The organism is Siccirubricoccus sp. G192 (assembly GCF_019084075.1).
Classification (GTDB): domain Bacteria; phylum Pseudomonadota; class Alphaproteobacteria; order Acetobacterales; family Acetobacteraceae; genus G192.
The window spans coordinates 3,870,386-3,927,500 of sequence record NZ_JAHREN010000001.1 but is presented as its reverse complement, the minus strand read 5'-3'; the positions used below and the strand labels follow the sequence as shown (position 1 = coordinate 3,927,500).

Sequence of the window (57,115 nt, the reverse complement as noted above, 5' to 3'; positions counted from 1 at the left end):
AGGTATCGGAAGTGCGAATGCGGACATGAGTAGCGACAAGGAGGGTGAGAAACCCTCCCGCCGAAAGTCCAAGGGTTCCTGCGCAAGGCTAATCCGCGCAGGGTGAGCCGGCCCCTAAGGCGAGGGCGAGAGCCGTAGCCGATGGAAACCAGGTGAACATTCCTGGGCCCGCCAGAAGTGACGACCGTGAAGTTCTGTCTCTCCTTATTGGATTGGGGGGGCGGTTGGATCGGTCCGGGAAATAGCTCTGGCATTATGGACCGTACCCGAAACCGACACAGGTGGACTGGTAGAGCATACCAAGGCGCTTGAGAGAACGATGCTGAAGGAACTAGGCAAATTGCTCGCGTAACTTCGGGATAAGCGAGACCCCATTTTGGGCAACCAGGGTGGGGTGACACAAACCAGGGGGTGGCGACTGTTTAGTAAAAACACAGGGCTCTGCGAAATCGCGAGATGACGTATAGGGTCTGACGCCTGCCCGGTGCCGGAAGGTCAAGGGGAGAGGTGCAAGCCTCGAACCGAAGCCCCGGTAAACGGCGGCCGTAACTATAACGGTCCTAAGGTAGCGAAATTCCTTGTCGGGTAAGTTCCGACCTGCACGAATGGCGTAACGACCTCCCCGCTGTCTCCAGCATCGACTCAGCGAAATTGAATTCCCCGTGAAGATGCGGGGTACCCGCGGTCAGACGGAAAGACCCTATGAACCTTTACTGCAACTTCGCAGTGGCGCCAGGAAGGGACTGTGTAGGATAGGTGGGAGGCTTTGAAGCCGGGGCGCCAGCTCTGGTGGAGCCACCCTTGAAATACCACCCTGTGCCTTTCTGGCGTCTAACTGAGCCCGGTAAGCCCGGGTCAGGACCCTGCGTGGTGGGCAGTTTGACTGGGGCGGTCGCCTCCCAAATGGTAACGGAGGCGCGCGATGGTGGGCTCAAGCCGGTCGGACATCGGCTGTCGAGTGCAAAGGCACAAGCCCGCCTGACTGTGAGCGCGACAGCGCGAACAGAGACGAAAGTCGGCCTTAGTGATCCGGTGGTCCCGCGTGGAAGGGCCATCGCTCAACGGATAAAAGGTACTCTAGGGATAACAGGCTGATCTCCCCCAAGAGTCCACATCGACGGGGAGGTTTGGCACCTCGATGTCGGCTCATCGCATCCCGGGGCTGGAGCAGGTCCCAAGGGTTCGGCTGTTCGCCGATTAAAGCGGTACGTGAGCTGGGTTTAGAACGTCGTGAGACAGTTCGGTCCCTATCTGCCGTGGGTGCAGGAGACTTGAGAGGATCCGTCCCTAGTACGAGAGGACCGGGATGGACGCACCTCTGGTGTACCAGTTGTCACGCCCGTGGCATCGCTGGGTAGCTAAGTGCGGACGGGATAACCGCTGAAGGCATCTAAGCGGGAAACCCCCCCTCGAAACGAGGTCTCCCTCGAGGGCCGTGACAGACCATCACGTTGATAGGCCGCAGGTGGAAGTGGGGCAACCCATGCAGCCGAGCGGTCCTAATCGCCCGATAGAGCTCACATCCCACCAGCGCAGCGCCCGTCGCAAGACGGGCACCGCACGCAGCACCAAGCCGCGCCGCACACCACACCCCAACCAATCCCAGCACCACATCGCATCCAGGATCCGGCCTGGTGGCCCGGTGGCCATCGCGGGGATGATACACCCGATCCCATCCCGAACTCGGCCGTGAAACACCCCAGCGCCCATGGTACTGCACCTCAAGGTGCGGGAGAGTCGGTCGCCGCCGGGCCGCCAGGCCGGATCCTCGATGCCACCCCACCACCACCCACGCGGGGTGGAGCAGCCCGGTAGCTCGTCAGGCTCATAACCTGAAGGTCACAGGTTCAAATCCTGTCCCCGCATCCAACTTCAGCAAACCCAAATGCCAAACCCGTCAGCCCCAGCGGCCGACGGGCTCTCTGCGTCCGCAGACGCACGCGGAAAGCCGCGGCGACCATGCGCAGCCTGACCAATACAACCAGCGCAGCGAACGGGAGCCCAGTGCGGGCCGCCCATGTGCCATCGCTCGGATCCACAGCACAACAAAGCCGCCAACGCCACGAGCGCGGCGATGGCAGGACCGCTGCTCCGTTGGAGTCCGGGTAGCATGGCGCAGAGGCCGCATTCCCGTCCAGCGTGAGGCGCGAGATCAGGCCGAACTCCGGTTCCGGTTGATGCCGTGGCTCCCAGGCTAGGTCCAGGAATGCAGGAGCTGGTCCGCCGTCACGGCCTCGACCTGCTGACCATACCGTTCCCGGTAGAGCGTCAGCATGGCGTCATGCGTGTGGTCGGAGGAACTGCAAATCGCGTCGGTTGGAATGACGACACGGTAGCCCCGGTCCACCGCACCCAGCACCGTCGCAAGGACGCAGACATCGGTTTCCGCGCCCGTGACGATCAGGGAGTCGATGCCCCGCGCCCGCAATAGCTGATCGAGCGCCGGTTCCATCCAGGGCGAATAGACCCGCTTGTCGATCACCTGGGCCGGCGGCACGAGCCGGGCCAGGGGCGGCAGTAGGTCGATGCTGCCGGGGGGTAGCGCCTCCAGCGTCATCTCGCTCCAGCGCTCATAGTAACGACGCCAAGTGCCCTCACCATCGCCGGGACGCTCCGCTGGGATGAAGCGGGTGAAGATCGTCCGCTCCGGCCAGGCGCTGGCGATGCGCTCGACAACTGGCAGCACGCGTTCCATCCATGGGGTGTGCCACTCGGTCTCGCCGGCGAAGAGGTTCTGCATGTCCACGCAGAGATGCGCACAGCTTTCCGTCAATGGACCATATTGGAACCCCTGCTGACCCATCCTCCGCGCCTCCGCCGGTCCTATCCGAGGCTCCCTGGCACGTTCCGCGCCAGTTCTTCGAGCCAGGCATTCGCATTCCCGTCCGAAGGGGCCCGCCAATCGCCGCGCGGAGAAAGCGATCCACCGGCCACCACCTTGGGACCATTCGGCATGGCCGAGCGCTTGAACTGGCTGAAGCCGAAGAAACGGCGCAGGAAGACCTCCAGCCAGCGCCGGATCTCGGGCAGCGCATAGGCGCGGCGCTGCCCGGCGGGGAAGCCGGGTGGCCAGCGGCCGCGCTCGGCCTCGCCCCAGGCCCGGAGCGCCAGGAAGGCGATCTTCGAGGGGCGGAAGCCATGCCGCAGCGTGTAGAAGAGGTGGAAATCCTGGAGTTCATAAGGGCCCACCTTGGCCTCGGTACTCTGGATCTCCTGGCCTTCCTGCGCCGGAATCAACTCGGGCGAAATCTCCGTGCCAAGGATCGCTTCCAGCGTTGCCGATGCGGCGCTGTCGAATTGGCCGGAGCCGATCGCCCAGCGGATGAGGTGCTGGATCAGCGTCTTCGGCACGCCGGCATTGACGTTGTAGTGGGACATCTGGTCGCCGACGCCATAGGTGCACCAGCCCAGGGCCAGTTCCGACAGGTCGCCGGTGCCGAGCACGATGCCGTCCTGGTAATTGGCGGCGCGGAACAGGTAGTCGGTGCGGAGGCCCGCCTGCACATTCTCGAAGGTGACGTCATGGACCGGCTCGCCACGAGCGAAGGGGTGGCCGAGATCGGCCAGCATCTGCCTCGCCGCCGGCCGTATATCCAACTCGTGCGCGGTGACGCCGAAGGATCGCATGAGGCGGTGCGCGTTGCCCTTGGTGCCCTCGCTGGTGCCGAAACCCGGCAGGGTATAGGCGATGATCCCGGTCCGCGGCCGCTCCAGCAGGTCCATGGCCTTCGCCGCCACGATCAGCGCCTGGGTGGAATCGAGGCCGCCCGAGACGCCGATGATGATGCGTTTGACCTTGGCGGCGCGCAGGCGCTGCATCAGGCCCGAGACCTGGATGTTGTAGGCCTCGTAGCAATCCTGCGAGAGCCGCTCCGGATCCGTGGGCACGAAGGGGAAGCGCTCGACGCTTCGCTCGAAGCCGAGATCCGCCATGGGCGGGTCGAGCCGGAAGGGCAGGCGCCGGAAGCCCGCCGCTGCCGCATGCCGCCGCCGGTTGTCGTCAAATGTGCCCTGCCTTGCGCGCTCCTGGCGCAGGAGATCCAGGTCGATATCCGCCACCACCACCTGGTTGCCGGCGGGAAAGCGCTCGCTCTCCTTCAGGACCACGCCATTCTCGAAGATCGAGACCTGCCCGTCCCAGGCCAGGTCCGTCGTGGATTCACCCGGCCCCGCGGCCGCATAGACATAGGCCGCGAGGCAGCGTGCCGATTGCGACTGGCAGAGCAGCCGCCGCGTATCGGCCTTGCCGATGGTGATGTTGCTGGCCGAGAGATTCGCCAGGACGGTGGCGCCGGCAAGCGCCGCCTCGGCGCTGGGCGGGATGGGAACCCAGAGATCCTCGCAGATCTCGGCGTGGATGATGAGCCCGGGGACGTCTTCCGCGGCGAAGAGCAGATCGGGACCGAAGGGCGCCTCCAGGGCTCCCAGGCCGATCCTTTCGCCCACCATGCCCTCGCCGGAGGCGAAATGGCGGTGTTCATAGAATTCCCCGGTAGTTCGGCAGGTGGATCTTGGGCACCACCCCCAGCAGCCGGCCGCGATGCACGGCGATGGCGGTGTTGTAGACCCGCCCGGCATGGCGCAGCGGCGCCCCGATCAGCAGCAGCGGCCGCAGCGCGGCGGAGGCATCGACGATCCGCGCGACGGCTGCCTCCACACCCTCCAGCAGCGCGTCCTGCAGCAGGAGGTCGTCGATCGCATAGCCGGACAATGTGAGTTCGGGAAAGACGGCCAGGGCGACGCCCTGCTGGTCGCATTGCCTGGCCATGTCGAGGATGGCGGCGGCATTGGCGGCAGGGTCCGCCAGGGTGCAATTCATGGTGCAGGCGGCGATCCGGGCGAAGCCATGCCGGTAGAGCGACAGGAAACTCATGCTGCGTCCTGTGGATCGGAAGGGAGATGGCTTCCGGTGGCCGGATCGGCGGCCGGGCTGCCAGGCTGCCGTATGGGGGTCATTGCTCTACCGTGGCATGGTTGCCGTACATCCTGCCGCTTCAACGCGGATTGGCCAAATCGTTTCATACGGCTTGCCGCTGGGACGGGGCCGTGCCGCCAGCCGGCGCGGATCGCAAGGGCGTGCAAGGATGCGGCAGGAAAGGTAGTCTGGGCACCACAAGGCGCAGCCGGCAGCAGGCGGGCCGAGGGAGAGACAAGGAATGAGAACACCACAGGGGCATGCCGACTCCGTGCCTGCATCCGCGCGCCTGTCGCGCCGCACCGCCCTCGGCGCGATCGCCGGCGCCCTCGCCGCGCCGGTCATCGGCATGCCGGCATCCGGCCGTGCGCAGCAGGGTGCGGATTGGCCCAGCCAGCCGGTGCGCTACATCAATATCTTCCCCCCGGGCGGTGCCACCGACACGCTCTCGCGCTACTGGTGCGCGAAGATGAGCGAGCTCGCTGGCCAGCAATTCGTGGTGGAGAACCGCAGCGGCTCCGGCGGCAATGTCGGGGTGGACGCCATCGCGAAGTCCCGGCCGGACGGCTATACGATCGGCCTCGGCAGCATCGCCCCGCATGCCATCGCGCCGACGCTCTATGCCAGCCTGCCCTTCAATGCGGCGCGGGACTTCACCTTCGTCTCCGGCCTCTGGCAATTGCCGAACCTGCTGGTGGTCAACAATGACCTGCCGGTGCGCACGGTGCCGGAACTGATCGCGCTGCTGAAGGCCAATCCCGGCAAATACGCCTATGGTTCCTCCGGCATCGGCACCACCCCGCATCTCTCGGGCGAGATGCTGAAGCAGATGGTCGGGACGGACATCCTGCACGTGCCCTATCGCGGCGGCGCCCCGGCGCTGCTCGACCTGCTGGCGGGACGGGTGCACATGATCATGGACAATATCCCGGGGCTCCTGCCGACGGCGCGCGAGGGCCGGATACGGGCGCTGGCCGTCACCGGCCCGCAGCGTAGCCCGGCGGCGCCGGAACTGCCGACCATGGCGGAATTCCTGCCGGGCTTCGAGATGACCTCCTGGGGCGCCGTCTGCGGCCCCGCCGGCTTGCCGCGACCGGTGGTGGAGCGGATGTCGAGCCTTGCGAAGCGGGCACTGGAGAGCCCGGACCTGGTCCGCAGCTACCAGGAACTCGGCGCCACGCCCTGGTGGACGACGCCGGAGGAGATCACCGCCTTCCGCGCCCATGAGGAGGCCCGGCTTGCGCCGCTGATCCGGGCAAGCGGCGCGCGGGTGGAATAGGCAGTCGGAGCGCGACGGCACGACGCCCTTTCGCGTGACGCGGCGGTAATCGGGCGTCGGCAGCCGCGGCCCGTGCGGCGCCCTGAAACCGCGAAGGCAGCGCAGGGTTCTCGTGTGGCTGCGGGAAGGCCTGCCCCATGCTGCTGGACAACGCTGATTCCACCACGAGCCCGACGGAGGCGCTCGAAGCCGCGCGGGAAGCCGGTCTTCGCTATGTTTCTGACGAGGTGCCCGGCATCTCCCGGCAGCGGAAGGGGAGGGGCTTCAGTTACCGCCTGCCGCAGGGTGGACCGCTTCGCGACAGCGGGGCGCTCGCCCGCATCCGGTCGCTCGCCATTCCCCCCGGCCTGGACGCAGGTCTGGATCTGCCCGGACCCCGAAGGCCACATCCAGGCCACCGGGCGCGATCAGAAGGGCCGCAAGCAGTACCGCTACCATCCGCGCTGGCGCGAGGTGCGGGACGCGGCGAAATACGACCACATGCTGGATTTCGCGCAAGGATTGCCCGCGATCCGTTCAAGGGTGGCGGCCGACATGGCGCTGCCGGGGCTGCCCCGCGAGCGGGTATTGGCGACGGTCGTGCATCTGCTGGAAGCGACCCTGATCCGCGTCGGCAACGACGACTACGCCGAACAGAACCAGAGCTACGGCCTGACCACGCTGCTTGCGCGGCATGTCGGGGTAGAGGGGGCGGAGTTGCGCTTCGCATTCAAGGGCAAGAGCGGCAAGACCTGGCGGCTGCGGGTGACCGACCGGCGCGTCGCCCGGATCGTCAAGGCATGCCAGGATCTGCCGGGGCAGGAGCTGTTCCAGTATGTGGACGCGGCGGGGGAGGTGCATGGCATCAGTTCCGCCGATGTGAATGCGTATCTCCGTGCGATCTCCGGGCAGGATGTCACCGCCAAGGATTTCCGCACCTGGGCGGGCACGGTGCTCGCTGCGCTGGCCTTGCGCGGGTTCGAGCCCTTCGACAGCCATGCTGCGGCCAAGCGCAACATCAGGTCCGCCATCGAATGCGTGGCGGCGCGCCTCGGCAACACGCCAACGATATGCCGCAAGTGCTATGTGCATCCGCATGTGGTGGACTGCTATCTCGAAGGCATGCTCACACTCGATATCGTGGCCGCGGCGGAGCAGCGCAGCGACCTTGCCGGATTGCCGCCGGAGGAAGCCGCTGTGCTCACGCTTCTGCTGGAACGGCTGAAGCGGATGGGGCGGGACCGGGAGGAGCCGCATGCAGGCCGCGGCACCACCACCGGGACGGCCAGGCGATCCGGCCGGAAGCGCCCTGCTGCGCAGCCCCGGGAGGATGCCCGCAATCTTGGGAATCAGGCAGCCAAGTAGCGCAGAAGGGCGTATTTTTGCCAGCCTGCCTCCGAAAGCCGCCGGATCGGTCAGGCTGCTGCGACATCGTGGAGCGACCCTTTCCCGAGCGCGCCGCGGCGCCGAAGGCCCGGTTCCGCGATGTCCTGCGGCAGATATTCCAGGCAGGATGGCGAGGTGGCTACTGAGGTGCGGATGGTCAAGAAACCCCTGGCCTTGCGGAGGATTTCGACCAAGCAGCCTGCCATCCTGCGGGAAGGCCCGCAGGATGCCGGGGCGGCGCGGCTCGCATGGCTCGCTGATTTCCCGCCCGGCTATTTCGCCTTCGTCATGGCAACCGGCATCGTCTCGGTCGCGGCGCATCGCCTCCAGGTGCCAGGGGTTCCGGGCGTGCTGTTCGCGTTGAATCTGGTCACCTACCCGGTCCTCTGGATCGTCACGCTTGCGCGCCTGCTGTGCTTTCCTGCCGCCCTGCTCCGCGACATGGCCAGCCATGCGGTGGGTCCGACCTTCCTGACCAAGGTCGCGGCGACCGGCGTACTGGGCACCCAGGTGGCCCTGCTGACCCCGCATCTGGAAGTCGCCCTGTGGCTATGGCTCTTCGCGGTCCTGCTCTGGGTGATCCTGCTCTACGGCTTCTTCCTGGCGATGACGCTCGCCGACCCCAAGCCTCCCATTGAGCGGGGCCTTGGCGGCGCCTGGCTGCTGGTCACCGTCTCGACCGAATCGCTCTGCGTCCTGGGCACGACCGTCGCCGATCTGCTGCCGCGGCCGGAGATCGCCACCTTCGGTTGCCTGTGCCTCTTTCTCCTCGGGGGAATGTTCTACGCGGTCTTCATTTCCCTCATCATGTACCGGTGGCTGTTCTTCAACATGACCGCGGAGATGCTGACGCCGCCCTACTGGATCAACATGGGCGCGGTGGCGATCACCACGCTGGCGGGCGCCAACCTCATGCTCTACGCGGAGAGCCATCCGGGCGTGCTCGGCTTCATGCCCTTCCTCGCCGCGCTGACGGCAGGGTTCTGGGCCGCGGCGACCTGGTGGGTCCCCCTCCTCGTCGCCATCACCGTCTGGCGCCACGCGGTGGAGCGGGTTCCGCTGAGCTACGACCCGCAATACTGGTCCATGGTCTTCCCGCTCGGGATGTACACCACGGCGACTGCCGCCTACGCACGCGTGACCGGCTATGATTTCCTCATGCCGATTCCGCGGGTTTTCGTCTGGGTTGCGCTCGCGGCATGGCTCGCCGCTTTCGGCGGCCTGCTGCTCCGGACGGCCCATGCAACCCGCTGCCGGGTGCGGCCACGGCCGTTGTGATGGCGGCGGGCAGTCCCTCGGCCGGCCCCGCCGTCTGGCTGCTCCTGGCTGGCCTGGCCTTGGCTGGATGCGCCAGCAGTCCGGCGCTGCACCATGCGTCCCGGCTTGGCCCGCCAGTTGCCACCATCGAAGTCATCGCCCGCGACTGGCATGCCGACATCGCCCTGCCGGTCACGGCGCTGGAGCCTCCGCTGGCAGCCCTGGCGCGCCGCTTTCCCGGCGCCAGCCATCTGGTCATCGGCTTCGGCGACCGTGGCTATTGGCCGCGGCCGACCGTCTCACCACTGGACATGCTCCGGGCCTTGCTGCCGGGGCCGGGGGCGATCCTGGTCACCGGCCTCCGGGTCTCGCCCGCCGAGGCGTTTGGCGCGGCGAATGTGGTGGTGCTGCCCCTGTCGCAGGCCGGGCTCGACCAGGTTTCGCGCTTCCTCCGGGAGGGGCTGGAGACGGGCCCGGATGAGGCGCCCCGCAGCGTGGCGCCGGGGCCCTATCCCGGCAGCCTGTTCTACGCCTCCACCCGCCGCTATTCCTTCGCCTATACCTGCAATACTTGGTCCGCCGAAGCGCTGCGGCAGGCCGGAATCCCGGTGATAGTGACCGGCGTCCTGCTCACCAGCCAAGTGATGGCGCAGGCCCGCGCCGCTGCGGAGCGGTAAGCGCCCCGCGCCTCAGCGCGCCGGCACGACCACGGTCGACGGTGGCGGCGGATTCGGGTTGCTGCTGCTGAAGCTGACGCAGCCCGCCAGGGCAAGGGAGGTGACCAGGATCAGGAAGGATCGACGCATGGGGTGCTCCTCGCGCGTCTCGATGGGGACCGCGGCAATGTTACGCGCCCCGCGCAACTTGGTTCCGGCCAGGGCTGCGTTTTCGCGGCGTGAAGGCCGGGTGCTACCGGCTGAGTTCCCGCGTCATCGCCTCGATCCCGCCGACGGTGAGGGGGAACATCCGGCCCTCCACCAGTTGCCGCATCAGGTCGGTCGAGACGGAATGCGGCCAAGTCGCTTCCGGCATCGGGTTCAGCCAGGCGGTGCGGCGGAAGTGGCCGGTCAGGCGGTTCATCCAGACGGTGCCGGACTCCTCGTTCCAGTGCTCCACGCTGCCGCCATGCTGCACGATCTCATAGGGGCTCATGCTGGCATCGCCGACCAGGATCAGCTTGTAGTCGGGGCCATAGGTCCGCAGCACCTCGAAGGTGGAGACCTCGCTTTCCTTGCGGCGCCGGTTGTTGCGCCACAGCCGCTCATAGGGGCAGTTGTGGAAGTAGTAGTGCTCCAGATGCTTGAACTCGGAGCGCGCGGCGGAGAACAGCTCCTCCGAGAGCCGCACATGGTCATCCATGGAGCCGCCGATATCAAGCAGCAGCAGCACCTTCACCGTATTGTGCCGCTCCGGGACCAGTTTCAGATCCAGCGACCCCGCATTGTTCGCAGTGGAGCGGATGGTATCCGGCAGGTCGAGCTCGGTCGCCGCGCCCTGGCGGGCGAAGCGGCGCAGCCGGCGGAGCGCCAGCTTCATGTTGCGGGTGCCGATCTCGATGCTGTCGTCGAGGTCGCGGAATTCCCTTTTGTCCCAGACCTTCACGGCGCGGCGATGGCGGGATTCCTCCTGGCCGATCCGCACGCCTTCGGGGTTGTAGCCATGCGCGCCGAAGGGGGAGGTCCCGCCGGTGCCGATCCATTTGCTGCCGCCCTGGTGGCGGCCCTTCTGCTCGGCCAGGCGCTGCTTCAGCAAATCCATCAGCGCATCGAAGCCGCCGGCGGCCTTGATCTGCGCCTTCTCCTCCTCGGTCAGGAGCTTCTCCACCATCTTCCTGAGCCAGTCCTCGGGAATCTCGCGCTTGAGGTCGCCCTCGGGCGGTTCCAGCCCGCGGAAGACCTCGCCGAAGACGCGGTCGAAGCGGTCGAGGTGACGTTCGTCCTTCACCAGCGCGGCGCGGCTCAGGTAGTAGAAATCCTCCACGCTGTAATCGGCCACGCCCTCGCGCATGGCCCGCATCAGGGTGAGGTATTCGGTGATGGAGGCCGGCAGCCCGGCCTCCCTGAGCGCGATGATGAAGGTGGCGAACATGGGCTTGGCCCTAACGCTGCTGCCGGCGCGAGAGGAAGGCCAGGCGCTCGAACAGGTGCACATCCTGCTCGTTCTTGAGCAGGGCGCCATAGAGCGGCGGGATCGCCACCTTCGGGTCCTGGCTGCGCAGCACCTCGGGCGGCAGGTCCTCGATCATCAGCAGCTTCAGCCAGTCCAGCAATTCGCTGGTGGCGGGCTTCTTCTTCAGCTCCTGCACGCCGCGGATCTGGAAGAAGACATTCAGCGCCTCCCGCGCCAGATCCTGGCGGATATCCGGGTAGTGAGCCTGGACGATGCGCTCCATCGTCTCGCGGTCCGGGAAGCGGATGTAGTGGAAGAAGCAGCGGCGCAGGAAGGCGTCCGGCAGTTCCTTCTCGTTGTTCGAGGTAATGATGACGATGGGCCGGTGCCGCGCCGCCACGGTCTGCCTCGTTTCGTAGACGAAGAACTGCATGCGGTCGAGTTCGAGCAGCAGGTCGTTCGGAAACTCGATATCCGCCTTGTCGATCTCGTCGATCAGCAGCACCACGGGATGGTCGGCCTCGAAAGCGTCCCACATCTTGCCGCGCACGATGTAATCCGCGATGTCATGCACCCGCGGGTCGCCCAATTGCCCGTCGCGCAACCGGGAGACGGCGTCGTATTCATAGAGGCCCTGCTGCGCCTTGGTGGTGGATTTGATGTGCCACTCGATCAGCGGATGCCCAAGCGCCTGGGCGATCTCATGCGCCAGCACGGTCTTGCCGGTGCCGGGCTCCCCCTTCACCAGCAGCGGGCGCTGTAGCGAGACGGCGGCATTGACCGCTACCTCCAGGTCGCGCGACGCGATATATTTCTCGGTGCTCCTGAAACCGGCCACACAAGCCCCCTGCCATCATTCGGGCGGAGGGTGAAGCCTCGGCCGGCTTCGGGCAAGGTGCCTGTTTGGGCGGCCCTGCGATCTTCCCGATCCGGGCCGCTGCCGGCCCGACGGAGCCCGACCCATGAGCGAAACCATCATCGCCGATCCCGCCGAACGCTGGTTTGGCCGCAGCGCCGAGACCCTGAGCGCCAGCGAGCGGCTGGTGCTCTCCGCGGCGGCGGAGCGGAACCTGGTCAGCCGGGACATCAACAAGGCTTTCGCCGGCAAGCTGACGCTCGGCCAGCGGCTTGCCGACAAGGTCGCCGAATTCGGCGGCTCATGGGGCTTCATCATCGCCTTCGCCGTGGCGCTGGCGCTCTGGACCGGCCTCAACACGGTGCTGCTGGACCGACCCTTCGATGCCTATCCCTTCATCTTCCTGAACCTGCTGCTGTCGATGCTGGCGGCGGTCCAGGCGCCGATCATCATGATGAGCCAGAACCGCCACGCGGCGAAGGACCGGCTCGACGCAGCGCATGACTATGAAATCAACCTCAAGGCGGAGATCGAGATCATGGCCCTGCATGAGAAGCTCGATCAACTCCGCAGTGAGCAGATCGCCGCGCTGCTGGCCAGGCAGGAGCAACAGATCGAACTCCTGACCGGCCTTCTCAGGGAGGGGCGGTCCCTTGGCCCCGGGCCCGCCGCGGGCGGCCTCTCCGCCACCCGCGAACCGCACTGACCCGGCGCCCGGCCCGTGCAGGCCGGTCAGACCTTCGCCAGCCCCGCCGCCTTCATCGCCTCGCCGAGGGACTTGTCCGCTGCCTCCAGGTGGCGGGCGAAGCCGGCGGCATCGGCATAGACCAGGCCGAAGCCGCGGGCATTCAGGAAGTCCTTGTATTCCTGGCTGTTGAAGACGCGGCCGAGCGCCGGGTCCATCGCCGCCTTCACCTCGGCCGGCAGGTTGGACGGGCCGGCGATGCCGCGCCAGGCACCGGTCTGGTAATCGACCCCCATCGCCTCCTTCAGCGTCGGGATATCAGGGAAGGCGGAAAGCCGCTCCGGCGCCATCACCGCCAGGCTGCGGGCGCGGCCGGCATCCAGCATGGCCCGCGCCTCCGGCACCGAACAGGTGGTGAAGTCGAGCCCGCCCGCCGCGAGGTCCTGCATCGCCGGCGCCGCGCCGTTCGAGGGCACCCAGCGCACATGGTCGGCCTTCAGCCCCATCGCGCCCAGCCAGCCGGCCAGCGCCAGGTGCCAGATGCCGCCCTGGCCGGTGCCGGAGGCCTTGAGCTGGCCGGGCCGGCTCGCCTTGATGGCATCCGCCAGCGCCTTCACGTCCCGGTAGGGCGCGCTGTTGTTCACCTGGATGCCCGGCGGGTCGTTGTTCATCAGGCCGAGCGGCGTGTAATTCCGGTAGGTGACCTCGGTCAGCCCCTGCCAGTGCAGCATGCAGATCTCGGCAGTGATGATGCCGAGCGTGTAGCCATCCGGCTGCGCATTGGCGATGGCGGCATGGCCGACCACGCCGGAGCCGCCGGTGCGGTTCACCACGTTGAAGGGCTGGCCGAGATCCTTCTCCAGCAGGATGGCGATGATGCGCAGCACTGCATCGGTGCCGCCGCCGGCCGCCCAGGGGCAGAGCATCTGCACCGGCCGGGCGGGCCAGCGCGGCTGCGCCAGGGCGGGCCCGATCAAGGCCGGGCGGGCCAGCGGCGCCAGGGCCAGGGCGGCGCCACCCAGCAAAGCGCGGCGGGGAATGCTCTTCATTGGCGAACCTCCTTGCGGCCATGCCCTTCAACCGGGCCAGCCATGTTCATTGCGACAATAGCTAGCGCGGCGCGGCGGCCGCCCGCAAGCGCCCGGCCTGGACCCGGCCCAGCAGCCAGGCCCCCACCGGCCAGAGCAGCGCGCCGAAGGTCAGCGCCGCCAGCACCGCGGAGACCGGCCTTTCGATGAAGGGCAGCACATCGCCATCCGACTTGATGAGGGAGGTGATGAAATTCTGCTCCACCATCGAGCCCATGATGATGCCGAGCACCAATGCCGCCACCGGATAGCCGTTGCGCTCCATGACGAAGCCGAGCACGCCGAAGGCGGCCACCATCACCACCGAGAAGAGGTTGGCCCCGGTGGCATAGGAGCCCACCGCGCAGAGCAGGATGATAGCCGGCATCACCGCCGAGCGCGGCGCCCGCAGCACCAGCGAGGCGAGGCGGATCATGACGATGCCCAGCGGGATCATGATGATGTTGGCGATGATGAAGATGAGGTAGAGCGCATACATGCTGCTGGCGCGTTCGGTGAACAGCGTCGGCCCGGGATTCAGCCCCTTCATGTAGAGCACGCCGATGGCGATCGCCGTGATGGTGTCGCCGGGAATGCCGAAGAGCAGCGCCGGCACCCAGCCGCTGGCCAGCGAGGCATTGTTGGAGGCGCCGGCCTCCACCAGCCCCTCCGGGTGGCCGGTGCCGACTTTCTCCGGCTCCTTCGAGAATTTCTTCGACATGGCATAGCTGACCCAGGCCGCCATGTCGGCCCCGGCACCCGGCAGCACGCCGATGATGATGCCGATGATGTTGCCCCTCCACATCGGCCATTGGTATTTCTTCGTCAGCGCCCATTGCCCGGCCAGGATGCTGCCGAATTTGCGGCGCGGCAGCTTCGGCGGTTCCGGCGTCACCATCGCGCGCATCACCTCGGAGACCGCGAAGACGCCGACCAGGGCCGGGATCGGCTCGATCCCGCCAAGCAGGTTCGTCACGCCGAAGGTGAAGCGCGGCGTGCCCGCCGGATTCTCCATGCCGATACAGGCGATCAGCAGGCCAAGCAGCATGGAGGCGATCGCCTTGACGGGTGAGGACCGCGCCACCAGGGTCGCGCACATCAGCCCGAGGAAGGCGAGCCAGAAATACTCATAGGTGGAGAAGGACAGCGCCATCTCCGCCAGCAGCGGTGCCATCAGCACCAGCGACAGCGTGCCGACGATGCCGCCGATGGCGCTGAACCAGAGGCCGGCGCCGAGCGCCACCTCCGCCTGGCCCCTGCGCGTCATCGCATAGGCTTCGTCGGTATAGGCCGCGGAGGCCGGCGTGCCGGGGATGCGCAGCAGGCAGCCCGGGATGTCGCCCGAGAAGATCGCCATGGCCGAGGCCGTGATGATCGTCGCCACCGCCGCGATCGGCGAGAGGTAGAAGGTCACGGGCACCAGCAGCGCCGTCGCCATGGTGGCGGAAAGGCCGGGCAGCGAGCCCACCACCAGCCCATAGATCGCGGAGGCCAGGATCGCGAGCACCACATCCGCCGCCGCGACCAGGCGGAAGGCTTCGAGCATGTCGTTCATGTCACCACGGCGCCGGCAGGAGGCCCGCGGGCAGGGGCACCCGCAGCAGCTTGTAGAAGACCAGATGCACCAGGGCCGGCGCCAGGATGGCGATCGGCACCGCCAGGCGCGGCCGGGCGCCAAGGGCCATAGCCGCGGTGAAGACGATCAGCGCCGCGGTCGGCAGGAAGCCCAGCAGGTCCACCGCGAAGACATAGAAGAGCAGCAGCGCCGGCGGCACCAGGGCGCGCAGGCCGGCGAGCCGCCGGAACCAGCCGCCGGAAGGCGCCGTGTCCTCCTCAGCCTCCTCCGTCACCTCGAAGTTGTGGCCGATGCCGAATGCGATCAGCACGCCGCACAGCACGAGGCCGCCGCCGATCAGCATGGGGAAGGCGGCCGGCCCGACATCCTGGCCCGGCACCGCCGGCAGTCGGGAGCCGGACAGGGCCGCCGCGCCCCCGAGCACCACCAGGAAGGCACCGGTCACCCGGTCGGAAAGCTGCACGCGTTTGCCCCCTTTGATTGTTGCCGCACAGTCTAGACCTTGGCCGGCGTCATTCCAGCCGGATATTCGTACCGGCGATGACGCGCTGCCAGAAGGCCAATTGCTCCCCGATGAAGCCGGCGAAATGGGCGGGGGAGGGGGCCGGGATCTCCATGCCGAGCTCCGCATAGCGGGCGCGCAGGGTCGCGCCCCGCATCGCAGTGGCGATCAGGCCGCTGAGCCGGGCGGCGATCTCCGGCGGCAGCCCCGCCAGTCCGGCGATGCCGTTCCAGGAATGGACCAGGTAGCCCGGCAGCCGCTCCCACAGGGTGGGGGTATCGGGCAGCAGCGCCAGCCGATCCTGGCCGGAGACGGCCAGGATGCGCACCCGCCCCGCCTGCTGGTGCGGCAGCGCCGCCTGGATGTTGTCGAGCACCATGTCCACCCGGCCGCCGGGCAGATCGGCCCAGGCCGGGCCGCTGCCACTATAGGGCACATGGGTCAGCGGCAGCCCGGCCTGCACCCGCAGCACCTCGCCGCCCAGATGCCCGCTGGTGCCACCGACAATCTCTCGGAGAGCTTTCTGGGCAGGGTATCCTGGGTGAACCGCCCTGGGTTTGGTGGAGGCCCCAACCCTTGAGAGGAAGGGGCGATGACGAAGAGAACATCGAACCGCTTTTCGCCTGAGGTGCAGGAGGCGGCCTTACCCATCAGAGCGACAGGGGCGGGCAACTCGAGTTCAAGTGGTCGTCGCAACACCTGTGTGCGCCGATCTCAGCAACTCGTCAAAGGCTTCGGCCGGCGTTCTCCATCCGAGTGTCTTGCGCGGCCGGCTGTTGAGCGTTGTGGCCACCGCGGTAAGGGCTGCCGCGCTGTGGTCGCTCAGGTCCGTGCCCTTCGGGAAATACTGCCGCAGCAGCCCATTGGTGTTCTCGTTCGTCCCGCGCTGCCAAGGGCTGTGTGGGTCACAGAAGTAGACCTGCACACCGGTATCGATTCGCAGCTGCGCGTGCTGGCTCAGCTCCGCACCTTGATCCCAGGTCAAGGATTGTCGCAGCTGCTGGGGCAGCGTCCTGATCGAGCGCGTGATGGCGCCGCATACCGCCACGGCACCATGGCCCGCCAGGGCAGGCCCGTTTTTCACCCGATCACCCCCCCCCCGTGTCCCGCCATGCGCGGCAGGTGGAGCAACAGGGTGAACCGTGTCGTCCGCTCGACCAGCGTGCCGATCGCCGAACTGCCCAAGCCGAGGATCAGGTCCCCCTCCCAGTGGCCTGGCACCGCCCGGTCGGCCACCTCCGCCGGCCGTTCGCTGATCATGACCTCGGGCGTGACATGCGACTTGCCCCGTCCGCGGCTGCGCGCCCGCGGCACCCGGAGCGCCCGCCCGGTCCGCAGGCAGGCGGTCAGCTCACGCCGCAGCGCGCCGCGCCCCTGTACGTACAGCGCCTGGTAGATGGCCTCATGGCTGATGCGCATTGTCTCGTCACCAGGGAAGTCGAGCCGCAGCCGTCGGGCAATTTGCTCGGGGCTCCACGCCCTCGCCCACCGGCGGTGCTGCCGGCGCCCGTGCCGACGGCCCCTCCAGGGCACGACGGGCCCGCCAACCGAAGCCCCGCCCGGACCGGCAACCGCACCCGCGAGCCGGTCCTGAACATACTTCCGCAACGTCGCGCGCACAGCCAGCTTCGCCGGCTTTGGCCGACGCGCCGCCCGCTCGGCATGCCACTGCGCCGTCGTGGCCCGGTACTCCAGACCGCCGCTACGCGTGGCTGCGTTCCGTCGCAGTTCACGCGAGATCGTCGAGGCGTCCCGCCCCAGCCGCCGGGCCGTCTCCCGCACCCCACAGCCCTGCGCCCGCAACAGCGCAATCTCCTCGCGCTCCGTGAACAACAGGTACCGCTCCGAAGGTGGCTTCGCCGATGGTGCAAGTATCTTTGGTGGCATGCCGCCCGCCTCCCGGAACCAGCGGAAGCCTACTGGCGGCGACACGCCTGCACCAATCGCCGCGTCCTCGCTCGACAGGCCCGTCGCAATCGCCGCCCAGAACTGCCGCCGGTTCTCGCGCTGAGCCACGCCTGGCCGCCCAGGTGACCGCCCCAACACCGCTCGCAGTGCTCGTTCCGAACGCCGCCGACCTGCCATCACTGACCGTCCCAACCAGAGTGTTGCGACGACCACTTGAATCCACCCAATACGTGTCCACTCGATACACGGAACGGCTCCTCGAGGCCGGCTCGCGGAGGCCGTCATCGGCCTGCTCAAGACCGAGGTGATCCGACACCGCGGCCCGTGGCGCTCTCTGGAAGCGGTCGAGTACGCCACCCTGGAGTGGGTGGACTGCTACAACACCCGCCGCCTCCTCGAGCCGATCGGCAACATCCCACCCGCCGAGGCCGAGGCGCGCTACTATGCCCAGTTCGAGCCAGCCGCCATGGCGGCCTGACTCAAGCTCACCGGCCTCCGGCGGAGCCGGGGCGGTTCAGTCGTGAACGGTTCCTGTTTGACAACCGGGCTGATCCTCGGTCATCATGCGCAGTTACAGACGGCCGTTGATGTGACCAGCGGTCTCGGGCTGTGCTGAAATCACCCTCGATGGAACAACCGCTCGTGCAAGCGAGCAGAGGGTACGACCATGGCGGATGCGAAGTCAGCCGTCGCCGCGGACCCAAGGCTCCCGCGCCTGAACGGCGGAAGCCTTGGCCCGGCCTGTTCGTGGCATGCCGCGGGAGTGGTCCCGGATCGCCTTGCAGACGGATTGGCCAGACCCGGCTTCGGCGCTGGCATGCAGAACGCGCGCGAGCGCGGATAGGGCCTTTTCCAGTTCAGATCCGCAGCCTTCAGGGGCGAGGACGAACGACAAATGGCAGTAGCGGTCATACTGGTCCTGATAGCGGTCGGCTCGGTGGTGTTCCACTTCCTGAGCCCGTGGTGGTGGACGCCGATCGCCTCGAACTGGAGCTACATCGACGACACGATCATCATCACCTTCTGGATCACCGGGGCGGTCTTCGTCGCTGTCGTCTTCTTCCTGGCCTATTGCGTCTTCCGCTTCCGCCACCGGCCGGGCCGCAAGGCGGCCTATGAGCCTGAGAACAAGAAGCTGGAATGGTGGCTCACCATCGCCACCGCAATTGGCGTCGCAGCCATGCTGGCCCCTGGGCTCTTCGTGTGGAGCCGGTTCGTCACGGTCCCGGCGGAGGCGACCGAGATCGAGATCGTCGGTCGGCAGTGGCAATGGGGCTACCGCCTTCCGGGGAAGGACGGCCGGCTGGGCACGACCGACACGCGCTACATCAGCCCCGACAATCCCCTGGGCCTGAACCCGGACGACCCTGCCGGGCAGGACGATGTCGTGATCGAGGGGGACGACCTGCACCTGCCGATCGGGCGGCCGATCAAGGTCCTGCTCCGTTCGATCGACGTCTTGCACGATTTCTACGTGCCCGAGTTCCGGGCCAAGATGGACATGGTGCCAGGTTCGGTCACCTATTTCTGGATCACCCCCACCAGGACCGGGACATTCGATGTCCTCTGCGCCGAATTATGCGGCGTCGGGCACCCGGCCATGCGCAGCCGGGTCGTGGTCGAGGGCGAGAACGACTACCAGGCCTGGTTGCAGGGGCGGCGGACCTTCGCGCAACTCGCGGTGCCGGCCCGATGAAGCGGAGAAGGCGCATCGCACCGGTCTCCCGCAGGCACGGGGCGATTCCGGCGAGAGAGGATCTGCATGATGGGGCCCGGACCCGCCGGGCACCATCGGGGGAAATCGAGGAGGCATTCCATTGGGCGAAGTCGCACATGGCGCGACCGAGGTCATCCCGCCTGCCGAGGTCGCCGAGGTCGAACTCTACCACCCGCATAGTTGGGTCACGAAATACGTCTTCAGCCAGGATGCCAAGGTCATCGGCGTCCAGTACGCGGTCACGGCGATCGCGATAGGGCTGGTCGCCCTGGTGCTGTCGTGGCTGATGCGGCTGCAGCTCGGCTTCCCCGGCACCTTCGAGTTCATCAATGCCAGCAGCTACTACCAGTTCATCACCATGCACGGCATGATCATGGTGGTCTACCTGCTCACCGCGCTGTTCCTGGGAGGCTTCGGCAACTACCTGATCCCACTGATGCTCGGCGCGCGGGACATGGTCTTCCCCTATGTGAACATGCTGAGCTACTGGATCTACCTGCTTGCGGTGCTGGTGCTGGTGTCGAGCTTCTTCGCCCCGGGCGGACCCACCGGCGCCGGATGGACCCTCTACCCGCCGCAGGCCATTCTCTCCGGCACCCCCGGGCAGGACTGGGGCATCGTCCTGATGCTCGTCTCCCTGATGCTGTTCATCATCGGCTTCACCATGGGGGGGGCTGAACTACGTGGTGACGGTGCTGCAGGCGCGCACGCGTGGGATGACGCTGATGCGCATGCCGCTGACGGTCTGGGGCATCTTCACGGCTACCGTCATGGCGCTGCTGGCCTTTCCCGCGCTCTTCGTCGGCGCCGTGATGATGCTGCTCGACAGGCTCCTGGGCACCAGCTTCTTCATGCCCTCGCTGGTCGAGATGGGGCAGCACCTGCAGCACAGCGGCGGCAGCCCGATCCTGTTCCAGCACCTGTTCTGGTTCTTCGGCCATCCCGAGGTCTACATCGTCGCCCTGCCGGCCTTCGGCATTGTCTCCGACCTGATCAGCACCCATGCGCGGCGGAACATCTTCGGCTACCGCATGATGGTATGGGCGATCGTGGCGATCGGCGCCCTCAGCTTCGTGGTCTGGGCGCACCACATGTATGTCAGCGGCATGAACCCCTATTTCGGTTTCTTCTTCGCCACCACCACGCTCATCATCGCCATCCCGACCGCGATCAAGGTCTACAACTGGCTGCTGACCCTGTGGCATGGCGACATCCATCTTACTGTCCCGATGCTCTTCGCCCTCGCCTTCATCGTCACTTTCCTGAACGGCGGGCTGACGGGCCTGTTCCTCGGCAACGTGGTGGTCGATGTGCCGCTTTCCGACACGATGTTCGTCGTCGCCCATTTCCACATGGTCATGGGCGTGGCGCCCATCATGGTGATCTTCGGCGGCATCTACCATTGGTATCCCAAGATCACCGGCCGGATGCTGAACGAGGCGCTGGGCCGGTTCCACTTCTGGGTCACCTTCCTCGGCGCCTATGCGGTCTTCTTCCCCATGCACTATCTCGGCCTGCTGGGCATGCCGCGCCGCTATCCCGAGATCGGCGAGACCAGCTTCGTCCCGGACTCCGCCGCGACGCTGAATGCCTTCATCAGCGTGGCGGCGCTGGCCGTCGGCTTCGCGCAGATGGTGTTCCTGTTCAACCTGATATGGAGCCTGTCGAGGGGCAGGCAGGCCGGCGGCAATCCCTGGAACGCCACGACGCTGGAATGGCAGACGCCCGAGACGCCGCCGGGGCACGGCAATTGGGGCAAGGAACTGCCGGTGGTCTATCGCTGGGCCTATGACTACAGCGTGCCCGGCGCAGAGCGGGATTTCGTGCCCCAGAACCAGCCCCCAGCCAGGCGGGCCACCTGGGAGGCGGCGCCTTGAGCGTCATTCTCCTGTTCCTGGCGGTGCTGGCGACCATCGCCGGATGGTGGCTATCGAAGCAGCGCCTGACCGCCAAGCCCTGGCTGGAGGAAGGTGCGATCGGCGATTTCCCCGGTGGTGGCGCATCGGCGCTGCCGGCGGCGAAGATCGGCCTCGGTGTGTTCCTCGCCGTCGCGGGGTCGCTTCTCGCGCTCTTCGTCAGCGCCTATGCGATGCGCATGCACATGGCGCAGGACTGGAGGCCGCTGCCCGAACCGAAGCTGCTCTGGCTCAATACCGGCGTCCTGGTCGTGAGCAGCATTGCGTTGCACCGGGCTCTGCTCGCCGCGCGCCGGGGTCGGATGGACGGCGTGATGGCCAACCTGCTCGCGGGGGGCGGATCCGCCGTTGTCTTCCTGGCCGGACAGATCCTGGCCTGGCGGCAGATGGCCGCCTCGGGTTACGTCCCAGCATCCAATCCGGCCGACGCCTTCTTCTACCTGATCACCGCGGTGCACGGACTGCACCTGCTGGGCGGCCTGGTGGCCCTGGCCAGAGCCATTGCCAAGGCATGGCCAGGCGTGGCGACGGACCAGCTGCGCCTGAGCGTCGAGCTCTGTGCCATGTACTGGCACTTCCTGCTTCTGGTCTGGCTGGGTCTGTTCGGAATGCTGTTGCTCACCTGAGGGAGCCCGAGGCGAGATGATGGACGCCACGCCAACGGATACGGGAGAAGCCCTGGCCAGGCCGGCGGGCTGGCGGGGCGTCGCCGCCGACTGGTCTTCGGACCAGAGGGCCTTCAAGAACGTCTCCTGGGGGAAGGCCATGATGTGGATCTTCCTCCTGAGCGACACCTTCATCTTCAGTTGCTTCCTGATCTCCTACATGACGGTGCGGATGTCCACGACCGTGCCCTGGCCCAATCCCAGCGAGGTCTTCGCCCTGACGATCGGCGGCACCTCGGTCCCGCTCATCCTGATCGCCATCATGACCTTCGTCCTGATCAGCAGCAGCGGGACGATGGCGATGGCCGTGAACTTCGGCTACCGCCGCGACCGCGTGAAGACCGCAGCCCTGATGCTGATGACCGCGGCATTCGGCGCAACCTTCGTGGGCATGCAGGCCTTCGAGTGGACCAAGCTGATCCATGAAGGCGTCAGGCCCTGGGAAAACCCCTGGGGCGCGGCGCAATTCGGCGCGGCCTTCTTCATGATAACGGGCTTCCATGGCACCCATGTGACGATCGGCGTGATCTTCCTGCTCGTCATCGCGCGCAAGGTCTGGCGCGGGGATTTCGACCAGGAGAAGCAGGGCTTCTTCACCAGCCGCAAGGGACGCTACGAGATCGTCGAGATCACCGGCCTCTACTGGCACTTTGTCGATCTGGTCTGGGTGTTCATCTTCGCGCTCTTCTATCTCTGGTAGGAGGAGATCATGGCACATGCGGCGGCATCCGCTGAGGGGCAACAACACCCGGTCAAGCTCTACCTTGTGGTCTGGGGATGGCTGTTCGTCCTCAGCGCCTTTTCCTACTCCGTCGATTACTTCCACCTTCAGGGGTATCTCCGGTGGTTCCTGATCCTGCTGCTGATGGCGCTGAAGGCGGGCCTGATCGTCGCGTTCTTCATGCATATGGCCTGGGAGCGGCTGGCATTGATCTATGCGATCCTGATCCCGCCGGTGGCGGTGCTGGTCTTCGTGGGAATCATGGTGTTCGAGTCGGACTACACGCTCTTCATGCGGGAGACCTTCTTCAGGCTGGGGCAGGGCTGAACCGGAATGCGTGTCCTGTCGCGCTTCGCCTCCAACCGCACCATCCTCGGCTTCGGCCTGCTGCTCTGCATCGCAGGTGCGGTGGGCGCCGCCTACCTCCTTGGCCTGCTGGACCGGATCGGGCTGCTGTCCTGATTCGGATGGCCCGCGCCGGCGGCGTCCCGATGGCTCGCCGCCGGTCTTGTGTCCTGCGGGGCCTGCTTCAGTGCGCCACCAGTCCCGCCTCCGTGAACATGCGCCGGATCAGGCCGCTCTCCGGCGCGGTGAACGGTGAGGGCAGGGGGACAGCTTCGCTGCCCATGGCGCCATGCTATCACGCTGGCTGGCATGCAACCCGAGCCAGAGCAACGCCAGGACGGCGTCGATGCGCTCATGACCGATGTCCTCGCGCCAAGACGCCCTATATAGCCATCAGCGGCGCTGGTTTCAGTCGGGGAACGGGAGCGGCGCAACTGCGGCAACGGACAGCGGGCGCTATTCAGGGCGGCTGTCGTGCCAATGACCGGTGTCCTCGGCACGATGAGGAGGGGCTGGAGCGCGCCACCTGTAGGTTGGGCCGGAGAGCACTCAGCCTTGTTCCTGTGCCACGAGGACCAACACGAAGGGCGGCTGCCCGGGTGGTGCGGGCAGCACCCGACCCACCGCATCGCCGGGTAGGCGTCGCAGCACCACCATGTCCTGCACGTTTCCGCCCACCACCTCCACCACGCCTGGGCCGTTGCGCACCACCACATCACAATGCATCGGGCGGGGCCGCCCGGCTTCTGCGAGGCGCATCGACCAGTGCGTCAGAGGCACCGGCGAACGGTCGGCGCACAGGAGGTCGCCGGACCTTGGTGCCCGGTCCTCCGGGGCGTAGGGGTGGAAGCGCGCGCCCTGCGGGTCCGCGATTGCGCGTGCGAGCACAGCGTCGATGTAGTGTGCGTGCCTGGCGGAGGATGGCAGGTCGCTCTCCGGGATACCTGCACGCCGCACCACCGCCGAGATGAACGCGGCCGACCACGCAGGGTAAGCATAGAGGCCGATGTCCTCCGACCAGGATGCCGCGACCGATATGGTCGTGGCACGCCCATCGCCCTTCGTCTCCACGGCACCACCTTGATCGGTCAGGACGGCGGCAATGGCGGATCGCTGGCCCGAGAGCAGGCGCGCCACGCCGGCGCCTCCGGGGACAGCAGTCCAGTATCCCACCAGGCGGGCGAAGCGCTCCGGCGTCGCCGCCGTGTCGGCCGGCCTCTCCTCTGGCCAACCGGAGACAGCGATCCCGCCCCATGCCTCCCACTCCGAAAGTGCAGCGCGCGCGAGTGGAGCCATGGGTTCGGTGTCGGGCAGTGCCGGCACCTGGGGCGTGGCGCACGCGGCACCGAGGAAGAGCAGCACGGCACTCCCCGAGCGCATGGCGCGGGAGGCCCGGCGTCCAAAAAGGCCATCGCACGCCTTGTTCATCTTGGGCACCAGCGGCCACAAGCCGGCACTCGCCCTAGTCGTCCACGAGCATCCGAGCCAAACATCTCCATCGCGGCGGTCCACGGAGGTCTCGTGCAGAGACCCCCATCGACGGTTGGCAGCAGCGCCGGATGCCCTCTGGCGGGAGTAATGGACCCGCCTCCGATGGACGCCTCTGCTCGAAGGGAAAGCCATCGCTCGCAGAGAGGAGGACAAACCCCATGGCCGACTCCGGGACGACGGGGCCGGGAGCATTGCGGGTGGGGACTCACCGAGTTCCGTGCGCCGACGCAGAGACAGCCCTGGGCCCGGGCACGTAGGAAGCGGGCGGTGGCGGCCCGGAGAGGCCGGGTGGAGGCGGTGCCAAGCCGCGCCGAGGGTGGGCTGCCGGATCGCCGACGAGGCTGCAGGCGGTGCATCCGAGCACCAGGCCCGTCAGGGCGAGAACGTCACGGACGGCGCGGGCCGTTCGGGCCTTCGTGGCCGTCGACGAGCCAACTGCGGCCGGCGGCGGAGGGGTGCAACGGGAAGCCGGGGCGGGCGACCTGGCCAAGGATGTGCTGCGTCTCAAAAGCCACCGGTATGGTGTCCGCACATGGTCTTGCCGTATCGGCGCGTTCCATCCCGTTGGCGACACGGGATGCCATCCATTCCAGCTTGGCCGAGTCCGGTCACCCCGACCAGAGACGGCCAAGTTGGCAATGCTCCGCCAGGCGATCACGCCGGGCAGGTTCATCAGCACTTCCCGCAGGCGCTTCAGCATCGACATCGCCACCGCTTCCTCCAGGGGCACGCCAAGGGCCACGGCCACCGCGGCCAGCCCGGCTTCCTGCGCGCCGAGGCCGGCGGGCAGCACGAAACCGAGGCTGCGTGCCGCCATGCCCAGGCTCTCGATCGCATAGGCCTCGGCCGGGCCGACCGGCACGCCGAGCACCGCGAGGATGGCCCAGACCTCGGCGGCGCCGAGCGACCAAGCCAGGAAATGCCAGGCGGCAGCCCGTGCCATCGGCCCGCCGCGCCAGGCGACCGGCTGACCGGGCGTCGCGCAGTCGGCGTGAGGCGCACCCGGTGCCGCTGCAGCTTCGCCGCGTTGCCACGACGGAGCATGCCCCGCGTGGAGCGACCGCCCGCGTCATCCTGGTGCGAAGGCAGCATCATCCCGCAGCGGAATCCAGCGCCGGCATCCCCGTCCATCGGCAGTCCACCGGCGCGGCGCGGGGATTGGTTCATGGTGGCCTTCGATGACACGCGTTGCGGAACGTGAGGCGTCGGGAACCGGGCGTGGACAGCATCCAAGGTTAGAGGCGTCGATTCACAACGGGCTAGTCCCTTCCGGAAAATGCACTATCCGAATTCTGCAGATCTCCAGGACGTCATGACGTCGAATCCGCCAGGTGCCCTGATCCTGTGACGGCCGGCCGCCGGGTGCGCCATCGTGTGCGCCGCCCGTCCTGGCATCCTCCTCGCGGCCGGCATCCGCCGCCTCACCGGATCCCGATCCCTTACAGAGCCCTGAGCCCGCCTTGCCCCATCTGCCTGCCGAAGCGCACGCCCCACAGCCTGATCCGGCCCAGCAGGCCGTCCTGCATGCCATGCCGGATGGCGGGACCCGTACCACGGGCACGCCAGACCCTTGCGCGGAAGCCGAGGCACGGGCAGGGCCGCTTGGCCGCCATGCTCGCATCGATCAGCCTGCGCCGACCCGGGCTGACACTCGCGTTCTCCGCCCTGCTGGGCCTCGCATCTTGCTGGGTCCTGGTGTCTCGCTTCGCGCTCGATACCGACGCGCTCCGCATGTTTCCTGCGGATCTGCCCTGGCGACAGGCGGAGCAGGCGATCGATGCCGCCTTTCCCCAGCGGGACAACGTGATTGCCGCCGTGATGGACGGCGTGACACCCGACGCGGCCGAGCGCGCAGCCGCTACCCTCGCCGCGGCGCTGCAGCCGGTGCCGGGTCGCCTGCAGGAGGTGGCGCGGCCAGGTGCCGAGGCTTTCTTCCGCCGGAGTGCGCTGCTGTTCGCCGCAGAACCCGTGGTGCGCGGGGCAACCGAGCGGATCATCTCGGCGCAACCCATGATCGGCACGCTGGCCACCGATCCCAGCCTGCGCGGGGGCGTGTGGACACTGAACCTGGTTGCGGAGGGGGTGGAACGCGCCGCGCCCAGGGCCGACCAGGTGCAACTCGCCGACACCCTGTCGGCGCTTGGCGATGCGGCCGAGGCCGCCGCCGCGGCCCGCGCTGCGCGGGACGGGCGGGCGCAGGCCATGCTGGCCGCGCCCACCCGCCGCCTCGGGGCCACGCTCCAGGGCCTGGCCGAATGGCCCGGAGCAGCGCGGGGAAAGGCTGCGCGCGGCGCTGGTGCCAGGGCTCGTCACCACGCTCGACGGGCTGCGCCTGGCGCTTGACGCCCGGCCGGCCACCGTTGCGGACCTGCCGGACACGCTGCGGCGCGACTGGCTCACCGCCGACGGGCGTGCCCGCGTAGAGGTGCGCCCGCGCGACCTTTCCGACCGCTCCGAGGCCATGGCCCGGTTCGCCCGTGCGGTGCTGGCCGATGCTCCGGCAGCCAGCGGCCCGGCCATCTCCGTCCAGGCCAGCGCCCGCACCATCGGCGATGCTTTCCTGCGCGCCGGCGGCATCGCCACGGTGCTGACGGTGCTGCTGCTGCCCTCGGCGCTGACGCGGGCGGTGCTCTACAGCGCGCTGACCAATGGTACCGCCTTCGAGACGCTGGCGCTGTCCCACCACCCGGGCACCGCCGGTATGGGGATGATGCTGACGATGAGCCTGCTGTATGCGCTGGCGACGGTGATGCTGACCTTACCTCCGCTGCTGACGCTGTTTGCCGGCCAGGCAGGGCGGCAACCTCTTGCAGTGCAATTGGTCCGGGCGGTCTGACCCGGGGCTTGGAATCCGGCGCCCAGACCGCCGGCCTTCGCGGTGTCCCCGGGTCGGGCGGACGGCGGGCGAAGCGATGGGGAGAGCCATGCAGGATCGTTGGGCCAGGTGATCAGGCTGCCTTTGGCAGTGCCTGGTCATCGTTAGGATTCTGTTGCAAGTCTGCAGCGGGCCGTGACCCGAAGGTCCACCGACGACGCCATGCCGTATCAGCCGTTCAAAGCAGACGGCAGCACGCTTTAGCGACGGCGAATTCCGCCCGGAGAAGGGGCTCCGCCGCCCGTGCGCTGCACCTCAGCGTTGCTCATACCGGCGTCAAACTGCCCGGTTCCCGGCACGAACGGGGCTGCCAGGTCGGGACTTGCCGCCGCGCGCTGCGGCTCAGATCCCGGAACTGGAGGAGCAGCACCCGTTGCCGGCGCCAGCACAGGTGCCGTGGTGGTCGGGGTAGTAATCTGCGCGCTCTGGCACGCATTCAGCAGGATCAAGGCGGTTATCAAACCGGCTGCTGCGCAGGGGGGTATTTCAGCCATGTCCGCCGCTTCCTTCAGATGCTGGAGGTGGGGATTAGGATGTCGACATTGCGAGTGGATCCGCCAAGCACATAAACAGTACCAGTTCTGGTAGTGTAAGCCCTGTGACGTTCATCCGCCGCACACATGAGGTCGCACTCCGCCACATTGGGCAAGGCTATAACGTCGGAGAGAATACAAGCTCATCGCGAGCAAGGCCCGCGTCGGCGCTATCGAAATTTGTCGGCATGCATGCCCAGCTTCAGGATGCCCCACCGCTCGGCGACAGGGTGCAAGCTGGCCATGCCTCCGGCTCCGTTCCGCCCGATGGTGGATTGTGGTGTTATCCGGCAACGGATGCGCCCCAAACCACACCGTTTCAAGAAAGGAGGGGGGCCGTGAACAGCTTCACCAAAGCGGCCGCACCGATCATGCGGGCAGTACTGCTGACGCTGCTGCCGGCGCCGGAGGGTTTACCGCAGCATGCATGGTACTACACCGCCATCTTCGCGAGGTCGTCCTAGCGCTGATGCTGGAGCCAATTCCTGGCGCGCTGGCCGGCGTGACGTCGTGGCGCTGCTCTCGCCCTGGGTGCTCTATTCGCCCGAGCAACTCGCCCGGCTGGAGTTCCGGCACGCCAACGCCTCGCTCTCTGGGTACGGTCTGGCTGATCTTCGCCTCGTTCAGCAGGGCGAAGCGGGCATCGGTGCCGCCGATGTCGGCGATCAGGGCGGAGTCAGCCATGCCGGCCCCTGGACCTATCGCCCGCGCCGGGTTGTCGTAGCCTAAGAGCGTATCCCAGTAGGAGGATGATCCTCGGCTCTCCATCTACCTGGGATGACGAGAGGGACTGCACGGAAAGCGAGGAAGTGGCGCGTTCGGGACGACGGCTGGCGGTTGCCGGACGCGCTCTGGGCCAAGATGGGGCCACTGCTGCCACCACGCCCGCCGCACCCACTGGGCTGCCACAACCCGCGGGTGCCGGACCGGGCGGCGATGGACGCCATCTTCTTCGTGCTGCGCACGGGGTGTCAGTGGAATGCGCTGCGGGAGACCACGATCTGCTCGTCGTCCTCGGCGCACCGGCGCTTCCAGGAGTGGCTCGCGGCCGGGGTCTTCGCGGCGTTCTGGCGCGAGGGCCTGCTGGCCTACGACGCACTGCGTGGCATCGCCTGGACCTGGTTGGCGCTGGACGGGGCGATGGGCAAGGCGCCGCTGGGTGGCGAGAAAACCGGCCGCAACCCGACGGACCGCGGCAAGCGCGGGGTGAAGCGCCTGGTGCTGACCGACGGCCGCGGCGTCCCGCTCGGGGCGACCATCGACGGGGCCAACCGCAACGATCACAAGCTGATGCGGGAGACGCTCGAGGCCATCCCGATCGAGCGGCCCGAACCGACCCGCCGTCGACCGCAGCACCTCTGCCTCGACAAGGACTTCGACTACGACGAGCCGCGCGCCCTGGCCGAGGAGTTCGGCTTCACCCTGCACCTGCGCACACGCGGCGAGGAGGTCAGCGCCAAGCGTCACGCCCGGGCCAAGGCGCGGCGCTGGGTGGTGGAGCGCACGCATTCATGGCTCCATCGGTTCCGCTCGATCCTGATCCGCTGGGCCAAGAAACCCAGCAACTACCTCGCGCAGCTCCACTTCGCACTCGCCATCATCACCTGGCGACATGCCCTACCGGGATAGGCTCTTAGCCGACATCGCCTGGTTGCCCGGTGCGGTACGAGGCATGGTCCCCAGGCTCAACTGGTCGTCGCAACGCCTGCCTGAGCCGATCGCAGCGCCTCGTCAAGCGCTTCGGCTGGCGTTCTCCAGCCGAGCGTCTTGCGAGGCCTGCCATTGAGCGCCGCAGCCACGGCCGCGAGGTCATCGGCGCCGTGCGCGCTCAGGTCAGTCCCCTTCGGGAAGTACTGCCGCAGCAGCCCGTTGGTGTTCTCGTTCGTGCCACGCTGCCACGGGCTGTGCGGCTCGCAGAAGTACACCTGCACGCCGGTGTCGATCCGCAGCCGGGCGTGCTCGCTCATCTCCGCCCCCTGGTCCCAGGTCAGCGACCGGCGCAGCGCCTCCGGCAGGGTGGTGATCATGCGGGTGATGGCGTCGCGCACCGCTTCCGCCCCATGCCCGGCCAGCGCCGGGCCGTTCTTGACGCGCGTTCCCTCTCCATGACCCGGCATGCGGCTCTTCCGCAGGAAGCGTGGTTGGTGCTGGCCGGTGCGCTGCGGCTAGCTGCGGCGCCGCCGGCCGGGCGGTAATATTCGGAATGACGGACCTTTATCTCCTGCCAGGATGCCGCATCCGGGAGGTCACCCACCCGGACGCGAGCAACATCCAAATCGCTGCTGAGGCTCGGCAGCGGAACGGCCATTGTCCGGATTGTGGTGAGGCGAGCCATGCTGTCCACAGCCGCACGGTTCGGCACCCTGCCGACCTGCCCTGCCTTGGCCGCCAGGTACGCCTCCAACTTCAGGTGAGGCGCCTGTACTGCCGCAATCCGGCATGCTCGCGGCGGACCTTTGTTGAGCGACTGCCCAGCCTGATCGCGCCGCGGGCGCAGCGCACTGACCGGCTGGCGACGGCGCAGGGACGGGTTGGCGTTGCCATGGGTGGCAAGGCGGGCGCGCGCATGCTGCAGCAAATTGGGATGCCGACCAGCGGCGACACGGTGCTGCGCCTGGTGCGCCGCTTGCCCCTGCCGCGTTGCCAGGCTCCGCATGTGCTTGGTGTTGACGACTGGGCCCGGCGCAAGGGCCAGACCTATGGGACGATCCTGGTTGACCTGGAGCGGCATCGCGTCATCGACCTGCTGCCGGACCGGAGTGCCCCGACGCTGACCGACTGGCTCCGGCGCCATCGCGGGATCCGGATCGTCGCGCGTGACCGCTCGACCGAGTACGCCCGCGGCATTGGGCTCGGGGCGCCCCGGGCCGTGCAGGTTGCCGATCGCTGGCACCTGCTGCTGAACCTTCGGCAGATGGCCGAGCGCTGGCTGGCCGGGGTGCATGGCAGGCTCCGGCGCCTGCCGCCCATCCCGCGTCGGCCGCCTGGCCCGGCGCGGCGGACGAGCGCGTTCCCACGCAGCCAGGCCGAGCGGGCGGCCAGCGCCGATAGCCGGGCGCGCTGGAAGGCGCTCTACGATGAGGTTCGGCGCCGCATCGCGGCCGGCGAACCGCTGCTCACCATCAGCCGCCGCATGAGGCTGGCTCGCGGGACGGTGCGGAAGTTCGCCGATGCCGAGAGCTTTCCGGAGCGGGCGGTCCGGCCTCCCGGTCCCAGTATTCTGGATCCCTACCTCGACCACCTGGAGGCACGACTTGCGACCGGATGCGAGAACGCGATGGCGCTGTGGCGCGAACTGCGTGACCGCGGATTCCGCGGAACGGCGAGACAGGTCCACCGCTGGCTGGGCCCGCGACGAACGACACGCTCGAAACACACGCCACAGCGCGCAGGAGGAGCGCTGCCGGCCGCGCCATCTCCTGGGGATGACAGTGCACCGGCGCTCCCCTCGCCGAAGCAACTCGCCTGGTATCTGACGCGGCCGAGGGACCAGCTCAGCGAGGAGGAAGCTGCGGCCATCGCCCGCTTGGAGCAGGACGCCGAAGCTGCCACCGTCGCCGGGCTGGTCCGCCGGCTCGCAGACCTCCTGCGTAGCTGCTGTGTCAGCGCCAAGACGCGGTGCGGCGCACCGATTACCACCCTCGACGGCTGGCTCCGGGACGCCAGGAGGAGCGGTGTGGCCGCCATCACCACCTTTGCCGCCAGCCTTCAACAGGACGGGGCGGCGGTGAAAGCCGCTCTCACTACTTCATGGAGCAGCGGACAAACGGAGGGACAGGTAGGCAAGCTGAAGATGTTGAAGCGCCAGACCTTCGGACGCAGCAGCTTCGATCTCCTCAGGCGCCGCGTGCTCCTCGCCGCTTGAACCACGCTTCCTGCGGAAGAGCCCGGCATGCGGGGCAGGTGCAGCAGCATCGTGAACCGCGTCGTGCGCTCCACCAGGGTGCCGATTGCTGAGCTGCCAAGGCCAAGGATGAGGTCTCCCTCCCAATGCCCCGGCACGGCCCGGTCGTCCGCCTCCGCCGGGCGCTGGCTGATCAGCACCTCGGGCGCGACATGCGACTTGCCGCGCCCCCCGGCTCCGCGCCCGCGGCACGCGCAGCGCCCGCCCGGTTCGCAGGCAGGCCGTCAGCTCGCGGCGCAGCGCGCCGCGGCCCTGGACGTAGAGCGACTGGTAGATGGCCTCATGGCTGATCCGCATCGCACCATCGCCAGGAAAGTCGAGCCGCAGCCGCCGCGAGATCTGCTGCGGGCTCCATCCTCTCGCCCAGCGCCGAGGCTGCCTCGGTCCATGCCGCCGGCCCTTCCACGGCACCGCCGGTCCGGGCACCGTAGCCCCGCCTGGAGAGACCACGGCACCCGCCAGCCGATCTTGCACATACGCCCTCAGCGCCGGGTGCGTCACCAGCTTCGCCGGCTTCGGACGCCGCGCCGCCCGCTCAGCATGCCACTGCGCCGTCGTGGCCCTGTACTCCAGGTTGCCGCTGCGCGTGGCCGCATTGCGCCGTAGCTCGCGCGAGACCGTCGATGCCGCCCGTCGCAGCCGCCGGGCAACCTCTCGCACTCCACAGCCCTGGGCTCGCAGCAGCGCAATCTCCTCGCGCTCCGCAAACAACAGGTATCGTCCCGAAGGCGGCTTTGACGACCGCCCGAGCGTCGATGGTGGCATCCCGCCCGCCTCCCGAAACCAGCGGGACCCAACCGCCTCCGACACCCCCACGCCGATCGCCGCGTCCCAGCTCGCCCGATCCGAACGCCGCCGACCCGCCATCGCAACCACCCTCCGCCTTGGTGTTGCGACGACCACTTGAATCCACCGTCAACCAGTAGGCGCCTGTGGTGCAATCCAATTCCGGACGCAGATTCCGGCGATGCCCGCAGCCTGCCGATGGGCTAAAACACCGCCGCGAAAAGGCGCCGCGGCATCACCGCCTTAACCATCCAGGCGGTATGTAGCGGCCGTGCCTAACCATCTCGGCGCGATCTCGACAAGATCGTTCCCCAGGGAGTTCGCCACGCGGAGCCGTGAGACGGATTGGGACGATCGGAAGAATCTTTACCGGCTCGGAAGTGAGCCGGCGTGGCACGCCGGATGCCGGCCGCGATCCGCCCGGTGAAGTCCTCGACCGCGCGGCTCATTGCCGCCACAACGACTGGGTCGCCGGAGCCCGCGATCGGCTGCACCGGCGAGACGCGCTCCCCGGCCAGCGTTGTGCGCCCGGCGCCGTCCAGCACGCGCCACCGGGCGACGAGGATGACGGACCCATCTGTGCGCGGCTCGCTCACCGGGCGCGGTGATGGTGACAACGTGGCCTGGCAGGCGGCGCACCAGCCCGGCAGCCAGTGCGCGCGTGATGCCGACCGAGAGGCGCTCGCCCCAGCGGCCGCTCAGGGGCGATTGCGTAGCCCGCGGACCAGCATCCGGGGCAGGTCCAGGATCCGGTGCATCCATACCGGCGATCCGTGCGCCATAACGGCGTAAAATCCTGACAGCGTTTGCCCATGCGGTCGCGCACCGAGTCTGGTACGAAATCCAGGCCGAGCACAGGATCAGGAGTGGCGCCCGGCGGAGGGAAGCCATGGGCCTTCGCATCGACACGACTGGGCTCCTCGGTTGGCACAGGACCCTGGCACTCTGCATCGCGGCGTGCTTTGGCATTGTCGCCGCTGCGGCTGACCGGCCGGTCCGGTCCGCGGCGGCGCAGGCGCCGCCGGCGAGCGCCGTGGCGCCTGCGCCAGTGGCAGCCAGGGCGGGCGAGGACCGGCTGGCCCAGCCGCAGCTCGAGCAACTGCTCGCGCCCATCGCGCTCTACCCCGACACCCTCCTGGCGCAGATGTTCATGGCCGCGACCTACCCGCTGGAGATCGTGCAGGCGCAGCGGTGGCTCGGCCGCGGCAACAACGCCAAGCTGAAAGGGGAGGAACTGGCGCAGGCATTGCAGCGGGAGCCGTGGGACGCCAGCGTGAAATCGCTCGTTCCTTTCCCCGACGTGCTTAAGATGATGAACGACCAACTCGAGTGGACGCAGCAGCTCGGCGACGCGGTCCTTGCGCAGCAGCAGGACGTCCTCAACGCCGTGCAGGTGCTGCGGCACCGGGCGCAGCAGGCGGGCAAGCTGCAGAGCGGCCCCGAACTGACCGTCAACGTGTCGCAGAACGTCCGGGTGGCACCGGCGGGTGGCGGGGCGCCGTCCGAGGACGCCACTCCTGCGGCCATTGCGGTAGCGCCAGCGGCGGCGCCGACCGTGGCGCCGCCGCCGCAGGTCATCACCATCGAGCCCGCGCAGCCGGACCGGGTCTACGTCCCCGCCTACGACCCTTCAGTCGTCTACGGCACCTGGCCCTACCCCTCCTACCCGCCGGCCTACTACCCGCCCCCGGTCGGCTGGGGCCTTGGCAGCGCGCTCCTGACCGGCATGGCCTTCGCCGGCGGGGTTGCCCTGGTCGGCTCGATGTGGGGCTGGGCGGGCTGCGGCTGGGGCAGCGGCGACATCAACATCAACTCGAGCCGTGTCCGGAACATCGACCGGACGCGGACGGGGGACGTCGGCAATCGGTGGCAGCACAACACCGCGCACAGGCAGGGCGTAGCCTACCGCAGCGACGAGGTCCGGAACCGCTTCCAGGGAAACCGCCCAGATCCTGCCGCGACACGGGACCAATTCCGCGGGCGCCTGGAGCAGGCCGACCGGGGCGGGCTCGGCGACCGCGGCGGGGCTGGCGATCGGGCCGGGCCCGGGCGCTCGGATCGCGCTGGTGCCGGGCAGGCCACCCGAGCAGGAGACGCCAGGCCAGCACGAACTGCTGCAGGCGAACGTGCGTCCGCCCCGGGCGGCGGCCGAGCCCGAGACGTCGGACACGCGGCGAACGGACGCCCGATGGCCGGCGGGCAGGGTGCTTCGGGTCGTCAGGGAAGTGGCGGCACGCGCGGCGCGCAGGGCTTCCAAGGAATGGGCCAGGGCGGCGATGTGCGGGCTGCCTCACAACGTGGCAATGCAAGCCGCCAGTCGCAGCCGATGGCACTGGCCGCGGGGGGTGGAGGCGGGCGAGCCGCCAGCGCCGGCGGAGGCGGAGGCGGGCGAGCTGGCAGCGCCGGATTCAGTGGCGGCGGCCGAGGCGCCGCCGGTGCCGCCGGCGGCGGCGGTGGTAGTCGGGGCGGCGGTGGTGGCCGGGGTGGCGGGGGGCGAGGCCGGTGAGCGCGATGCAGAGGACTGTTCTTGCCGTCGGCTTGACCATGTCATTAGGCTCCGGGCCGATCCTGGCGCAGAGCATGCCTGTGCCGACCGCAGACCCGGCCGCAAGCGAGGCACCCGAGGCGGCGCCGCGCCCGCCGCAGCCCGTCCGACCCCAGGCCTTCCGGACGCCGCAGGAGGGCTTCGCGGCGCTGGCCGACGCCATCCGCGCCCAGGACGAGCGGCGCCTCCTCCGTATACTGGGCGGGGAGGCGCGACGCCTGATCCGCTCCGGTGACCCGGTGGAGGATCGCGCGGCGCGCGAGCGCTTCGCCGCCGCCTACACGGAGCGGTCCGAGATCCTGTGGACGTCTCCGTACATTGCCATGCTGGAGGTTGGGAATGACCGTTGGCCGTTTCCGATCCCCATGGTCAGGCCCGCCGGCCACGCCGGGAAATGGCGCTTCGACGCCCGCACGGGCGCACAGGAACTGGTGGACCGCCGCATCGGCCGCAACGAGATCGACACCATCGAGGTGCTGGGCGCGATTGTCGCCGCGCAGGACGAGTACTCCCGCACCGCGGGACGCCGGGGCGCCTTTCGTGCTTACGCGCGGCGCTTCTTCTCTACGCCCGGGATGCGTGACGGCCTCTACTGGCCGGCGTCGGACGGGGAGCCGGAGAGCCCTCTGGGCCCGCTCGCCGCCGCGGCGGGCGCCGGCCGCTACGGCGGTCCCCCTGTCCCGGGCGACGCGCCGCGGCCGTTCCACGGATACCTCTTCCGCATTCTGGAAGCACAGGGGCCCGCTGCCCCCGGAGGGGCGATGGACTTCGTCGTGCACGGGCAGCTGATCGGCGGCTTCGGCGTCCTCGCCGTGCCCGCCCAGTACGGCGTCACGGGCATTCAGACATTCATGACGAGCCACGCGGGCGTAGTCTACCAACGTAACCTGGGGCCCGACACTGGACGCACCGCGAGCCGCATCAACGCCTTCGATCCGGGACCAGGGTGGGAGGTTGTGGGGAAATAGTGCGGGCTGAGGATGCTGATCGAGCCAGGACCAGCCGCCGCTTGGCGGCAGGACATCCCTGCTGCGATGGCAGGCACTACCCGTTCCCGTCCCGGCGCGCCGCTTCACTCAGCTCCCGGTAGGCTTTGGAATTTGAACCGCCCTGGGTTTGCCGGAGGCTGGGGAGTTTGGGTCAGGCTGCCATGGCGGCTGGCTCGGGCTGGGCATAGTAGCGCTCCTCGGCCTCGGCGGGAGGATGTTACCGATCGGCTCGACGAGGTGCCGATTATTGTACCAGTCCACCCAGTCGAGGGTGGCGAACTGAACGGCTTCCATGTTGCGCCAGGAGCCGGCGCCGCCGGACGGGAGGCCTCGAACAGCAGCCCCCACCAGCCCCGCTGGCTCCAGCATCGGAAGCGGTGGAACATGCTCGGCCAGTGCCCGAGCACCGTCGGGAGGTCCCGCCAGGGCGAGCCGGTCCGGCAGACCTACAGCGCCGCCCTGACGAATTGACGCACCGTCGCCTCATCCCGCTTCCACACCCGCGGCAGCCCCCGGATCAGTCGCCACGCCCGCGACCACTCGGTGTCGTCCAACCTCGCCCGGCACATCCTCCAGCACCTCTCGGGATCTCTTCACGAGAGAGGCTGCCGTGCGGCGAGCCGCCAGCCGCCGCCAGAACCGCCAGTCAGTCCAGTCACCGGCCCTAGTGGCCCCCGCTCAGCACCAGCGTCTTGAAGGGCAGCAGGATCGTCTGGATGCGCAGCAGCACGGCATGCACGACGCCGACAGCGTCGATGACGTGGAGCGCGACCCAGCGCCCCGCGCCGATCCCCGGATCCGCCAGCGCCTCGTGGTTCGAGGTGTAGGCATTGGCGATGCAGCTGCTGCCGGGCACCACGCCGTCGAGCCCGCCCTCGTAGAGCGGCTCGAGCGTCACCAGGATGGTGCCCGGCTGGCGAAACTGCTGCACGTCCAGCAGCTGGTCCGTGCCGCGGAGCTGGCCCGTCGCGATGTAGCCCTGCACGTTCGTCACGACCATCGGGATCACGGTCCAGGGCAACGAGGCGCAGGTCGCCTCCGCAGGCATCCCGGGGCGCATCACCTGCGCCTCGATCTGGCCGAAGCCGGCGGCAAGGCCGATTTTCCTGAGGCCGCGACTCTCCGGCACCAGCACGCCGGCGGGACGCATGAGTGGGTTCACGATGTCGCCGACCTGCAGCAGGAACTGCTCGACGCGGCCGGTCACGCCAGCGCGCACCACGGTCTTCGCGAGCTCCGCCTCCGCCTCGGCCATGGCGGCCTCAGCGCTTGCGCGCTGGGCAGGCAGTTGCTCGGACAGTCGCGCCTCGACTGCCTGGCGCGCTGCGCGCGCGGCCTCGACGCCAGCCTGCCGGGTCCGCACCAGCACCGCCAGCCGCTCGAGCTCGCGCCGCGCGACCACGACGTTCGGGGCGCTCCGGTTGAGCTCCGCCTTGGTCGCATACTCGTCCTGCGCCTGCTGCAGCGCACCCTGGGCCTCCAGGATCCGCGCCTCGGACGCGGCGAGGTCGGCGCGCGCCAGCGCCACGGCCGCGTCCACCTCGGCAACCGCGCGGCGCGCGGTCTCCACCGCGGTGCGCTGCGTCGTGTCCACCAATTGGAACAGAGGCTGGCCGGCCTCCACGCGCTCGCTGCCGCGGACGTAGATCTCGGCAACCCGACCGTTCCCCTCCGGGATGATTGGCACGCTGCGGAACACGGCGCTGACGTAGGTGGTGGCGGGGTGGTAGTAGAAGATCAGCGTGATCAGGCAGACCGTGAGCAGCAGGCAGGAGACGATGCCCCAGCGCAGCTCGAACCACACCGAGTAGAGCGTGATCTCCCGTCCGAACCGCTTGCCCTGGGCGAAGCGGCGGTAGAGGTAGTCCGGGAATATCGTCAGCAGGGAACAGACGAGCAGTTCGAGCATGGTTCAGGCCTCGTAGCGCTCGCGGGCCACCTCGCTTGCGCGCGGCGGCGGTGCGATGTCCGTTGCGTGGCCGTCCGGCCGCTCTTCTGCCGAGCCGTGCCCCGACATCCGGCCGGCGACTTCCCCGTCGCCGACGGTGTCGCCCTCGCCCGGCTGCAGCCCGGCGACCCTCTCCGCCGAGCCCGCGATGCGGCGCAGCGGCCCGGTGAAGTCCGGCAGGTCGATCAGGGCGAGGAGCAGGCCCGCCACCCAGAAGATGTGCATGTGCGTGAACAGCGCGAGCAGGCCCAGCACGGCCACGATCTCGAACTGCAGCTTGTTCCCGCGGTGGGCCATGCGCTCCGGCAGAGTGTGCAACCGCAGGAAGAGCAGGCCGAAGGCGAGCAGCGCGACGGCCAGGAAGATGCCCGTGCCGACCAGGACCGGGTCGGAGCCGTCGGGTCCGGGGAGGTAGAAGGGCAGGTGGTGCGGCGCAGCGGGGTGGGGTGACGTGCTCAACGGCGTGTCCTTCCGAGAAGGTACGGGCCCGGGCCGCTCAGCCGGACGGCATCCTCGACCGGGGTGCACCGGCTCCCGCCGCGTTCCCCGCCCTGCGGCGGCCCAGTTCGACCGCGCCCGCCGAAGCCGCATCGCCTGCCGGTCACTCCAGCCTCGGCCACGGCGTCCCAGGACGGCCAGCAATGTATAGCGCCCGCCGGCCTACCTCCCTCCGTCAAACACTGTCAGTTTTCCTCCGCCACGGCGGCGGTCGGCCCTCCGGACCGGTTCACCGAATGCCGAAGGATCATTCGGCGGAGAGACGGAAGGTGAGTGCCGGGTCCTCGCCGAACAGGTCGTGGTACTCCTGCGTGAAGGCCTCCATGTCCCGGAAGCCGTGCGCCGCTGCCACCTGCGCCACCTCGGCCCAGCGCGGCTCCCCGCCGGCCGGGCGTAGCGCGGCGCGCACCAGGGCCAGGCGCCGCAGCCTGAGGTAGAGCTCGGCATCCACCGCAAAACTCGCCTTGACGGCGGCCCGCAGCCGCGACGGTGGCAGGCGGAGGGTGGCGCAGACCTCCTCGACACTCCCGGCCCGGCCCGGCTCCGCCCGGAGCAGGTCCTCCACCGCCCGAAGGGTCCGCCGCCGCTCCGAGGGCGCGGGGAGCGGCCTGGTGCGGGTGCCCCCGTGCCGGCAGGCGAGCAGCTCGCGCAGGGCCTCCAGCAGCTCGTCCCGCAGCCCGCGCCGGGCCTCCGCGACCGCGAATACGCCCGGGTCCTCCGCCGCGACCGCCGCGGCTCCCCGCACCAGCGAGGCGGCCCGCTCCCAGGCATCGCCGTCGACGCGGAGAACGGCGTGGGTGCCGGGGCGAGGCAGCGGGGAGCGGCGCGGCGGCTCCAGCAGGGCCTCCGCCGCCGCGGACGGCAGTGCGACCAGTGCCCAGCCTGTGTCCTGGGAGTTGGCCCCGTTGACATGGGCGCCAGGGCCGTGCAGGGCAACGTCGCCCGGCCCGACCTCCCGCCCGTCCAGCCGAAGCGTCCCGGCCGCCCCGAGCGGCAACACGACCCAGAGGGTGCCGGGGTCCACGGCCCCGAGCGCCATCAGGGGCGTGTTGCGCCCGACCTGGAGGACGACGTCGCCGAGCCTCAGCTCGGTGGTCGCGCTGAAGAAGGGGCCGGGGCGAAGCGGCGTGGCGGCAAGCGAGGCGCCGGGCACCGAGGCCGCGAATGCCTCGAAGTCGTCGAAGCGAGCATGTCGGACGCTGGACATCTCCAGAATGGCAACTCCCCTTTTGGAACCGAGGTAAGAACGCAAACCGAGCCCGTAAGACGCGGTGTCAGAAGAAAACTGTGTCGCACGATGGCCGAAAACCGGTGGTCCCGTCGTCCCAATGCCGTTGGCGAGGAAAATCATACCGAGCGCATGACCGCTGACCATGGGTCAGGATTTCATGCAGCCGGTATGAGAGATCTGTGCATGGGCCGCCGGAAAGGCAGCATCCTGGGTCTGGATACCCGCCGAGATCCCTACGGGATATGGCTCACCGGATCCGCGCACAGGCCCTCATTAGTTCCCTCCCTGTGGGTGCCAGCGCCTATCCGCGCCCCTCCGCCATGCCGTTATAGGGCGTGATGCCGAGTCGAGGCGCCATACATTGCCGTCCCGCCGCCAGACCTCGGCGGCGACCACGCCCGGGTGGACCGGAGTCGGTGCGGCCGATCCAACGGGAGTCCCGAAGGTCGAGATGCCGAAGGGCGGGACTGTCGTGCCGAAGAGAAGCGGGATCCCGGGCATGCTCAGGCTTCGGACGTGATGGTGCCCGTGCGGCGCCACGACCATGCCGGTGCGTGGGACGGCACCGTGGCGGAAGCCTTGCGGTATGATTGTGACGCGCGGCACGGTGAGGCCATGCGGTACTGCCGCGGCGCGCGGGGCGAAGGCGCCCCCGCCTGTGGCGAGCCCCCGGCCGCCGAAGGCCAACCCGCCGCCGTGAGAGGCACCAATGCCTCCGTGGAAACCGCTCACCCCGCCGCCTCCGCCCCCGCGCGCATCGGCGACCGAGGGCAGGCCCAAGGCCAGCCCCGCCGCGGTGAGAGCGGGGGTGAGCAGGAGGAGCCTGAGGGCGACGATGCTGCGGTCCATGGCGGCGGCCTCGCTGCGGTCGGCTCCGGCACGACCTGAACTCGGCCTGCTGGCCCCCGCCTACCGTATGTGGCCGCGCGCCGCCGCCGCTTCATCCCGGTCGCGGCGATTTGGCCTCCCGCGGTGTTTCGGCCGGGCCCGACCCGGGCAGCACCGCATCCGGCGCCGCCTCAGCGGTGCCCACTCGCCGGCGCTCGGCATGCCCATCCAAAGTCAATGGCAACCCACCTTATGCGGGCCTCATGGAGCAACACTTGCGTCGGCTGGAACCAAACCCGTGAGCGCAATATTCAGCGAGGAGCGTCCTGGTAGTCGCGGTTTGGCGTCGCTCCTGGCCGCCGCAGGTCCCACGTCCAGACAGTGGCACAGCCTGTTCCCGCAAGGCTTCACGACGATCAAGGAGAACGGGGACCAGGGCGGGCCGTAGCACGAACGGTGCTCAACATGAATCCGCCGCCGATTGGCCGCAACCCAATCAGGTCGAATCCGGTCCCGGGCGCGCAGGGGATCATGACGGCGTTCGAGGAGAGGGAAAACCTCACTACATCTCGGCGGACGGTCGGCCACCCTGCGGAAGTCAGCCGCCCCTGGCCGCGGCGCCGCGCCTCGGGCGCCGGTATAGCACCCAATAGGCGCCCGCCACCAGCACTGCCCCGCCCGCGACATTGCCGAGCGTCACCGCCGCGAGGTTGTGCGCCAAGCCTGCGAGGCCTACCGCTGGGAAGCGCTCGGGCCCGAGCTGCACCATGCTCCAGAAGGCGTCGGAGGCGGCGGCCTTCACCAGCACGCCGAAGCCGAGGAAGTACATGTTGGCGACCGCGTGCTCGAACCCGGCGGCGACGAAGGCGGCGATCGGCAGCACCGTGACGAGCATGCGGTGCGCCGGCAGGCGGCTCGAGAGCGAGAGCCAGATCGCCATGCAGACCAGCGTATTGCAGAGCACGCCGAGCGCCACCGCCGTCCCGAAGGGAAGCGCCGCCTTCGCCTCGGCGGTCCGGAGCGCCGTGACCCCGACCTGACCGGCGCCGAACAGGTGATGGCCGGCGAGGAACATGAGCGCCGCGGTACCCAGGGCGCCCGCGAAGTTCCCGACCCAGACGACCGCCCAGGCCCGCAGGACGCGCCGCGCCGCGAGCCGGCCGCTCGCCCAGGCCATCACCATCAGCACGTCACCCGTGAAGATCTGCGCCCCGCCGAGCAGCACGAGGCTGAGGCCGACGCCGAAGACGAGGCCGGCGACCACGCGGGCGAGGCCGAACGGGACCGCGGCCTCGGCCCCGGTCAGCGCCACGGTGGCGAAGACCGCGCCGAAGGAGATGAAGGCGCCCCCCGAGCACGCCGAGCGCAAGGAGGGTGACGCTGTCCTGCGCCGCCTTGGCGACACCGTCGGCCTCCGCCTGAGCGGCGATCTCGGGCGGCAGGCGCCCCTCGATTCCCGCCAGCGGGCCAGGCCCCGCGCCGGTATCAAAGGGTGGCCGCGGCCACGCCTCCGCCCCGGCCGGCCTGCTGCGCCGTGCTTCCACCCCGGCCTGCGGCGAAAGTTGTGGCTCCATCACGCGCTCTTAGCCGCCCAGCGCGATCAGGCCGATGATCTGCACGGCGACGACCTTCACGATGGTCGCCGAGGGGAAGATCATTGCGTAGCCGATGTCGGGCCGCTCCGTCGGGGCCATGCGCGTCGCGTAGACCAGGATCGCCGGGTTGCCGGTGGCACCGGCGGCGACGCCAAGCAGGTCGTCATAGGGCAGGCGCAGCAGGTAGAAGCCGGCAAGGAGCACGATCGCCACGGTCGTGAGCAGCACGGCGGCGCCGATCAACAGCATCAGCGGCCCGGTCGCCGCGACGGTGGTTACGAAGGCCTGCCCGGAGTTGATCCCGACCGTCGCCAGGAACAGTGTCAGGCCGAAATTCCGCAGGACGATATTGGCCGGCAGCGGCATGACCCAGCTGATCGGCCCGGTGCGCCGGAACCGGCCGAGGACGAGGGCGACGATGAGTGGCCCGCCGCCGATGCCGAGCGTGACGGTGCCGACCCCCGGCACCGGGATGGGGATCAGGCCGAGCAGAACCCCGAGCACCATGCCGAAGCCAACCGAGACGTAGCTGAATTCCGCGGCCGACTTCACGGTATCCCCGAAGAAGGCGCGCGCCGCCGGGACCTGGTCTGCGGGGACGAGGACCCCGACGCGATCGCCGATCTCGAGGGCGAGATCCGGTGCCGGCATCAGGTCCACGTCGTAGCGCCGCACGTGGAGGAACTGGATGGGAAGGCCGGGCGGCATCTCCAACTCGCCGAGTCCCCTGCCGGTCAGACCGGGTTTGGAGACGAAGAAGCGCTGATAGGAAAGGTCGGCGCGGTCCTTTGCGATCCGGCCTGGCTCGAGCCTGCCGAGGGCAGCCCCGGTTTCCGTGATCCCCGCGGCACGGTCCGAGGCGACGAGGAGGGCATCACCCGGCTCGAGCTCGATCGACGGGTCAGGGAAGCGGTTGTGGTCCTCCTTCCGCACGCCCGCAACCTGGACGCCCTCGGGCAGCGTCGCCATGACGGCGCCGAGGGTGCTGCCGGCTTCCGGCAGGCGCTCGATGGTCACTTCGCCCATATGGAAGCGCGCCGGCTTGGGCGGGAAGACCGGCTGCACGCGGCGCGTCATGAAGTAGAAGCAGAGGATCGGGCCGATGACGCCGAAGGGGTAGGCGACCGAATAGCCGATCGAGGGCTCGCGGGTGCCCATGACGTCCAGCGCTGCCTGCAGCGTCGCGGTGCTGGTCATGGACCCAGCGAAAATGCCGAGCGTGTGACCCAGTTGCAGGTCGAACGCCGCCCCGAGCCCGAGTGCCACGAGCAGCCCGGCCAGGACGGCGACGAAGGCGAGCAGGTTGTAGGTGCGTCCAGGCCCCGTCAGCCCCTCGAAGAACTGGCGCCCGTACAGGATGCCGATCCCGTAGAGGAACATGATCAGTCCGATAAGGCCGATGGGACCGGCAATCTGGGCCTTGGGCGCGATGGCGCCGATGAACAACCCGACGAACAGGACGGCGCCGATGCCGAGCGAGAAGCCGAGGATGCTGATCTGGCCCACCGCATAACCGAGGCCGATGGCGAGGAAGAGCGCGAGTATGGGCTGCGTGCCGATCAGCTCGCTTACGGAGGCCATCATGGCGTTCGTCCCCTCCCTTGGTTCCGTCAGCGGGCGCGGCAGCCCGCGGCACGGAAGATCTCGAGCGCGGCGTGCACCTGCTCGGCCGTCGGCGTCGGCGTGTCGACGAGCTTGTAGTCGAGCCCGAGTGCCTTCCACTTGAACTCACCCATCTGGTGGAAGGGCAGGACCTCGACCCACTCGACGTTTTTCATGGGCGCGACGAACTCCGCCACCTTCCCGATGTTCGCCGGGTTGTCGGTGAGACCTGGGACGAGCACGAAGCGCACCCAGACGGGCTTGCCCATGGCGCTCAGCCGCTCAGCGAAGCGCAGGGTCGGCCGGAGCTCAACTCCCGTAACCCTGCGGTAGGTGTCGGGATCGCCGCTCTTGATGTCGAGCAGCACCAGGTCGACGTTCTTCAGATAGTCGTCGTCGGCCCGGTGCCCGAGGAACCCCGAGGTATCGAGGGCGGTGTGCAGGCCCATCTCCTTGGCTGCGGCGAACAGGCCGCGGGTGAAGCCGACCTGGACCAGGGGCTCGCCGCCCGAGATCGTGAGGCCGCCGCCCATGGCACGAAGCGCCGGCGCGAAGTCGCCGAGGCGCCGGATCGCGTGCGACAGCTCGATTTTCGTGCCGTCCTTCATCTTCCAGGTGTCGGGGTTGTGGCAGTACTGGCAGCGCAGGAAGCACCCCGACATGAACAGCATGAGTCGCACGCCCGGGCCATCCACCGTCGAGCCCGTTTCGTAGGAGTGGACCCAACCATGGACCTGCTCGGTACCCTCAAATCCCTCGGTCTCAGGAGCATCGGGTGACCGACCAGCCCGGAGGTCGTAGCGGCTGCCGACCTCCATCGTCCCGGTCCCGGCCATGGCACTCTCCTCAGTAGCTTGAGTGGAAGGTGCGGCGGATCACGTCCAGTTGCTGCTCGCGCGTCAATCGGACGAAGTTCACGGCGTATCCCGAGACCCGGATGGTGAGCTGCGGGTACTTCTCCGGGTGCTCCATGGCGTCCTCGAGCGTTTCCTTCGAGAGGACGTTGAGGTTCATGTGGAAGCCCCCCTGCCCGAAGTACATGTCGAAGGCCTTGACCGCGTTCCCGATCGAGGCCTCGGCGTCGCGCCGCGCCAGGCTCGGGGCGACCGAGACGGTGTAGCTGATGCCGTCCTGAGCGTCGGCGTAGGGGAGCCGGGCGAGGGAGATGCAGGAGGCCAGCCAGCCATGGCCGTCCCGGCCATGCATCGGGTTCGCGCCGGGCGCGAAGGGCTCGCCCTTGCGGCGCCCGTCCGGCGTATTGCCGGTCGCCTTCCCGTAGACCACGTTCGAGGTGATGGTCAGCACTGACTGGGTATGCACCGCGCCGCGGTAGGTCGGGTGCTTGCGGATCTTCTGCATGTAGCGTGAGACGATGTCGGCCGCGATCTCGTCCACTCGCGAATCCGCGTTGCCGTATTTCGGGAAGTCCCCTTCGATGCGATAGTCCACTGCCAGGCCGGTGTCGTCCCGGATCACATGAACCTTTGCGTATTTGATCGCCGAAAGGCTGTCTGCCACCACCGAGAGCCCCGCAATCCCGAAAGCCATGGTGCGCAGGATGTCACGGTCGTGGAGCGCCATCTCCAGGCGCTCGTAGAAGTACTTGTCGTGCATGTAGTGGATGCAATCCATCGCGTGCACGTAGGTGCGAGCGAGCCACTCCATGGCCGCGTCGAACTTGGCGGAAACTTCGTCGTGGTCGAGCACGTCGCCCGTCACCGGAGCGGTGGCCGGCGCGACCTGCTCGCCGCTGACCTCGTCGCGGCCGCCGTTGATGGCATAGAGCAGCGCCTTGGCGAGGTTCGCGCGCGCACCGAAGAACTGCATTTGCTTCCCGAGCCGCATTGCCGAGACGCAGCAGGCGATGCCGTAATCGTCGCCCCAGTATGGGCGCATCAGGTCGTCGTTCTCGTATTGCAAGGATGAAGTTTCGAAGCTGATCCGGATGCAGTAGCGCTTGAAGGGCTCGGGCAGACTCTTCGACCAGAGCACGGTGATGTTCGGTTCCGGCGCCGGGCCGAGGTTGGTCAGGGTGTGCAGCATGCGGTAGCTCGTGCGCGTGACCAGCGTCCGCCCGTCGAGGTCCATGCCGCCCACGCATTCGGTCGCCCAATATGGATCGCCGCTGAACAGCGAATCGTAGTCGGGCGTGCGGAGGAAGCGGACGATGCGCAGCTTCTGCACGAGCTGGTCGATCAACTCCTGGGCGCCGCTCTCGTCCAGCGTTCCCTCGCGCAGGTCGCGCTCGATGTAGATGTCGAGGAAGGCCGAGATGCGGCCGATCGACATCGCCGCCCCGTTCGCCTCCTTGATGGCGCCGAGATAGGCGAGGTAGGTCCACTGCACCGCCTCCTGCGCCGACCCGGCCGGGCGTGTGATGTCGCAGCCGTAACGCTTGCCCATCTCGGCGAGGTCGGCGAGGGCCCGCATCTGCTCGGCCAGCTCCTCGCGCGTGCGGATGACCTCCTCGCTTGGCCACATATCGTCAGCCTGGGCCCGCTCCTGCCGCTTGGCCGCCAGGAGGCGGTCGGTCCCGTAGAGGGCCACGCGGCGGTAGTCGCCGATGATCCTGCCGCGCCCGTAGGCATCCGGCAGCCCGGTGATGATGCCGGACTTGCGGCAGCGCAGGATCTCGGGGGTATAGGCGTCGAAGACGCCCTCGTTGTGGGTCTTGCGGTAGCGGGTGAAGGCCTGGTGCACGGCGGGATCGGCGGCGAAGCCTGCCGCCTGGAGCCCCGCCTCGACCATGCGCAGGCCGCCGGCGGGAAAGATCGCGCGGCGGAAGGGGCGGTCCGTCTGCAGGCCGACGATCACCTCGTTGTCACGGTCGATCCATCCGGGCGCATGGGCGAGGATGGAGGAGGGCGTCGCCGCATCGACATCGAGCACGCCCTTGCGCTGCTCCTCGGCGAAGTAGGGCTGCAGCTTCTCCCAGACGGCGAGGGTGCGGGGCGACGGTCCGGCCAGGAAGGACTCGTCGCCAGTATAGGGGGGTGACGTTGCGCAGGATGAAGTCGCGCACGTCGATCGCCGTGCACCAACGTCCCGCCTCGAAGGAGCGCCAGCAGCCTTCGGTCGCCGCCGGGGCCGGGGCCAGGTTGATGCCTTCCATCTCGTTCCCTCCGTTCTCGTGGGCGCTCGCCCTTCGCCCGGGGCTGATCGAAGCGTCGGCTGGAGCCCTTCCCGGCATCGCGGGCCCGAACCCAGGGGCGGCATGCCCGGTGCGGCGATCTCGTCGGCTGCGGGTCGCGGTGATTCCTCCGGTCCGGCCAGGATCGAGGCGCGATATGCCGCGGGCATCCGCGCGGGTCGGGCGATCCGGATTCGCTCCCGACCGCGGGCGGTCCCTCATCGACACAAAGACTAGAGCCGGACCGCCATCCGGGGGGAAAGAAAGGGTATCGGTATTCTCCACTTGGCCGTGGCCGCTCAGAACTTATGCGGCCTTGCCGCGATGGCCGGCATCCGGCCGCATGGGGCGTGCCAGGGGCTGCCGGCGCTCCCGGCCCAGGGACCATGGAAGCTCGAGGGGCGGAGCGGCGCCCCTTCACCCATCAGGGACGTGTCGCACCGGTGGGTTTCGCCGGCCCGAATCTTGATAGCGACGCCTCGGGCACTTCGAACGCCGTCCGCCTAACGTGGTCCCGCTGGCGAGCCGGGCCGAAGAGCCCCGCGGTGCTGACCCGGGCTCGGAGGTGAGGAAGGGAATGGCGTGCCGGACCGGGTCGCCAGGGCAAAAACGCGGCGGGGGCGCCACAGCAGGGAAGCCGCAGATGGACAGCACCGTGGTGTCCGACGCTGAACTGACCAGACCTCCGGCGGAGGCCGGCACCGCCCCGGCGTTCGGCGGCGGCATGGCGACCATGATCGAGCGGGCGGTGGTCCTGCTGCTGCTGGGTGGGCTGCTGCTCGGTGTCGCCCTCGTCCTCCTGCCGTTCCTGACGGCGGTCCTGTTCGCGGCCGTCCTGGCGGTCGCCACCTGGCCGCTGCGGTCCGCGCTCGTGCGGTTCGGGTTCCCGCGGGGCGTCGTCGCGCTGCTGATGGCGCTTTCGGGAATCGCCCTGGTGGGCCTCCCGCTGCTCGCCACGGCACCCCGGCTCGCGTCCCGGATCGCGGAGGGTGCGCGGGTGGTGGAGGCCGTGCTCACCGCCTTGCCGGAGACACCGCCGGACTGGGTGGGCCGCACGCCGGTCGTCGGCGAGAGGCTGTCGCTCGCGTGGCGGGATGCCGCGGGAGCGGAGGGCGGGCTGCGCCGCGCCATGGGCTCCTACACGGACTGGCTGCGGCAGGGAGTCCTGGCCGTGGCGCGCGCCCTGGCGGACAGCATGCTCCAGTTCCTCCTGGCCCTCGTCGTCGCCGGGACGTTCTGGGCGAGAGGCGATATGCTCGGGGCGGTCCTGCGCGACGTGGTCCAGCGCCTCGGCGGCGAGCCTGCCGCGGGGGCGCTACAGGCGGCCGGCGGGGCGCTGCGCAGCGTGGCCTATGGCGTGGTCGGCACCGCCTTCTTCCAGGCCACCGCCATGGGCATCGGCGCCGCTCTTGCCGGCGTTCCCGGTGCCATGGCGCTGGGCTTCGTCGTGCTGGTGCTGGCGATCAGCCAGATCGGCCAGGTGCTCATTCCGGCAGTCTGGGGCGGCGCAGCGTGGTGGCTCTTCCGCCACGATGCGCCCGCCTGGGGCGTCTTCATGGCGGCCTGGGGCCTCCTGCTCGTCTCGGCCAGCGACAACCTGATCCGTCCCTGGCTGATCAGCCGAGGCGTGGCGATGCCGCTGACGCTCGTGATCCTCGGCGTCTTCGGCGGCTTCATCTCGTTCGGGTTCCTTGGGCTGTTCATCGGCCCTGCCTTGCTCGCGGTCGCCTTCACCCTGCTCCAATCGTGGCGAGCGGAAGCAGCGCCGGCAGCCGGATGAACCCGCTCCTCCCGCGGAAACTCCTATCCTCTCATCCGAGGCGGTCTTCCCCGGCCGCGGTCGCCCCCCGGGGCGCGGGCGAGCGTATCCGATGGGGTCTCGCCGTAGAGGGCCCGGTAGTCGTGGGCGAACTGGCCGAGGTGCCAGAAGCCGTGCGCCAGGGCCACGGACTTCACCAGCGGCGACTGCCCTTCCCGCGCGCGCAGCAGGCTTCGCACCATGGCCAGGCGGCGGAGCTTCAGGAAGCGGTGCGGGCTGAGGCCGAAGGTGCCGCGGAACGCCTGGGCGAGGCCGGAAGCCGAGACGCCGAGCGCCGAGCAGAGTTCCTCAGTGTAGATCGGGCGCGCCACATGGGCCCGCAGGTACTCGTCGGCGGTGGTGATGACGCGGCGCCAGGCCCGCGGATTCTGGGATCTGACGGCGTTCCCACCGACACCGGCTCCCACGATCAGGTCGTGCGCCGCGTCCAGGAGCGCGTCGCGCAGCGCCCTGTGCGCCTGCTCCAGGTTGAAAGCCTGCGAATCGCTGACGACGGCCTCGTTGGCGGCGTGGACGATGCCGGCCATCCGGTTCCACGCCTCGGGCCTGGTCTGCAGTAAGTCCTGCGCGCCCGGGCGGACCAGCGTGGAGCCGGACGGCAGCCACAGTAGCTCCTCGGCCCTGTCCATGGGCAGGACCAGGTTCGCATGCCCGCTTTCCCTCGGGTTGGCCCTGAGGAGCTCGGCGCCCCCGCCGTGGAGCCCCACCGTCCATGGCCGGACGGCCCGGCCGTTCAGGACGAGGGTGTCCACGTTCTCCAACGGAAGCTGCACGACCGCCATCCCGGGACGCGCCACCGCGAAGGCCAGATGTGGCGTGCTGTGCCCGGCTTGCAGGGTGATGTCGCCCAGGCCGATGGTCGTGAGCGAAACCTCGAAGGGACCGGCGGATAGGGGAGTGGCGCGGAAGACCACGCCAGGCACCGCGTGGACAAGATCCTCCGGCTCGGTGATCCGGGACAGGTGGGCACCCTCAGCACGCATGGCACATCTCCCTGGCGCGCTGTTCAGGATCGGGAGGCTACCCTCTGTGCTCGCAGCGACAAAGAAATTAGGGAGTACGTCAGTTCCACTACACTGAACGCCGGCGCCTGCTGCCTCCTGGAAATCGCGCTGTGGGATATGCAGGGGGTCCTACGCCGCGCGCCCCGAAAGCCGGAACGCTGGGTAGTCGGGCAGAATCACGAATCTGCGACATGAACGGGAGGCGCTGCTTTTTCCTGCTGGATTGTCCGGCGTTGTTCGTCTCAAGAGGCGAGTCGGGCCGCGTCATCGCGAGCGGGCGAGCGTCTCGGACGGGGATTCGCCAAACAGGGCACGATAGTCGTGGGCGAACTGCCCCAGGTGCCAGAAGCCATGCGACAGCGCCGCCGCCTTGACCGAGTGCCAGGGGCCCGAGCCCGACAGGAGCATGGTGCGCACCATGGCCATCCGGCGCAGCTTGAGGAAGCGGTGGGGGCTGAGCCCGAATGTGGCCTCGAACGCCGCGTGCAGGCAGGAGGCCGAGACACCCAGAGCCGTGCAGAGCTCGTCCGTGTAGATCGGCCGTGCCGGGTTCGCCTGGAGATAGTCGTCGGCCTCGCGCACGATCTGAACGCGCGAGGGAGGCCTGCCGCGCCGTCGCGGGACAGCTTCGCCCGGCGGCACGAACAAGGTCCGAACGGCATCCCGGAGCGTGGCGCGCTCCGCGCGGAGCCCCTCGGTTCGCCCCGGGCAGGCCGGGGCAGGGAACGCGGCCCGCTCGGCGGCCTCGGCGAGCAACGCGAGGCGCGCGTGCGCCTGCGCATCGACGTGCCGTATCGGGTCTGGCAGGTCGCGCCAAGCCTGATCCCAGCCGGCCGGGAGGATGCCTTGGCGCTCCGCGCCCGCGGAACTCACGAAGGCGCAAGCGAAGCTTCCAGGGCTGGCGACGGCGACGGGCAGGCCATTCCCGAACAGGGCGACCTGGCCCTCGCTGATTGATGCGCCGTTCCATCTTGCTTGGCGCGTCTCGCCAAGCATCAGAAGGAAGCCGCTCCGGTCCTCAGCGGCCGTCCCGAGCAGCAGGACGGGATCGCTGCGGACGATCTCCAGGGTTGCGCCATCGAGATCGATGCTCGAGACCGATCCGGTGAAGGGACCCGGGTGCACGGGTACCGCCTCGACCGCCACGCTCCGGAGGCAGGATGCCAGATCCTGGGGTTCGCTGAACGACCTGCAGAGGGTCACATGTCCGGATATCATTGCACATCTCTCTCCGACATCCCCCTTCTTGAAGGCCCCGCCGCCTCCGTCCGGCACCCCCGCACCGGATCCATGATGGCACTTCAGCCAGGAGATATTATGCCGTCCTAACATCGAGCTTCGGCAGCCCCACGCTATCGAAATTCGGCAAAGTTTCGTTCTCCACCCGACTTGGATCCGGCATCCGTTGGCCACTTCGCGCAACCTGCGTATCCATGGTTGCAGGGTGGGGAGTGTGCGGCCCTGGGCTGCGGCTGCCCCGCGGTCCGCCGGTCGTGCAAGGGCACCGCCAGTTCTGGGTGCCTGGAGCGTCGGCCATTGGGCCGGCGCGCGGTGGCGCCAGGAGCCCACCGTTGCGGTCGATTCCTCGGCCGATGGCATCCGCGATTCAGACCGCCCACGCGGATCGCGTCGGGTCGACATGGCGCGGCGGCGGATGGAGGCCTGCACGAGCCTCTTCGGGGCGGCTTTGCGCCGCCGAGCGCTGCTCTTTCCTGTGGCACGCGCTCGTCGATCCTGCGCGTAAACGGGCGCGTCACGGCCTCCGGCATCATCGCCCGCGCAGTCGGCACCCTGGTTGCTGACACGACCGGGGCTCCTCGGCCACGCGATCCTGAACGGGGGTCAATCCAGGGGAGGCCGTGAAATTGCGATAGGCTTTGCCGCCTTCGCCCAACCCCGGATGCCGTATCCTCAGGGGCAGCACGATAGTCGATGGCAGCAGCGTGGCGGGCGGGGGAGGAAAGCCATTCCTGCGTCCACATCCAGGTGTCGCGCCGGAAGCGGAATGCGACGGCATGAGGCTTCGGAGGCCGCGTGCCTGGGTTCCGCTTCCGCGCGGGTCACTCCCGTGGGGCGCCATCGTCCGTCGCCGACCGAAGCACCGTCCCTCTCACGGCGGTCCGAGGACGTTGTTAAATGGACGAGTTGCTCGTGGCCCTGTTCGACAACGATGCTCGGGCGCGTAAGGCAGCAGAACTGCTGCGTCACCGCCACGCCGAGGGAAGCCTCTCCTTGTACGCGGTGGCGATCGTCGTCCGGTCGCCGAACGGGTCAGGGCTGGTGACCAGCGAGCCGGTGCCCCCCCGGCAAGGGAACCGCCGCGCCGGCCGTCGCGGCGGCCGTCGGTGTGCTCGTGTCTCTGCTCGGCGGAGCCATCCCCGCCGTGCTGCGGACGGTCCGGTCGGGCCTGGTGGGCACCGTGAGCGAACTCTACAAGGCGGGCCTGGACTCCCGGTTCCTGGAGCGGATCTCGCACGACCTTCGGCCGGGCGGGGCGGCGATGATCGCGGAGGCCGAAGAGGAGGATCCGCCGCTGCTCGATGCGCGGATCGCCGGACTGGGTGGGCATGCCTTCCGCCACCGTCTTGAGGGGCCGCTCGCCGAAGCCAGGATCGAGCACGAACTGGACGCGCTCCGAGGTGGGCTGGCGAAGCTCAGGATGGAGCCCCGCGACGGGCAGGACGCGTCCACGCTCAGGGCGCTGTCGCGGAAGCGGGCCGCGGAGCTGCGCCAGGTCAAGCGGCGCGCCGCGGCGCTGGCGGACGCGCTGCGGCGCGAGGGCGTCGCGAAGATCGCGGTGCTGAGGGAGCAGGTGGAGGCACTCGATGGAGAGGCGGGGGTTGCGATCGAGAGGCGCGCGGCGACTATAAGGGCGCGCTTCGAAGCGCGTGCCTCCCGCCTGGACCAGCTGGCCGATTACGACTAGTGGTGTCCGCCAGACGGTACCCGTCGTTGCTCAGAAGGCCGGAGGCTCGCCAAGGGTTGAGATTGCCGCAACCGGCCATATTGCGTTCCGACTGAAGTGTTGGCTGGAGAACCACTCGAATTGTTGCGGGGTGGCTGCACCGCAATGGAACACTCGGACCTGATCCCGATATACGCGCACCTGCTGTGCAACGAGGAACTGTCGGATGCGACAGAGGATGTCGCGCAGCACCTTTTTCAGCGGGCAGTTGATGCGGGCCTGGTGCAGCCCGACGAGGGTTATGAAGGCCCTGGCTTCTGTTCCGAGCCAATGATGATGCGGCTGCTGGAAGTCAGCGCAGCCGCCGCCGACGTGGAACTACGCCGCTCGGCGGATAGGCTCGAGGCCCTTCTGCTGCAGGAGTTCTCGACAAAGCTGATGCGCCACTATGTTTGACAGGCCGCGGGGCTGACCGAGTGAGGAGGTGTGAAGGCCAGCGGTTCGACGGTTGCGGGCTAGCGTGGCGATGCCTTGGCGCGGGCGATGAGCGTGGCGACGCGGGGCAACTCCTCGGCCAGAAACGCGCGGAAGCGCTCCGTGCCCACATCGGGCCAGAGCACCGTGCCCGTCCCGTCAAAAAATGCCTTCACCGTTTGGTCGAGTAGCGTTTCTCGCAGCGCCGCCGCCAGCCGCGCGACGGTGGCCGATGGGGTGCGGGCGGGGGCGAAGACCCCTGCCCAGCCGCGCATCTCAGCCCCGGGGAAGCCGCACTCCATCAACGTCGGCACCTCGGATGCGACGCGCACCCGGTCGAAGTCGGTCACGGCGAGCGCCCGCAGCCGTCCTTCGCGCACATGCGGGGCCGCGGTCAGCGGGAAGTCCCAGGTCACGTCCACCCGGCCACCGATCACGTCGCTCAGTATCTCGGCGGTGTTGACGTAGGGCGCGTGGACGAGCCGCACCTCGGCCACCTGCTGGAACACCTCCGCCGCCAAGTGGGGCACGGTCCCGATCCCAGGCGAGGCATAGACCAGACCCTCTGGTCGCGCGCGCGCCGCGGCGGCGAGTTCGGCGAGGGTGGTCCAGGGCCGCCGCGGGCCGATGACGATCATGCACGGCGAGGCGCCGATGCCATGCACCGGGGCGAGATCCCTCGCCGGATCAAAGCGGAGGCTGGGGACAAGATGGGGCGCCGCCGCGATCGGACCCAGGCCGCCGTAGAGCAGCGTGTGGCCGTCCGGCGCCGCGCGGGCCACTGCCTCGGTCCCGATCGTCCCTCCGACGCCCGGTCGGTTCTCCACATCGACGCGTCGGCCGAGCACCTGCCCCAGGCGCTGCGCTACGAGGCGGGAGGCGGCATCGGCAATGTTGCCAGGAGGGAAGGGCACCACCCAGGTCAGGGGTCGGGTCGGGAGGTCTTGCGCGCTGGCATGACCCGGCAGGGCGGCGGGCAAAGCGAGCAGCGCTCGGCGGCCGGTCATGGTCATGGCGTAATGTTCTCGCGGCAACGATGCGCATTTCAGTAGAGCGAGTCTAGCGCTTAGGGAGGGGACTCATTCAGCCCGTTCGGCGGCGACAGCGACGAGAGCGAGCGCTGCGAGGTAATTGCGGGCGAGGCGGTCGTAGCGTGTGGCCCGAGGCGGGCATGTTGCCGCTGGAGTTGACGCCGCGGCGGGTCCCGTCCGGCCTCGACCGAATGGCCCTCGTACCTCCTGTATGTGCGACCGGTGTGGCCAGCGAAGACCGCCGCTGCTCCACCGACTATTCGCGGCGGCATGCCGGGGGAGGAGCCGGCGCCATATCCGGGCTGGTGGGCTATTCGGTATTGGAGACGCTGCGCCGCGGCGACCGGATGGAGATCCGCGGTTTCAGGCCATGCGACCGGGTCAGCCTCGCTCCGGTCATGGGCCACCCCGGAGCATACGTCGTTGCTGGGCCGGGAACGGCCGACCTGGCCGTAGCTACCCTCAAGCGGCGCAAGATTTGAGGCATCGGCACGCCCCTGATTCAGCACGGCGCCGCGCGCATCACGCTACGGCTTCCATAGGCAGGTAACGCAACTTCCGTGTCAGGCGAGCCGGACAGGCGTCGGCATCCCGAAGCCCACCGCGTTCCCGCTCCAGAGGGGCGGCATCAGCGGTCTCCCCATGTCTCTGAGCAGCACATCCGACATGCCGCGGAAGCCCATGCCGTACAAGGCCAGACCGAGGACGGCTGCAGCCACCGTGACGGCCAGGGCCACCAGGGCCCACTTGGGAAAGGGATCTGCCGGCATGACTCCACCGAAGCAGGGCTCACGAACTGCGCCGCGGCGCGCACCCCCCGGCCTGGCAGCATTCCGGACCACGGGGCGCACGGCCCGATCGCGGGGATCCTGGCCGGCGGTGGTGATCCGCTCTCGCACAAACCGTATCTTTTTCCTGTTCCGGCATGCCTCGGCGTGCGTGCGCAGGCGCTCACCCCTGCGCAGCCGCCTGACCGTGCCCGCCACCGAGCGCATTTTCGATAGTCGTTCTTGCGGAGATGCATGGCCACGTTTGTTACCCTCCAGCCCTCGGATCCTGGAGGAAGGTCATGCATCGCCGTACAACTCTCATCGGGGCGCTCGCGCTGCCCCCTCCTCGCCTCATGCCGCTCGGTGGACACCGAACAGACGAGCACCATGAATGCCGTCGTGGAGACCGTGGACCCGGTCTCGCGTGAACTCCTGCTGCGGAGCGGCGGCGGCGAGCAATCGGGCGCGCTGCGGAGCATGGTCGTGAGCCCGCGGGTGCAGCGCCTCGGCCAGATCAGGCCGGGCGACCGGGTCAGAGTGCAGTATTACCAGGCGCTGGCCGCCCAGGCGGTCACCCCCTTCTCGCGCACGAGCCAGCCCTTCGAGGGCGTGAATGTCGACCGGCGCGAGACGGCCGGCCGGCCGGGAGGGGAGATCACGCGGGTCCGGCGTGGCCGGGTGACCGTCACGGCCGTCGATCCCGCGTCAAACTCAATCAGCTTCATCGGGCCGAACAACGTGCCGCGCACCGTCGTCGCGCAGAACCCGGACGTCCAATCCTTCATCCGGAGGCTGCGCGTCGGCGACCAGGTCGACCTCGTCTACGAGGAGGCGCTGGCCATCTCGATCGAGCCCATGGGATGAGGCTGCCGCCGGGCTCGGTCGCTGACGAGGCAGAATCGAGGACGGACGGAAGGCTGCATCGGCCCCACTCCACGCGGACCGACCCTGCGCGGCACCCACAGGCGACCGGCCTCGCCGGCTCGCCGCCGACAGGCAACTGGGAGATACAAGGCAGTCGGCCCTGGCCGAGGCGCGGTGACGCGCCCCAGGATGATGTCCTGGTCCCGCCTGAACTTTGCCGCGGAACGGCGCGCGCAAGGTGGAGGAGCCTCGTCCACCCTCGCCTTCGGGAACGGCGCGGAGTGGGCGGTACGCGGATCGCAGAAAATGGACAGCAATTTTACCCAGGACGACGCCGGGATCGTCCAAAGTCCTTGCGGCCGCCGGCGATGGGGTCCGGGGCTCCGTTCCGGGACAGAGGGCAGAGCAAGCCGATGCATGACGGCCACGAGGTGATCCCGACTCCGGGGGGGCAGGGAAGGCGGCATGCCCTCAGCAGGATCGCCCGCTTGCCCTCGCAACGGCGGCTCGCCACCGGCGACTTCGTACGGCACGACAATGGCCAGCGTCGCCCGCGGAGTTCTCGTTACCGGCGTGGTGGCCATCCTGTGCACGGCGTGCAGCTTCGCCGGGCTCCCGCTGGCCGACACTCCCCGCGCCATGGCGCCCCTGCCCCCGGGCGTCACCGGCCCGATCCTGCCTCCCTCCTACGTGCCAGAGCTAGGGGCGATCCTCGCGTTGGCGCTGGTGGGCGAAGGGCCGGCGCTCACCGCGCCACCTCCGGCCCGCGAAGCGGCACGGCTCACCAGCGCCCCGGACAGCACCCATGGCGGGGGATAGGGAGATGGACCGGGCCTCCCCCAGGAACGCGGCTGGAACCGCGCGCGACGCGATTCCCCTGCTCCGGACGCCCCACGTCGAGCAACACCTTCCTGAGGATCGGAGCACAGCGATGCGCGCATCGGGCAGGGCCGGCACGCCGGCCATCGGACACGCCGCTCTCTGCGTGGCGATCGTGATCCTGGCGTCGAGTTGCGCCGGCCCCGCCTCTCGGCCCGCGGCACCCATGCCGGCGGCGACACCCTCCTTCGACGGGTTCTACGAGGGGCACTTGGAGGTCACAGGGGCCAGCGGGGGGATGAACCGCCGCGACTGCGAAACGGACCCGCGCTTCGTGGTCGAGGTCCGGGACAACAGGTTCTCCATCGTCCAGCCCCACCCGAGGGTGGCGACAGCCGCCTCCACGCTGCGGGACAGCACCACCGTCGTGTATGACGCGACCATCCGGCCCGACGGCACGATCGTAGGGATGAGCAGCCGGACCAACGCCACAATGGAAGGCCGCGTGGTGGGCGTACGCATGAGCGGCCAGATCTACGGCCTCCTCTGCTACTACGCCTTCACCGCCGACCGTACCTGAGAGGCTGTCTT

45 protein-coding genes, 1 tRNA gene, 2 rRNA genes and 9 pseudogenes (1 of these 57 only partly in view) are annotated in these 57,115 nt (G+C 68.8%); 31 read left to right on the top strand and 26 right to left on the bottom strand.

The features are described 5' to 3' along the window. The 3 genes from KSF81_RS18925 to KSF81_RS18915 all read left to right on the top strand — a co-directional run. Positions 1-1,524, top strand: a 23S ribosomal RNA gene (locus tag KSF81_RS18925) (it extends 1,229 nt beyond the left edge of the window). A gap of 114 nt (positions 1,525-1,638) precedes the next feature. Further along, a 5S ribosomal RNA gene (gene rrf / locus KSF81_RS18920) occupies positions 1,639-1,753 on the top strand. Between the two features lie 39 nt (positions 1,754-1,792). After that, positions 1,793-1,869 (top strand) — tRNA-Met (locus KSF81_RS18915). Between the two features lie 325 nt (positions 1,870-2,194). Here KSF81_RS18915 and KSF81_RS18910 read toward each other — a convergent pair. After that, positions 2,195-2,803: a cysteine hydrolase family protein gene (locus KSF81_RS18910; RefSeq protein WP_217380287.1), complete on the bottom strand. Its 609-nt coding sequence runs from the start codon at positions 2,801-2,803 to the stop codon at positions 2,195-2,197. 20 nt (positions 2,804-2,823) lie between these two features. Then, positions 2,824-4,873, bottom strand: a pseudogene (locus tag KSF81_RS18905) (NAD(+) synthase). A gap of 313 nt (positions 4,874-5,186) precedes the next feature. Here KSF81_RS18905 and KSF81_RS18900 point away from each other — a divergent pair. From KSF81_RS18900 to KSF81_RS18885, 5 genes and pseudogenes are all read left to right on the top strand, one after another. Next, positions 5,187-6,194, top strand: a complete 1,008-nt coding sequence (locus KSF81_RS18900) for a tripartite tricarboxylate transporter substrate binding protein (protein ID WP_217380286.1) — start codon at positions 5,187-5,189, stop codon at positions 6,192-6,194. 137 nt (positions 6,195-6,331) lie between these two features. Continuing rightward, positions 6,332-6,499, top strand: a pseudogene (locus KSF81_RS32315) (hypothetical protein); the annotation flags it as partial. After that, positions 6,480-7,538, top strand: coding sequence for a DNA topoisomerase IB (locus KSF81_RS18895; RefSeq protein ID WP_309139611.1), 1,059 nt, complete (start codon positions 6,480-6,482; stop codon positions 7,536-7,538). The pseudogene KSF81_RS32315 and the gene KSF81_RS18895, both read left to right, overlap by 20 nt. A gap of 174 nt (positions 7,539-7,712) precedes the next feature. Further along, positions 7,713-8,837 (top strand): tellurite resistance/C4-dicarboxylate transporter family protein, encoded by a 1,125-nt coding sequence (locus KSF81_RS18890; protein ID WP_217380285.1) that lies wholly within the window; start codon positions 7,713-7,715, stop codon positions 8,835-8,837. After that, positions 8,837-9,493, top strand: coding sequence for a DUF2459 domain-containing protein (locus KSF81_RS18885; protein WP_217380284.1), 657 nt, complete (start codon positions 8,837-8,839; stop codon positions 9,491-9,493). The genes KSF81_RS18890 and KSF81_RS18885 overlap by 1 nt, the downstream gene beginning before the upstream one ends. A gap of 232 nt (positions 9,494-9,725) precedes the next feature. Here KSF81_RS18885 and KSF81_RS18880 read toward each other — a convergent pair whose 3' ends face one another. Then, positions 9,726-10,904 carry a VWA domain-containing protein gene (locus KSF81_RS18880; RefSeq protein WP_217380283.1) on the bottom strand — a complete coding sequence of 393 codons (1,179 nt, stop codon included), beginning with the start codon at positions 10,902-10,904 and terminating at the stop codon, positions 9,726-9,728. Positions 10,905-10,914: 10 nt separating this feature from the next. Further along, positions 10,915-11,763, bottom strand: a complete 849-nt coding sequence (locus KSF81_RS18875; protein ID WP_217380282.1) for a MoxR family ATPase — start codon at positions 11,761-11,763, stop codon at positions 10,915-10,917. 124 nt (positions 11,764-11,887) lie between these two features. Between KSF81_RS18875 and KSF81_RS18870 the strand changes: the two genes are divergently transcribed. Next, a complete protein-coding gene (locus KSF81_RS18870) occupies positions 11,888-12,487 on the top strand; it encodes a DUF1003 domain-containing protein (protein WP_217380281.1) in 600 nt (199 codons plus the stop codon). A gap of 26 nt (positions 12,488-12,513) precedes the next feature. Here KSF81_RS18870 and KSF81_RS18865 read toward each other — a convergent pair whose 3' ends face one another. From KSF81_RS18865 to KSF81_RS18845, 5 genes and pseudogenes are all read right to left on the bottom strand, one after another. Beyond that, a complete protein-coding gene (locus KSF81_RS18865; protein WP_217380280.1) occupies positions 12,514-13,515 on the bottom strand; it encodes a tripartite tricarboxylate transporter substrate binding protein in 1,002 nt (333 codons plus the stop codon). 61 nt (positions 13,516-13,576) lie between these two features. Continuing rightward, positions 13,577-15,088 (bottom strand): tripartite tricarboxylate transporter permease, encoded by a 1,512-nt coding sequence (locus tag KSF81_RS18860; RefSeq protein WP_217380279.1) that lies wholly within the window; start codon positions 15,086-15,088, stop codon positions 13,577-13,579. 1 nt (position 15,089) lies between these two features. Next, complete coding sequence (locus KSF81_RS18855; protein WP_217380278.1) at positions 15,090-15,572, bottom strand: tripartite tricarboxylate transporter TctB family protein; 483 nt, start codon at positions 15,570-15,572, stop codon at positions 15,090-15,092. Between the two features lie 49 nt (positions 15,573-15,621). Continuing rightward, on the bottom strand, positions 15,622-16,119 hold the full coding sequence (locus KSF81_RS18850) for a tripartite tricarboxylate transporter substrate-binding protein (RefSeq protein ID WP_309139733.1): 498 nt from the start codon (positions 16,117-16,119) through the stop codon (positions 15,622-15,624). A gap of 171 nt (positions 16,120-16,290) precedes the next feature. Continuing rightward, positions 16,291-17,696: pseudogene (locus KSF81_RS18845) on the bottom strand (IS30 family transposase). Between the two features lie 44 nt (positions 17,697-17,740). Here KSF81_RS18845 and KSF81_RS18840 point away from each other — a divergent pair. The 8 genes and pseudogenes from KSF81_RS18840 to KSF81_RS30960 all read left to right on the top strand — a co-directional run. Beyond that, positions 17,741-17,997: pseudogene (locus tag KSF81_RS18840) on the top strand (IS3 family transposase); the annotation flags it as partial. Positions 17,998-18,414: 417 nt separating this feature from the next. Continuing rightward, complete coding sequence (locus KSF81_RS18835) at positions 18,415-19,215, top strand: cytochrome c oxidase subunit II (RefSeq protein ID WP_217380276.1); 801 nt, start codon at positions 18,415-18,417, stop codon at positions 19,213-19,215. A gap of 292 nt (positions 19,216-19,507) precedes the next feature. Beyond that, positions 19,508-19,855, top strand: a pseudogene (locus KSF81_RS30015) (cbb3-type cytochrome c oxidase subunit I); the annotation flags it as partial. Positions 19,856-19,961: 106 nt separating this feature from the next. Further along, positions 19,962-21,113 carry a cbb3-type cytochrome c oxidase subunit I gene (locus KSF81_RS30010; protein ID WP_254453614.1) on the top strand — a complete coding sequence of 384 codons (1,152 nt, stop codon included), beginning with the start codon at positions 19,962-19,964 and terminating at the stop codon, positions 21,111-21,113. Continuing rightward, positions 21,110-21,778, top strand: a complete 669-nt coding sequence (locus KSF81_RS18825; protein ID WP_217380275.1) for a cytochrome c oxidase subunit 3 — start codon at positions 21,110-21,112, stop codon at positions 21,776-21,778. Before KSF81_RS30010 ends, KSF81_RS18825 begins: the two co-directional genes overlap by 4 nt. A gap of 16 nt (positions 21,779-21,794) precedes the next feature. Continuing rightward, positions 21,795-22,517: a heme-copper oxidase subunit III family protein gene (locus tag KSF81_RS18820; protein WP_217380274.1), complete on the top strand. Its 723-nt coding sequence runs from the start codon at positions 21,795-21,797 to the stop codon at positions 22,515-22,517. Positions 22,518-22,526: 9 nt separating this feature from the next. Further along, on the top strand, positions 22,527-22,865 hold the full coding sequence (locus KSF81_RS18815; protein WP_217380273.1) for a cytochrome C oxidase subunit IV family protein: 339 nt from the start codon (positions 22,527-22,529) through the stop codon (positions 22,863-22,865). Between the two features lie 6 nt (positions 22,866-22,871). Continuing rightward, positions 22,872-23,000, top strand: coding sequence for a hypothetical protein (locus KSF81_RS30960; RefSeq protein ID WP_256444267.1), 129 nt, complete (start codon positions 22,872-22,874; stop codon positions 22,998-23,000). A 432-nt stretch (positions 23,001-23,432) separates the two neighbouring features. On the opposite strand, the gene KSF81_RS18810 is transcribed toward KSF81_RS30960, so the two are convergent. Further along, positions 23,433-24,245: a DUF2272 domain-containing protein gene (locus KSF81_RS18810; RefSeq protein WP_309139610.1), complete on the bottom strand. Its 813-nt coding sequence runs from the start codon at positions 24,243-24,245 to the stop codon at positions 23,433-23,435. A 334-nt stretch (positions 24,246-24,579) separates the two neighbouring features. Then, entirely contained in the window at positions 24,580-25,317 is a 738-nt protein-coding gene (locus KSF81_RS18805) for a lysylphosphatidylglycerol synthase domain-containing protein (RefSeq protein ID WP_217380272.1), read from the bottom strand. 668 nt (positions 25,318-25,985) lie between these two features. On the opposite strand from KSF81_RS18805, the gene KSF81_RS18800 reads away from it, so the two are divergent. The 5 genes from KSF81_RS18800 to KSF81_RS18780 all read left to right on the top strand — a co-directional run bounded on the left by KSF81_RS18800 (position 25,986) and on the right by KSF81_RS18780 (position 29,411). Continuing rightward, positions 25,986-26,717 carry a hypothetical protein gene (locus KSF81_RS18800; RefSeq protein WP_217380271.1) on the top strand — a complete coding sequence of 244 codons (732 nt, stop codon included), beginning with the start codon at positions 25,986-25,988 and terminating at the stop codon, positions 26,715-26,717. Continuing rightward, positions 26,671-27,210 carry a hypothetical protein gene (locus tag KSF81_RS18795; protein ID WP_217380270.1) on the top strand — a complete coding sequence of 180 codons (540 nt, stop codon included), beginning with the start codon at positions 26,671-26,673 and terminating at the stop codon, positions 27,208-27,210. Before KSF81_RS18800 ends, KSF81_RS18795 begins: the two co-directional genes overlap by 47 nt. 910 nt (positions 27,211-28,120) lie before the next feature. After that, positions 28,121-28,246, top strand: coding sequence for an anion permease (locus tag KSF81_RS18790; RefSeq protein ID WP_217380269.1), 126 nt, complete (start codon positions 28,121-28,123; stop codon positions 28,244-28,246). Between the two features lie 46 nt (positions 28,247-28,292). Next, on the top strand, positions 28,293-28,511 hold the full coding sequence (locus tag KSF81_RS18785; RefSeq protein WP_217380268.1) for a hypothetical protein: 219 nt from the start codon (positions 28,293-28,295) through the stop codon (positions 28,509-28,511). 48 nt (positions 28,512-28,559) lie between these two features. Continuing rightward, positions 28,560-29,411, top strand: a complete 852-nt coding sequence (locus KSF81_RS18780) for an IS5 family transposase (protein ID WP_217377308.1) — start codon at positions 28,560-28,562, stop codon at positions 29,409-29,411. A gap of 56 nt (positions 29,412-29,467) precedes the next feature. Here KSF81_RS18780 and KSF81_RS18775 read toward each other — a convergent pair. After that, positions 29,468-29,902: pseudogene (locus KSF81_RS18775) on the bottom strand (IS30 family transposase); the annotation flags it as partial. Between the two features lie 83 nt (positions 29,903-29,985). On the opposite strand from KSF81_RS18775, the gene KSF81_RS18770 reads away from it, so the two are divergent. Then, positions 29,986-31,647: an ISL3 family transposase gene (locus KSF81_RS18770; protein WP_217380068.1), complete on the top strand. Its 1,662-nt coding sequence runs from the start codon at positions 29,986-29,988 to the stop codon at positions 31,645-31,647. 20 nt (positions 31,648-31,667) lie between these two features. Here KSF81_RS18770 and KSF81_RS18765 read toward each other — a convergent pair. Next, positions 31,668-32,553, bottom strand: a pseudogene (locus KSF81_RS18765) (IS30 family transposase); the annotation flags it as partial. 194 nt (positions 32,554-32,747) lie between these two features. Further along, entirely contained in the window at positions 32,748-33,068 is a 321-nt protein-coding gene (locus KSF81_RS32310; protein WP_217380267.1) for an ABC-type transport auxiliary lipoprotein family protein, read from the bottom strand. Positions 33,069-33,361: 293 nt separating this feature from the next. Here KSF81_RS32310 and KSF81_RS18755 point away from each other — a divergent pair, with 293 nt between their 5' ends. Together KSF81_RS18755 and KSF81_RS18750 are read left to right on the top strand one after the other, a co-directional pair. Next, positions 33,362-34,978 carry a DUF3300 domain-containing protein gene (locus KSF81_RS18755; RefSeq protein ID WP_217380266.1) on the top strand — a complete coding sequence of 539 codons (1,617 nt, stop codon included), beginning with the start codon at positions 33,362-33,364 and terminating at the stop codon, positions 34,976-34,978. 5 nt (positions 34,979-34,983) lie between these two features. Continuing rightward, the gene (locus KSF81_RS18750) at positions 34,984-35,985 is read left to right on the top strand and encodes a DUF2950 family protein (RefSeq protein ID WP_254454122.1); all 1,002 of its coding nucleotides are present in this window, start codon (positions 34,984-34,986) and stop codon (positions 35,983-35,985) included. A gap of 172 nt (positions 35,986-36,157) precedes the next feature. On the opposite strand, the pseudogene KSF81_RS18745 reads toward KSF81_RS18750, so the two are convergent. The 8 genes and pseudogenes from KSF81_RS18745 to pflB all read right to left on the bottom strand — a co-directional run. Further along, positions 36,158-36,315, bottom strand: a pseudogene (locus KSF81_RS18745) (IS3 family transposase); the annotation flags it as partial. A gap of 355 nt (positions 36,316-36,670) precedes the next feature. Beyond that, on the bottom strand, positions 36,671-37,915 hold the full coding sequence (locus tag KSF81_RS18740; protein ID WP_217380265.1) for an HlyD family secretion protein: 1,245 nt from the start codon (positions 37,913-37,915) through the stop codon (positions 36,671-36,673). 3 nt (positions 37,916-37,918) lie between these two features. Beyond that, positions 37,919-38,413: a hypothetical protein gene (locus tag KSF81_RS18735; RefSeq protein ID WP_217380264.1), complete on the bottom strand. Its 495-nt coding sequence runs from the start codon at positions 38,411-38,413 to the stop codon at positions 37,919-37,921. A 286-nt stretch (positions 38,414-38,699) separates the two neighbouring features. Next, positions 38,700-39,659 (bottom strand): helix-turn-helix domain-containing protein, encoded by a 960-nt coding sequence (locus KSF81_RS18730; RefSeq protein WP_217380263.1) that lies wholly within the window; start codon positions 39,657-39,659, stop codon positions 38,700-38,702. A 1,450-nt stretch (positions 39,660-41,109) separates the two neighbouring features. After that, on the bottom strand, positions 41,110-41,880 hold the full coding sequence (locus KSF81_RS18725) for a formate/nitrite transporter family protein (protein WP_217380262.1): 771 nt from the start codon (positions 41,878-41,880) through the stop codon (positions 41,110-41,112). A 214-nt stretch (positions 41,881-42,094) separates the two neighbouring features. After that, on the bottom strand, positions 42,095-43,690 hold the full coding sequence (locus tag KSF81_RS18720) for an aspartate:alanine exchanger family transporter (protein WP_217380261.1): 1,596 nt from the start codon (positions 43,688-43,690) through the stop codon (positions 42,095-42,097). Between the two features lie 26 nt (positions 43,691-43,716). Beyond that, positions 43,717-44,544: a pyruvate formate-lyase-activating protein gene (pflA, locus tag KSF81_RS18715; protein ID WP_254453613.1), complete on the bottom strand. Its 828-nt coding sequence runs from the start codon at positions 44,542-44,544 to the stop codon at positions 43,717-43,719. Between the two features lie 10 nt (positions 44,545-44,554). After that, positions 44,555-46,820, bottom strand: a pseudogene (gene pflB / locus KSF81_RS18710) (formate C-acetyltransferase). Positions 46,821-47,481: 661 nt separating this feature from the next. On the opposite strand from pflB, the gene KSF81_RS18705 reads away from it, so the two are divergent. Then, the gene (locus tag KSF81_RS18705) at positions 47,482-48,618 is read left to right on the top strand and encodes an AI-2E family transporter (protein ID WP_217380260.1); all 1,137 of its coding nucleotides are present in this window, start codon (positions 47,482-47,484) and stop codon (positions 48,616-48,618) included. A gap of 23 nt (positions 48,619-48,641) precedes the next feature. Here KSF81_RS18705 and KSF81_RS18700 read toward each other — a convergent pair whose 3' ends face one another. Continuing rightward, on the bottom strand, positions 48,642-49,640 hold the full coding sequence (locus KSF81_RS18700) for a helix-turn-helix domain-containing protein (RefSeq protein WP_217380259.1): 999 nt from the start codon (positions 49,638-49,640) through the stop codon (positions 48,642-48,644). 285 nt (positions 49,641-49,925) lie between these two features. Then, positions 49,926-50,807 carry a helix-turn-helix domain-containing protein gene (locus KSF81_RS18695; protein WP_217380258.1) on the bottom strand — a complete coding sequence of 294 codons (882 nt, stop codon included), beginning with the start codon at positions 50,805-50,807 and terminating at the stop codon, positions 49,926-49,928. Between the two features lie 1,237 nt (positions 50,808-52,044). On the opposite strand from KSF81_RS18695, the gene KSF81_RS18690 reads away from it, so the two are divergent. Further along, complete coding sequence (locus KSF81_RS18690; RefSeq protein ID WP_217380257.1) at positions 52,045-52,587, top strand: hypothetical protein; 543 nt, start codon at positions 52,045-52,047, stop codon at positions 52,585-52,587. 144 nt (positions 52,588-52,731) lie between these two features. After that, complete coding sequence (locus KSF81_RS18685; RefSeq protein WP_217380256.1) at positions 52,732-53,022, top strand: hypothetical protein; 291 nt, start codon at positions 52,732-52,734, stop codon at positions 53,020-53,022. Positions 53,023-53,081: 59 nt separating this feature from the next. Here KSF81_RS18685 and KSF81_RS18680 read toward each other — a convergent pair whose 3' ends face one another. Together KSF81_RS18680 and KSF81_RS18675 are read right to left on the bottom strand one after the other, a co-directional pair. After that, on the bottom strand, positions 53,082-54,053 hold the full coding sequence (locus tag KSF81_RS18680) for a tripartite tricarboxylate transporter substrate binding protein (protein WP_217380255.1): 972 nt from the start codon (positions 54,051-54,053) through the stop codon (positions 53,082-53,084). Positions 54,054-54,634: 581 nt separating this feature from the next. Continuing rightward, positions 54,635-54,841, bottom strand: coding sequence for a hypothetical protein (locus KSF81_RS18675; protein ID WP_217380254.1), 207 nt, complete (start codon positions 54,839-54,841; stop codon positions 54,635-54,637). 387 nt (positions 54,842-55,228) lie between these two features. Between KSF81_RS18675 and KSF81_RS18670 the strand changes: the two genes are divergently transcribed. From KSF81_RS18670 to KSF81_RS18660, 3 genes are all read left to right on the top strand, one after another. Then, positions 55,229-55,705: a hypothetical protein gene (locus tag KSF81_RS18670; RefSeq protein ID WP_217380253.1), complete on the top strand. Its 477-nt coding sequence runs from the start codon at positions 55,229-55,231 to the stop codon at positions 55,703-55,705. 537 nt (positions 55,706-56,242) lie between these two features. Beyond that, on the top strand, positions 56,243-56,524 hold the full coding sequence (locus tag KSF81_RS18665) for a hypothetical protein (protein ID WP_217380252.1): 282 nt from the start codon (positions 56,243-56,245) through the stop codon (positions 56,522-56,524). Between the two features lie 4 nt (positions 56,525-56,528). Beyond that, positions 56,529-57,104 carry an OCTOPUS family protein gene (locus tag KSF81_RS18660; protein ID WP_217380251.1) on the top strand — a complete coding sequence of 192 codons (576 nt, stop codon included), beginning with the start codon at positions 56,529-56,531 and terminating at the stop codon, positions 57,102-57,104. The last annotated feature ends 11 nt before the right edge of the window (positions 57,105-57,115 follow it).

Coding starts and splice junctions, on each gene's coding strand:
- KSF81_RS18705 (WP_217380260.1), top strand. CDS start 47,482: ATGGACAGCACCGTGGTGTCCGACGCTGAACTGACCAGACCTCCGGCG.
- KSF81_RS18660 (WP_217380251.1), top strand. CDS start 56,529: ATGGACCGGGCCTCCCCCAGGAACGCGGCTGGAACCGCGCGCGACGCG.
- KSF81_RS30960 (WP_256444267.1), top strand. CDS start 22,872: ATGCGTGTCCTGTCGCGCTTCGCCTCCAACCGCACCATCCTCGGCTTC.
- KSF81_RS18665 (WP_217380252.1), top strand. CDS start 56,243: ATGGCCAGCGTCGCCCGCGGAGTTCTCGTTACCGGCGTGGTGGCCATC.
- KSF81_RS18815 (WP_217380273.1), top strand. CDS start 22,527: ATGGCACATGCGGCGGCATCCGCTGAGGGGCAACAACACCCGGTCAAG.
- KSF81_RS18685 (WP_217380256.1), top strand. CDS start 52,732: ATGGAACACTCGGACCTGATCCCGATATACGCGCACCTGCTGTGCAAC.
- KSF81_RS18835 (WP_217380276.1), top strand. CDS start 18,415: ATGGCAGTAGCGGTCATACTGGTCCTGATAGCGGTCGGCTCGGTGGTG.
- KSF81_RS18880 (WP_217380283.1), bottom strand. CDS start 10,904: ATGTTCGCCACCTTCATCATCGCGCTCAGGGAGGCCGGGCTGCCGGCC.
- KSF81_RS18820 (WP_217380274.1), top strand. CDS start 21,795: ATGATGGACGCCACGCCAACGGATACGGGAGAAGCCCTGGCCAGGCCG.
- KSF81_RS18755 (WP_217380266.1), top strand. CDS start 33,362: ATGGGCCTTCGCATCGACACGACTGGGCTCCTCGGTTGGCACAGGACC.
- KSF81_RS30010 (WP_254453614.1), top strand. CDS start 19,962: ATGCGCATGCCGCTGACGGTCTGGGGCATCTTCACGGCTACCGTCATG.
- KSF81_RS18860 (WP_217380279.1), bottom strand. CDS start 15,088: ATGAACGACATGCTCGAAGCCTTCCGCCTGGTCGCGGCGGCGGATGTG.
- KSF81_RS18670 (WP_217380253.1), top strand. CDS start 55,229: ATGAATGCCGTCGTGGAGACCGTGGACCCGGTCTCGCGTGAACTCCTG.
- KSF81_RS18750 (WP_254454122.1), top strand. CDS start 34,984: ATGCAGAGGACTGTTCTTGCCGTCGGCTTGACCATGTCATTAGGCTCC.
- KSF81_RS18680 (WP_217380255.1), bottom strand. CDS start 54,053: ATGACCATGACCGGCCGCCGAGCGCTGCTCGCTTTGCCCGCCGCCCTG.
- KSF81_RS18890 (WP_217380285.1), top strand. CDS start 7,713: ATGGTCAAGAAACCCCTGGCCTTGCGGAGGATTTCGACCAAGCAGCCT.
- KSF81_RS18910 (WP_217380287.1), bottom strand. CDS start 2,803: ATGGGTCAGCAGGGGTTCCAATATGGTCCATTGACGGAAAGCTGTGCG.
- pflA (WP_254453613.1), bottom strand. CDS start 44,544: ATGGCCGGGACCGGGACGATGGAGGTCGGCAGCCGCTACGACCTCCGG.
- KSF81_RS18885 (WP_217380284.1), top strand. CDS start 8,837: ATGGCGGCGGGCAGTCCCTCGGCCGGCCCCGCCGTCTGGCTGCTCCTG.
- KSF81_RS18780 (WP_217377308.1), top strand. CDS start 28,560: ATGACGAGAGGGACTGCACGGAAAGCGAGGAAGTGGCGCGTTCGGGAC.
- KSF81_RS18805 (WP_217380272.1), bottom strand. CDS start 25,317: ATGGCACGGGCTGCCGCCTGGCATTTCCTGGCTTGGTCGCTCGGCGCC.
- KSF81_RS18865 (WP_217380280.1), bottom strand. CDS start 13,515: ATGAAGAGCATTCCCCGCCGCGCTTTGCTGGGTGGCGCCGCCCTGGCC.
- KSF81_RS18700 (WP_217380259.1), bottom strand. CDS start 49,640: ATGCGTGCTGAGGGTGCCCACCTGTCCCGGATCACCGAGCCGGAGGAT.
- KSF81_RS18770 (WP_217380068.1), top strand. CDS start 29,986: ATGACGGACCTTTATCTCCTGCCAGGATGCCGCATCCGGGAGGTCACC.
- KSF81_RS18740 (WP_217380265.1), bottom strand. CDS start 37,915: ATGCTCGAACTGCTCGTCTGTTCCCTGCTGACGATATTCCCGGACTAC.
- KSF81_RS18730 (WP_217380263.1), bottom strand. CDS start 39,659: ATGTCCAGCGTCCGACATGCTCGCTTCGACGACTTCGAGGCATTCGCG.
- KSF81_RS18870 (WP_217380281.1), top strand. CDS start 11,888: ATGAGCGAAACCATCATCGCCGATCCCGCCGAACGCTGGTTTGGCCGC.
- KSF81_RS18675 (WP_217380254.1), bottom strand. CDS start 54,841: ATGCCGGCAGATCCCTTTCCCAAGTGGGCCCTGGTGGCCCTGGCCGTC.
- KSF81_RS18800 (WP_217380271.1), top strand. CDS start 25,986: ATGCTCGCATCGATCAGCCTGCGCCGACCCGGGCTGACACTCGCGTTC.
- KSF81_RS18720 (WP_217380261.1), bottom strand. CDS start 43,690: ATGATGGCCTCCGTAAGCGAGCTGATCGGCACGCAGCCCATACTCGCG.